Source organism: Rhizobium sp. UGM030330-04 (assembly GCF_003208455.1).
Taxonomy (GTDB): domain Bacteria; phylum Pseudomonadota; class Alphaproteobacteria; order Rhizobiales; family Rhizobiaceae; genus Agrobacterium; species Agrobacterium rhizogenes_A.
Genome location: NZ_QKML01000003.1, coordinates 1 through 57,671, shown reverse-complemented (window position 1 = coordinate 57,671; position 57,671 = coordinate 1). Strand labels below are relative to the sequence as shown.

Annotated in this window: 54 protein-coding genes (1 of these 54 running past the window's edge); 26 read left to right on the top strand and 28 right to left on the bottom strand. The window is 59.4% G+C overall.

Translation table 11 applies throughout. The features are described 5' to 3' along the window. A protein-coding gene (hemE, locus tag N434_RS05465) for a uroporphyrinogen decarboxylase (protein WP_110756548.1) crosses the window boundary here: on the bottom strand, positions 1-672 show its 5' portion. The gene continues 363 nt to the left of window position 1, outside the view; only the first 672 of its 1,035 coding nucleotides appear in the window; its start codon is at positions 670-672; the stop codon falls past the left edge of the window. 407 nt (positions 673-1,079) lie between these two features. On the opposite strand from hemE, the gene N434_RS05455 reads away from it, so the two are divergent. From N434_RS05455 to dnaQ, 5 genes are read left to right on the top strand one after another with little or no spacing between them, the layout of a single operon-like run. After that, positions 1,080-1,901, top strand: a complete 822-nt coding sequence (locus N434_RS05455) for a pyruvate, water dikinase regulatory protein (protein ID WP_065114432.1) — start codon at positions 1,080-1,082, stop codon at positions 1,899-1,901. Between the two features lie 31 nt (positions 1,902-1,932). Next, on the top strand, positions 1,933-2,532 hold the full coding sequence (locus N434_RS05450; protein ID WP_110756546.1) for a Maf-like protein: 600 nt from the start codon (positions 1,933-1,935) through the stop codon (positions 2,530-2,532). Then, positions 2,525-3,385 (top strand): shikimate dehydrogenase, encoded by an 861-nt coding sequence (locus N434_RS05445; protein ID WP_110756545.1) that lies wholly within the window; start codon positions 2,525-2,527, stop codon positions 3,383-3,385. The genes N434_RS05450 and N434_RS05445 overlap by 8 nt, the downstream gene beginning before the upstream one ends. Next, complete coding sequence (gene coaE / locus N434_RS05440) at positions 3,385-3,993, top strand: dephospho-CoA kinase (protein WP_065114435.1); 609 nt, start codon at positions 3,385-3,387, stop codon at positions 3,991-3,993. Before N434_RS05445 ends, coaE begins: the two co-directional genes overlap by 1 nt. Next, positions 3,986-4,684, top strand: a complete 699-nt coding sequence (dnaQ, locus tag N434_RS05435; RefSeq protein WP_110756836.1) for a DNA polymerase III subunit epsilon — start codon at positions 3,986-3,988, stop codon at positions 4,682-4,684. Before coaE ends, dnaQ begins: the two co-directional genes overlap by 8 nt. Positions 4,685-4,775: 91 nt before the next feature. Here dnaQ and secB read toward each other — a convergent pair whose 3' ends face one another. Together secB and N434_RS05425 are read right to left on the bottom strand one after the other, a co-directional pair. Further along, positions 4,776-5,258 carry a protein-export chaperone SecB gene (secB, locus tag N434_RS05430; protein ID WP_003521154.1) on the bottom strand — a complete coding sequence of 161 codons (483 nt, stop codon included), beginning with the start codon at positions 5,256-5,258 and terminating at the stop codon, positions 4,776-4,778. 102 nt (positions 5,259-5,360) lie between these two features. Continuing rightward, positions 5,361-5,897 carry an FxsA family protein gene (locus N434_RS05425; protein WP_110756543.1) on the bottom strand — a complete coding sequence of 179 codons (537 nt, stop codon included), beginning with the start codon at positions 5,895-5,897 and terminating at the stop codon, positions 5,361-5,363. 140 nt (positions 5,898-6,037) lie between these two features. Between N434_RS05425 and N434_RS05420 the strand changes: the two genes are divergently transcribed. The 5 genes from N434_RS05420 to gyrB all read left to right on the top strand — a co-directional run bounded on the left by N434_RS05420 (position 6,038) and on the right by gyrB (position 11,368). Then, on the top strand, positions 6,038-6,739 hold the full coding sequence (locus tag N434_RS05420; RefSeq protein ID WP_065114438.1) for a Tim44/TimA family putative adaptor protein: 702 nt from the start codon (positions 6,038-6,040) through the stop codon (positions 6,737-6,739). Beyond that, a complete protein-coding gene (gene mltA, locus N434_RS05415) occupies positions 6,736-7,848 on the top strand; it encodes a murein transglycosylase A (RefSeq protein ID WP_110756541.1) in 1,113 nt (370 codons plus the stop codon). Before N434_RS05420 ends, mltA begins: the two co-directional genes overlap by 4 nt. Beyond that, positions 7,845-8,414, top strand: a complete 570-nt coding sequence (locus tag N434_RS05410; protein ID WP_110756539.1) for a Smr/MutS family protein — start codon at positions 7,845-7,847, stop codon at positions 8,412-8,414. Before mltA ends, N434_RS05410 begins: the two co-directional genes overlap by 4 nt. After that, positions 8,411-8,776: a helix-turn-helix domain-containing protein gene (locus N434_RS05405; RefSeq protein WP_065114441.1), complete on the top strand. Its 366-nt coding sequence runs from the start codon at positions 8,411-8,413 to the stop codon at positions 8,774-8,776. The genes N434_RS05410 and N434_RS05405 overlap by 4 nt, the downstream gene beginning before the upstream one ends. 156 nt (positions 8,777-8,932) lie before the next feature. Continuing rightward, positions 8,933-11,368 carry a DNA topoisomerase (ATP-hydrolyzing) subunit B gene (gyrB, locus tag N434_RS05400; protein WP_065114442.1) on the top strand — a complete coding sequence of 812 codons (2,436 nt, stop codon included), beginning with the start codon at positions 8,933-8,935 and terminating at the stop codon, positions 11,366-11,368. A gap of 100 nt (positions 11,369-11,468) precedes the next feature. On the opposite strand, the gene N434_RS05395 is transcribed toward gyrB, so the two are convergent. Continuing rightward, positions 11,469-12,071 carry a nitroreductase family protein gene (locus tag N434_RS05395; RefSeq protein ID WP_065114443.1) on the bottom strand — a complete coding sequence of 201 codons (603 nt, stop codon included), beginning with the start codon at positions 12,069-12,071 and terminating at the stop codon, positions 11,469-11,471. 128 nt (positions 12,072-12,199) lie between these two features. On the opposite strand from N434_RS05395, the gene N434_RS05390 reads away from it, so the two are divergent. The 8 genes from N434_RS05390 (at position 12,200) to N434_RS05355 (ending at position 20,457) form a co-directional block, all read left to right on the top strand. Then, entirely contained in the window at positions 12,200-13,042 is an 843-nt protein-coding gene (locus N434_RS05390) for a fumarylacetoacetate hydrolase family protein (protein WP_110756538.1), read from the top strand. Between the two features lie 126 nt (positions 13,043-13,168). Beyond that, positions 13,169-14,401 (top strand): polyhydroxyalkanoate depolymerase, encoded by a 1,233-nt coding sequence (locus N434_RS05385; RefSeq protein ID WP_110756536.1) that lies wholly within the window; start codon positions 13,169-13,171, stop codon positions 14,399-14,401. A gap of 67 nt (positions 14,402-14,468) precedes the next feature. Next, on the top strand, positions 14,469-15,236 hold the full coding sequence (locus N434_RS05380) for a M48 family metallopeptidase (protein WP_110756535.1): 768 nt from the start codon (positions 14,469-14,471) through the stop codon (positions 15,234-15,236). A gap of 102 nt (positions 15,237-15,338) precedes the next feature. Beyond that, a complete protein-coding gene (locus N434_RS05375; RefSeq protein ID WP_065114447.1) occupies positions 15,339-16,001 on the top strand; it encodes a phosphoribosylanthranilate isomerase in 663 nt (220 codons plus the stop codon). A gap of 1 nt (position 16,002) precedes the next feature. Then, positions 16,003-17,223, top strand: a complete 1,221-nt coding sequence (gene trpB, locus N434_RS05370; protein WP_110756533.1) for a tryptophan synthase subunit beta — start codon at positions 16,003-16,005, stop codon at positions 17,221-17,223. A 4-nt stretch (positions 17,224-17,227) separates the two neighbouring features. Further along, on the top strand, positions 17,228-18,067 hold the full coding sequence (gene trpA, locus N434_RS05365) for a tryptophan synthase subunit alpha (RefSeq protein WP_110756835.1): 840 nt from the start codon (positions 17,228-17,230) through the stop codon (positions 18,065-18,067). 27 nt (positions 18,068-18,094) lie between these two features. Then, entirely contained in the window at positions 18,095-18,991 is an 897-nt protein-coding gene (gene accD, locus N434_RS05360; RefSeq protein WP_065114449.1) for an acetyl-CoA carboxylase, carboxyltransferase subunit beta, read from the top strand. An 86-nt stretch (positions 18,992-19,077) separates the two neighbouring features. Further along, positions 19,078-20,457: a bifunctional folylpolyglutamate synthase/dihydrofolate synthase gene (locus N434_RS05355; RefSeq protein ID WP_181423885.1), complete on the top strand. Its 1,380-nt coding sequence runs from the start codon at positions 19,078-19,080 to the stop codon at positions 20,455-20,457. A 48-nt stretch (positions 20,458-20,505) separates the two neighbouring features. Here N434_RS05355 and trxA read toward each other — a convergent pair whose 3' ends face one another. The 12 genes from trxA to chvI form a co-directional block, all read right to left on the bottom strand. Further along, positions 20,506-20,826, bottom strand: coding sequence for a thioredoxin (gene trxA / locus N434_RS05350; protein WP_065114451.1), 321 nt, complete (start codon positions 20,824-20,826; stop codon positions 20,506-20,508). 77 nt (positions 20,827-20,903) lie between these two features. Next, the gene (gene addA / locus N434_RS05345; RefSeq protein ID WP_110756531.1) at positions 20,904-24,461 is read right to left on the bottom strand and encodes a double-strand break repair helicase AddA; all 3,558 of its coding nucleotides are present in this window, start codon (positions 24,459-24,461) and stop codon (positions 20,904-20,906) included. Further along, positions 24,451-27,636 (bottom strand): double-strand break repair protein AddB, encoded by a 3,186-nt coding sequence (gene addB / locus N434_RS05340; RefSeq protein ID WP_110756530.1) that lies wholly within the window; start codon positions 27,634-27,636, stop codon positions 24,451-24,453. Before addB ends, addA begins: the two co-directional genes overlap by 11 nt. Then, complete coding sequence (locus N434_RS05335) at positions 27,633-28,370, bottom strand: nucleotidyltransferase family protein (protein WP_110756528.1); 738 nt, start codon at positions 28,368-28,370, stop codon at positions 27,633-27,635. The genes addB and N434_RS05335 overlap by 4 nt, the downstream gene beginning before the upstream one ends. A gap of 16 nt (positions 28,371-28,386) precedes the next feature. Then, positions 28,387-29,898, bottom strand: coding sequence for a tRNA (adenosine(37)-N6)-threonylcarbamoyltransferase complex ATPase subunit type 1 TsaE (gene tsaE / locus N434_RS05330; RefSeq protein WP_110756526.1), 1,512 nt, complete (start codon positions 29,896-29,898; stop codon positions 28,387-28,389). Continuing rightward, entirely contained in the window at positions 29,895-32,480 is a 2,586-nt protein-coding gene (locus N434_RS05325) for a sensor histidine kinase (protein ID WP_110756524.1), read from the bottom strand. The genes tsaE and N434_RS05325 overlap by 4 nt, the downstream gene beginning before the upstream one ends. A gap of 208 nt (positions 32,481-32,688) precedes the next feature. After that, positions 32,689-34,089: an adenosylhomocysteinase gene (gene ahcY, locus N434_RS05315; RefSeq protein WP_065114457.1), complete on the bottom strand. Its 1,401-nt coding sequence runs from the start codon at positions 34,087-34,089 to the stop codon at positions 32,689-32,691. A 128-nt stretch (positions 34,090-34,217) separates the two neighbouring features. Then, positions 34,218-34,493 (bottom strand): HPr family phosphocarrier protein, encoded by a 276-nt coding sequence (locus tag N434_RS05310; RefSeq protein ID WP_065114458.1) that lies wholly within the window; start codon positions 34,491-34,493, stop codon positions 34,218-34,220. An 11-nt stretch (positions 34,494-34,504) separates the two neighbouring features. Next, positions 34,505-34,906 (bottom strand): PTS sugar transporter subunit IIA, encoded by a 402-nt coding sequence (locus N434_RS05305; protein WP_003505374.1) that lies wholly within the window; start codon positions 34,904-34,906, stop codon positions 34,505-34,507. A 125-nt stretch (positions 34,907-35,031) separates the two neighbouring features. Next, positions 35,032-35,496, bottom strand: a complete 465-nt coding sequence (locus N434_RS05300; RefSeq protein ID WP_110756520.1) for an HPr kinase/phosphorylase — start codon at positions 35,494-35,496, stop codon at positions 35,032-35,034. Then, positions 35,486-37,276, bottom strand: a complete 1,791-nt coding sequence (chvG, locus tag N434_RS05295; protein WP_065114460.1) for a two-component system sensor histidine kinase ChvG — start codon at positions 37,274-37,276, stop codon at positions 35,486-35,488. The genes N434_RS05300 and chvG overlap by 11 nt, the downstream gene beginning before the upstream one ends. A gap of 155 nt (positions 37,277-37,431) precedes the next feature. Beyond that, positions 37,432-38,157 carry a two-component system response regulator ChvI gene (gene chvI, locus N434_RS05290; protein ID WP_110756831.1) on the bottom strand — a complete coding sequence of 242 codons (726 nt, stop codon included), beginning with the start codon at positions 38,155-38,157 and terminating at the stop codon, positions 37,432-37,434. 340 nt (positions 38,158-38,497) lie between these two features. Between chvI and N434_RS05285 the strand changes: the two genes are divergently transcribed. The 3 genes from N434_RS05285 to lysM all read left to right on the top strand — a co-directional run bounded on the left by N434_RS05285 (position 38,498) and on the right by lysM (position 41,203). Further along, positions 38,498-40,108, top strand: coding sequence for a phosphoenolpyruvate carboxykinase (locus tag N434_RS05285; RefSeq protein ID WP_110756518.1), 1,611 nt, complete (start codon positions 38,498-38,500; stop codon positions 40,106-40,108). 125 nt (positions 40,109-40,233) lie between these two features. After that, the gene (gene arfB, locus N434_RS05280; RefSeq protein WP_110756516.1) at positions 40,234-40,668 is read left to right on the top strand and encodes an alternative ribosome rescue aminoacyl-tRNA hydrolase ArfB; all 435 of its coding nucleotides are present in this window, start codon (positions 40,234-40,236) and stop codon (positions 40,666-40,668) included. Positions 40,669-40,753: 85 nt separating this feature from the next. Continuing rightward, positions 40,754-41,203, top strand: a complete 450-nt coding sequence (gene lysM, locus N434_RS05275; RefSeq protein WP_046799734.1) for a peptidoglycan-binding protein LysM — start codon at positions 40,754-40,756, stop codon at positions 41,201-41,203. A gap of 44 nt (positions 41,204-41,247) precedes the next feature. Here lysM and coaA read toward each other — a convergent pair whose 3' ends face one another. Genes coaA through hisB form a run of 7 tightly spaced genes read right to left on the bottom strand, consistent with a single transcriptional unit; the run spans position 41,248 to position 45,868 of the window. Further along, positions 41,248-42,249, bottom strand: a complete 1,002-nt coding sequence (coaA, locus tag N434_RS05270) for a type I pantothenate kinase (RefSeq protein ID WP_181423883.1) — start codon at positions 42,247-42,249, stop codon at positions 41,248-41,250. Continuing rightward, a complete protein-coding gene (locus N434_RS05265; protein WP_110756827.1) occupies positions 42,246-42,569 on the bottom strand; it encodes a phosphoribosyl-ATP diphosphatase in 324 nt (107 codons plus the stop codon). The genes coaA and N434_RS05265 overlap by 4 nt, the downstream gene beginning before the upstream one ends. Positions 42,570-42,584: 15 nt before the next feature. After that, positions 42,585-43,361 (bottom strand): imidazole glycerol phosphate synthase subunit HisF, encoded by a 777-nt coding sequence (gene hisF, locus N434_RS05260; protein ID WP_110756515.1) that lies wholly within the window; start codon positions 43,359-43,361, stop codon positions 42,585-42,587. After that, complete coding sequence (gene hisA, locus N434_RS05255; protein WP_110756513.1) at positions 43,358-44,101, bottom strand: 1-(5-phosphoribosyl)-5-[(5-phosphoribosylamino)methylideneamino]imidazole-4-carboxamide isomerase; 744 nt, start codon at positions 44,099-44,101, stop codon at positions 43,358-43,360. The genes hisF and hisA overlap by 4 nt, the downstream gene beginning before the upstream one ends. A gap of 1 nt (position 44,102) precedes the next feature. Further along, positions 44,103-44,753 carry an imidazole glycerol phosphate synthase subunit HisH gene (hisH, locus tag N434_RS05250; protein WP_110756825.1) on the bottom strand — a complete coding sequence of 217 codons (651 nt, stop codon included), beginning with the start codon at positions 44,751-44,753 and terminating at the stop codon, positions 44,103-44,105. A 1-nt stretch (position 44,754) separates the two neighbouring features. Continuing rightward, positions 44,755-45,249, bottom strand: a complete 495-nt coding sequence (locus N434_RS05245; protein ID WP_110756511.1) for a DUF2628 domain-containing protein — start codon at positions 45,247-45,249, stop codon at positions 44,755-44,757. A 22-nt stretch (positions 45,250-45,271) separates the two neighbouring features. After that, positions 45,272-45,868 (bottom strand): imidazoleglycerol-phosphate dehydratase HisB, encoded by a 597-nt coding sequence (gene hisB, locus N434_RS05240; RefSeq protein ID WP_110756509.1) that lies wholly within the window; start codon positions 45,866-45,868, stop codon positions 45,272-45,274. Between the two features lie 201 nt (positions 45,869-46,069). Here hisB and hslV point away from each other — a divergent pair, with 201 nt between their 5' ends. The 4 genes from hslV to N434_RS05220 all read left to right on the top strand — a co-directional run bounded on the left by hslV (position 46,070) and on the right by N434_RS05220 (position 51,434). Continuing rightward, entirely contained in the window at positions 46,070-46,594 is a 525-nt protein-coding gene (gene hslV, locus N434_RS05235) for an ATP-dependent protease subunit HslV (RefSeq protein ID WP_003521197.1), read from the top strand. A 79-nt stretch (positions 46,595-46,673) separates the two neighbouring features. Continuing rightward, positions 46,674-47,981 (top strand): ATP-dependent protease ATPase subunit HslU, encoded by a 1,308-nt coding sequence (gene hslU / locus N434_RS05230; protein WP_065114469.1) that lies wholly within the window; start codon positions 46,674-46,676, stop codon positions 47,979-47,981. Positions 47,982-48,178: 197 nt separating this feature from the next. Next, positions 48,179-49,144 carry a DUF1402 family protein gene (locus tag N434_RS05225; protein ID WP_110756823.1) on the top strand — a complete coding sequence of 322 codons (966 nt, stop codon included), beginning with the start codon at positions 48,179-48,181 and terminating at the stop codon, positions 49,142-49,144. A 121-nt stretch (positions 49,145-49,265) separates the two neighbouring features. Beyond that, complete coding sequence (locus tag N434_RS05220; protein ID WP_110756508.1) at positions 49,266-51,434, top strand: malate synthase G; 2,169 nt, start codon at positions 49,266-49,268, stop codon at positions 51,432-51,434. Between the two features lie 80 nt (positions 51,435-51,514). Here N434_RS05220 and N434_RS05215 read toward each other — a convergent pair whose 3' ends face one another. Further along, on the bottom strand, positions 51,515-52,228 hold the full coding sequence (locus N434_RS05215) for a L,D-transpeptidase (protein ID WP_065114472.1): 714 nt from the start codon (positions 52,226-52,228) through the stop codon (positions 51,515-51,517). A gap of 183 nt (positions 52,229-52,411) precedes the next feature. Here N434_RS05215 and N434_RS05210 point away from each other — a divergent pair, with 183 nt between their 5' ends. Then, the gene (locus N434_RS05210; protein ID WP_004444350.1) at positions 52,412-52,897 is read left to right on the top strand and encodes an MmcB family DNA repair protein; all 486 of its coding nucleotides are present in this window, start codon (positions 52,412-52,414) and stop codon (positions 52,895-52,897) included. On the opposite strand, the gene N434_RS05205 is transcribed toward N434_RS05210, so the two are convergent. The 4 genes from N434_RS05205 to N434_RS25960 all read right to left on the bottom strand — a co-directional run. Continuing rightward, positions 52,898-53,485, bottom strand: a complete 588-nt coding sequence (locus N434_RS05205; protein ID WP_065114473.1) for an ActR/PrrA/RegA family redox response regulator transcription factor — start codon at positions 53,483-53,485, stop codon at positions 52,898-52,900. A gap of 72 nt (positions 53,486-53,557) precedes the next feature. Continuing rightward, entirely contained in the window at positions 53,558-54,865 is a 1,308-nt protein-coding gene (actS, locus tag N434_RS05200) for a two-component system sensor histidine kinase ActS (protein ID WP_110756821.1), read from the bottom strand. Between the two features lie 29 nt (positions 54,866-54,894). After that, on the bottom strand, positions 54,895-57,381 hold the full coding sequence (gene hrpB, locus N434_RS05195) for an ATP-dependent helicase HrpB (protein ID WP_110756506.1): 2,487 nt from the start codon (positions 57,379-57,381) through the stop codon (positions 54,895-54,897). 91 nt (positions 57,382-57,472) lie between these two features. Further along, positions 57,473-57,671: hypothetical protein (locus N434_RS25960; RefSeq protein ID WP_210206041.1), on the bottom strand; the 199-nt coding region annotated here is incomplete at its 5' end.

The following is a 57,671-nucleotide window of genomic DNA, read 5'->3' as shown; positions in this document are numbered from 1 at the left end:
GCGGGCAACCGGCTTTATCGCAAAGGACTCGAATTCCTTCTCGCCCAACACACCGGCCCAGGAATCGAAGATTTGAACCGCATCCGCTCCGGCATCGATCTGCGCCACCAGATAATCAGCGGAAACATCCGCCAGGAAAGCCAGCAGCTTTTCCATCGCGGCCGGCTCCTGATAACCGAACAGTCGCGCCGGCGCCTGATCCGGCGTTCCATGGCCGGCGATCATATAGGTCGCAACCGTCCATGGCGCGCCACAAAAGCCGAGAAGCGTTGTTTCATCCGGCAATGTTCGGCGCAGACGGGAAACGGTTTCGAAAACGGGGGAAAGATGCGCCATGACATTTACGGCATCCAGCTTCTCGATACCACTCACATCGATCGGGTCCATTGCTGGACCTTTTCCTTCGCTGAATGACACGTTGCGATGAAGCGCATCGGGTATCACCAGAATATCGGAAAACAGGATGGCGGCGTCGAGCCCGAACCGGCGAATGGGCTGAAGGGTGACCTCCGTTGCCAGCTCGGGATTATAACAGAGATCAAGGAAACTTCCGGCACTCTTCCGGGTTTCCCTGTACTCGGGAAGATAACGGCCGGCCTGCCGCATAAGCCATATGGGCGGCGGTGTGACCGTCTCTCCGTTCAACACCGTCATTACCTTGCGTTCGCTCATGGCATCCAACTTCCAAAATAAAATCAAAGAGATTTAAAAGATTTTCTATTTCTTAGAGTCTGTGGGTAGCAAGGATTAAAATCATTCCAGTCGAAATGCCGCAGCGACAGGATTTGAAAACCGCCAGAGGATATTTGGGACCCAACTAAGGCGGGATAAACTGGAAAACCATAATTTATTAAATTATTTCATATGTTTAAGTAGAAAATCATAATGACTTTGTCTGTGGATGACGTGGGGACAAATTTGAACAAGTCTGGCTTCTCCCAATAATTCACAGCCCGCGCCGATGATGATTGAAGCCGCTTGCGGATTGTGGAAAAACACCACCTTATTCACGGCGCGGTTCGGCCCGCAGGACAATTCGGACGTTTGTCCCGGTTTATCAACAGCGGGAGAAAAACAGCGTGGAGAACAAAAAAAGCTTCTTCCATCTGCACCTGATTTCGGACTCAACGGGAGAGACTCTGATGTCGGCCGGCCGTGCCGTCTCCGCTCAGTTTCATGCCTCCATGCCCGTGGAACATGTTTATCCGATGATCAGGAACCAGAAGCAGCTGGCGCAGGTGGTGGATCTCATCGACAAGGAACCGGGCATCGTCCTCTATACCATCGTTGACCAGCAGCTGGCCGAGTTCCTGGATCTGCGCTGCCACGCGATCGGGGTGCCCTGCGTCAACGTTCTCGAACCGATCATCGGCATTTTCCAGACCTATCTCGGTGCGCCATCCAGAAGGCGGGTGGGCGCGCAGCACGCCTTGAATGCCGATTATTTCGCCCGGATCGAAGCGCTCAACTTCGCCATGGACCATGATGACGGGCAAATGCCGGAAACCTATGACGAGGCCGATATCGTCATCATCGGCATCAGCCGCACATCGAAAACCCCGACCAGCATCTATCTTGCCAACCGGGGCATAAAGACCGCCAATATACCGGTCGTCCCCAATGTGCCGCTGCCTGAGAGCCTCTATACCGCCACCCGGCCGCTGATCGTCGGTCTCGTTGCAACATCCGACCGCATATCGCAGGTGCGTGAAAACCGGGAACTGGGCGCGACGGGCGGATTTGACAGCGGCCGTTACACGGACCGGGCCACAATCATGGAGGAGCTGAAATATGCGCGCGCGCTTTGCGCCCGCAACAATTGGCCGCTGATCGATGTCACCCGTCGCTCCATTGAGGAAACGGCCGCCGCCATCCTTGCCCTTCGCCCGAGGACACGATAATCCGGATCGCATCATTCGGAGCAGACAGTCGATGAAACAAGAGTTGATCCTCGCCTCGTCCAGCGCATCCCGCCAGATGCTGATGCGCAATGCGGGGCTGACATTTTCGGCGATACCGGCGGATATCGATGAGCGTGCGCTTGATGAGCGGTTGGAGCGAAACGGCGCAAGCCCGGAAGAGGTCGCGCTGGAACTCGCAAGGGCGAAGGCTCTTGCCGTTGGTTCCCTGTATCCCGAAGCACTCGTCCTTGGTTGCGATCAGACAATGGCGCTCGGAGCCCGGGTCTATCACAAGCCGAAAACCATGGCGGAGGCTGAAGCCCATCTATTGTCATTGTCGGGCAAGGTTCATCGCCTGAACAGCGCGGCCGTTCTTGTCTTGAACGGCGAGGTTCTGTGGCAGACCGTTTCCAGCGCCGAGCTTGCTGTCAGGACCTTGAGCGCCGAATTTGTTTCGCGCCACTTGCAGCGTGTGGGTGACAGGGCCTTGACCAGCGTTGGTGCGTATCAGCTTGAAGGGGAGGGAATCCAGCTATTCACCTCGATAGAGGGGGATTATTTCACGATTCTCGGCCTGCCGCTTTTGCCACTTTTATCGAAACTGCGCGACATGGATGTCATTGATGGCTGATTCACGTGAAACATTAACCATAAATGCCTTCGTTGCCGGCTATCCGATAAAGCATTCTCGATCACCCATCATCCACTCCTATTGGCTGAAGAAATTCGGCATTGCCGGTTCCTACAAGGCCATCGAAATTTCTCCGGGCGATTTTCCGAATTTTATCGCGATGCTCAAAGAGGGCAAACCGGGTACGGCGGTGGGCGGCAATGTCACCATTCCCCACAAGGAAGCGGCTTACCGTTTGGCGGATAGTCCGGATGCCTTGGCGGAGGAGATTGGCGCTGCCAACACCATCTGGGTGGAGGAGGGCAGGGTCCATGCCACCAATACGGATGGTTATGGTTTCGTCGCCAATCTTGATGAGCGGCACCCCGGCTGGGACAGGACCAGCCGTGCAGTGGTTCTGGGGGCAGGCGGCGCGAGCCGTGCAATCGTTCAATCCCTGCGTGACCGGGGCATTGCCGAGATTCACATCCTGAACCGGACGGTTGAGCGGGCCCGGGAACTGGCCGATCGTTTTGGCCCGCGCGTCTTCTCCCATCCGCAGGCGGCACTTCACGAGGTCATGCGGGATGCCGGGCTTTTCGTGAATACAACTTCGCTCGGCATGGATGGGAGCGAAGCGCCACAGCTCGATTTTTCGCCGCTCGCCGCCAATGCGGTTGTGACCGATATCGTCTATGTGCCGCTGAAAACACCGATCCTGAAGATGGCGGAAGAGCAGGGCATGGCAACCGTAGATGGGCTTGGCATGCTGCTTCACCAGGCAAAGCCGGGTTTCAAGCGGTGGTTCGGCGAAATGCCTGACGTCGATGAAACGCTGCGTTCGCTCATCATCGAGGATATGGAGAAACATTGATGATCGTTATCGGTCTCACCGGCTCGATTGGAATGGGAAAGACGACGACGGCGAAGTTGTTTGCCGAAGAGGGTGTTCCGGTTCTCGATTCCGATGAGGTCGTGCACGGGCTCTATCGGGCGGAAGCCGTTCCCCTGATCGAATCTGCCTTTCCGGGCACCACCGTTTCCGGAACGGTCGACCGGCGGAAGCTCGCTGATGTGTTGCGGGAGAATCCGGCTAATTTCACCAGACTGGAAGCGATTGTCCATCCGCTGGTACGCAGAAGACAGGATGTTTTTCTGGCGGAAGCGGCGAAGGATGGCCGGCAATTCGCTCTCCTTGATATTCCCCTGCTGTTTGAAACGGCGGCGGAAAGCCGCGTTGATAAGGTCGTGGTGGTGAGCTGTGCGCCGGAGATCCAGCGCGAAAGGGTTCTGTCCCGTCCCGGCATGACGCGGGAGAAATTCGAAATGATCCTTGCCCGGCAGATGCCAGATGCCGAAAAACGCAGGCGTGCGGATTTCATCGTCGATTCCGGAAACGGTGTCGAAGCGGCACGGGATCAGGTAAGAGGAATATTGCAGAAACTGGCCGCCGAGTCGCGCCGTGGAGAGAAAAATGCGTGAGATCATTTTCGATACGGAAACCACGGGTCTTGAATCGAAACTGGATCGGGTGATCGAGATCGGCGGCATCGAGCTGATCAACCATTTCCCGACCGGCCGCACGCTGCATCTTTATATCAACCCGGAAGATCGCAGGGTTCATCCCGACGCGCTTGCCGTTCACGGCATTACCGATGAGTTTCTGAAAGACAAACCGAAGTTCGGTGAGGTCGTGGATCAGATTCGTGACTTCTTTGATGGCGCGCGTTGGGTGGCCCATAACGCCACGTTCGATATGGGCTTCATCAATGCGGAATTCGCCCGTCTTGGCATAGAACCCGTTGCGGCTGACCTGGTGACGGACACGCTTTCACTTGCCCGCCGCAAACATCCAATGGGGCCGAATTCGCTGGATGCGCTTTGCCGCCGTTATGGCATCGACAATTCCCACCGCACCAAACACGGCGCGCTTCTCGACTCCGAACTGCTGGCCGAAGTCTATATAGAAATGATCGGCGGGCGTCAGACGGCGCTCGGTTTCGGCTCCGCCGCCAAGCAGGAAACCATTGTCGTCGAGGAAGATGTGCCATTGGAGCCGCTGCAGCGGCCGAGGGCTTTACCCGCAAGGCTGGATGCGGAAACCGCCGCAGCCCATGGCAAACTCGTTCTCGGCATGGGCGACAAGGCGATCTGGAATCGCTACCAGAATTGACATGGGCTGAGACGCCCAAATGACCGGTAGGGTCAAAGAAAAACCCGGGCGAAGAACCCGGGTTTTGTTTTGTCAGGCACTCTGAAGAGTATCAGTTCGGTACGGCCTGAACCTTGGCCTTGGCCTGTTCCTCGGCAACGCGCTGCGCGAACATCTGCGCAAAATCGATCGGATCGATCATCAGCGGCGGGAAACCGCCATTGCGGGTAACGTCGGCGATGATCTGGCGGGCGAAGGGGAACAGCAGGCGTGGGCACTCGATGAACAGGACCGGCAGCATATGCTCCTGCGGGAAACCGGCGATGCGGAACACACCGCCATAAACCAGTTCGGCCGCAAACAGGACCTTGTCGCCATCCTTGGCTTCTGCATTCAGCGTCAGGACAACGTCGAAATCCGAACCGGAGATCGGGTTTGCGTTGACGTTGACATTGATGTTGATCGACGGCGCATTGTCACGGGCCTGAAGCGAGCGAGGAGCACCCGGATTTTCGAAGGAAAGATCCTTGATGTACTGGGCAAGAATGTTGAGGGAAGGACTAACTGCGCCCTGTGCGCCATTTTCAGCGGTCATTACGTTTCCTCGCGGCGTGAATTCGTGGAAGGCGGTCTATCATTTCGACCGGAGCCTTACAACCCTTCGTGATGGCGCCTTCGCCCCGGCGTTCGCGGGTGCTCAGGGTTTGGGCAGGTCGCGGTCGTCCGGCTTGCGCGACCAGGGAGATTCTGCGGAACCTTCGCGATGAAATTCCTCTTCGTCCAGATCCACCACCTTGGAATCGCCTGCCCGTCCCGGACCGTTGTCGAACCCGGAATAATTACCGGGCCGGGGACCGGATTGCCGGAAAGAGCCGGCTACGACGACACGCGGCCCAAAGGCTTTCCAGAAAAAGCGTCGGATTGCTGGCGACAGAAGCAGAAGTCCGAGGATATCGGTGATGAAACCGGGGATGAAAAGCAGGATTCCGGCAACCACCCGCATGGCGCCATTGACCAGCTCATCCGCCGGCTGGGCGCCGGTGCGGCCGGCATCCTGAAGATTTCTCACCATGCCGATGCCGCCAAGACGCAGGATGAGCAGGCCGAGAAACGACGTGAACAGGACGAGCGCCAAAGTCAGCCACAGACCGATCGCTTTGCCGACGATGATGAAGCCGGCAATTTCGAGGATGGGCATCATCAGGATGACGATGGGGAGAAAGGAAAAACGCATCTTCTAGCCTTGCGTGTGCATCTCTGGCAGATTGCCGGTTCCCGGGACACCGATGATTGAATCTGCACATTTGAATGATGATAAGATGCAGACTATATGATGGTGTGGTTTTCGAATTTAAATGGCGGTTTTGGTAAAAGATGGGCTTTAGCGACTTTATCACATTGTTTTTTCTCGTTGCAGCGGTGCTGATCTTTCTTCAGCTGCGCAGCGTTCTCGGCCGCCGCACGGGCAACGAGAAGCCGCCATTCGATCCCTATAGCCCCCGCGATGTCGCAAAAGGCCCCGTCACGGATGATAACAAGGTTGTGACCCTGCCGAGGCGCAGCGAAACGGAAGATGATGAAAACCGCTTTGCCGAGGCAGATGCCCTGGCTCCGGCGGATAGCGCCCTGAACGCGTCGCTGCGTGATGTAATGACCAGGGATCCGTCTTTCAGGCCGAAGGAATTCCTGAACGGGGCGCGTATGGCCTATGAGATGATCGTCATGGGTTTTGCCGATGGCGACCGCAAGACGCTCAGGAACCTTCTGTCGAGGGAGGTCTTTGACGGCTTCGAGGCGGCGATTTCCGAACGTGAAGGTCGCGGCGAAGTCGTGAAGTCGACTTTTGTTGGCATCGAAAAAGCCGACATTACCCAGGCCGGCATTCGCGATTCCGAAATACAGATCACGCTCAGAATTGTCAGCCAGCTGATTTCGGCGACCTATGACAAGGATGGCAAGCTGGTCGACGGTGATCCGGATGCTGTTGCGGAAGTTGACGACATCTGGACCTTCTCGCGTGATATCCGTTCGCGCGATCCGAACTGGAAGCTGATTGCTACCGAATCCGAGCAATGAATACGCCCTTTTCGATCGATGAGGTGTCTTTCCGCGACCTGCCCGGGTGGCGACAAGACGATCCGGGCAAGCTTTTTCCGGCGATGGGTACGATCCTGTCGCATCTTCGGAATTCAAAACCCTATCGGACCGGCGCTCTCGGGGTCACCGCTGCGGAACTGGTTTCCCTGCTGGAAGCGGCTGAGAGAAATAAAGCCGATAGTCCCGAACAGGCCCGCCATTTCTTCGAGACCAATTGCGTTCCGTTTAGGATTTCTCCCGCCCAGGGAAAAAGCGGTTTTGTAACGGCCTTCTATGAGCCGGAACTGGAAGTATCGTCAAAGCCGGATGACATCTGGCGTTATCCGATTTACCGCAGGCCGGCGGAACTGGTGGATATTGGCGACGATAATCGTCCCGCTGGCTTCGATCCCACCTATGCTTTCGGCAAATCGGACGGCAACGGCATTTCCTATTTTCCTGACCGCCGGGCGATCGATGAGGGATATCTGGAGGGCAGGGGTCTGGAGATTGCCTGGGCAAAATCGAAGGTCGACCTGTTTTTCGTTCACGTCCAGGGTGCTGCCCGCCTTGTGTTTCCGGACGGTGCGGTAAAACGCATCACCTATGCGGCCAAGGCCGGTCATCCGTTTTCGCCGATCGGCCGGCTGCTTCTCGACCGAGGGGAACTTGATCCGAAAACGATCTCGATGCAGACGATCCGCAAGTGGCTCGCTGAACATCCGGATGAGGTGGACGCGGTGTTGTGGCATAACCGCTCCTTCATTTTTTTCCGGGAGGCGGATGTTACCGGTCAGGAGATGGGGCCGATTGCTGCCGCCAAGGTGCCACTGGTTGCCGGTCGCGCGCTTGCGGTCGACAGGCTGATCCATACTTTTGGCCTTCCTTTCTTCATCCATGCGCCGTCGCTCACCCATCTGGATGACGGAAAACCCTTTGCCCGGCTGATGCTGGCGCTCGATACGGGCTCGGCCATCGTCGGGCCGGCGCGGGGCGATATTTTCACCGGTTCCGGTTTCGAAGCGGGAGAGCTTGCCGGTACGGTGCGCAATGAGGCTGATTTTTATATACTGCTGCCGCGCGTTGCTGCGGAAAGGTATCGGCGATGAAAGGCAGTCGCAAGCTTGGCAAGGAAGAACGCATTCTGTGGGGCAAGGTCGCAAGAACCGCGCGGCCGATTTCCGGCAGGCTGGAGGATTTGCTGGCTTTCGACGAGATAGAGGAAACCGCGGCCGAACCCGTTGTCCCGCAAACCGGCCAAAGCGCCTTTCCGCGCATGCTTGTGGAGGCGGCGGGAGCGCCGGCCGCGACACCGGACAAGAAGCCGAAAATCCATCAGCCGCTCGAAAAGCCGGTCAAGCGCAAGCTCACCCGTGGCCGGCTGCCGCTGGAAGGGCGGATCGACCTGCACGGCATGTTCCAGAGCGAGGCCCATGCGGTGCTGCTCGATTTTCTGTTGCGTGCACATGAACGGGGCCTCAGGCACGTGCTGGTCATCACCGGCAAGGGGCGCTCGATTGGCAGCGACGGAGCGTTGAAGAGGGCCGTGCCCATGTGGTTCTCAAAACCGGAATATCGCCATCTGATCTCGTCCTATGAGGATGCATCGGCCAATCATGGTGGCGACGGCGCGCTTTATGTGCGGCTTTCGCGTAGGCGGGGTGAAAAATCATGACGCCCTTTGCGGAAGCCGTACGGCAGCTTCGCGAACGCAAGGGCGTAACCCAGAAGGAAATGGCCGCTGCCATTGGCGTGTCGCCTGCCTATCTATCGGCATTGGAACATGGCAGGCGCGGCAAGCCGAGCTTCGATCTTTTGCAGCGCATCGCCGGATATTTTAATATCATCTGGGACGAGGCGGAGGAATTGTTCTTTCTGGCCGGTTCGTCCGACCCGAAAGTGGTGATCGATACGATCGGCCTGCCGCCGCAATATACGGCTTTCGCCAATCGTCTGGCGCGGGATATTCGCAAGCTGTCGCCGAGTATGATAGAGGAACTGTCAGCGGTGCTGCAAAAAAGCCGTTCTTGCGATTGAAACCCCCTCTATCCCCTGCTTTATGCAGCATCCTGAAGCATGCGGCCTTTGGGATTGGGTGTAGAATTTCTATAGTCGCATGTCGGATTTGAGTGATTCGCTGGCTTCAGGCCTTCTCACTGAAAACCTGGCCAGGAAACTTTGGAAAGAGTACTTATGACCGAAACATCGTCAAGCGGAGTCGGCGCGAACACCGAATATGGAGCCGATTCTATCAAGGTCCTCAAGGGTCTTGATGCCGTGCGCAAGCGGCCCGGCATGTATATCGGTGATACCGATGACGGTTCCGGCCTGCACCACATGGTCTACGAAGTGGTCGACAACGCCATCGACGAGGCGCTTGCCGGTCATGCCGATCTGGTGACGGTGACGCTGAACGCCGACGGGTCGGTGACGGTCACGGATAACGGGCGCGGCATTCCGACCGATATCCACTCTTCCGAAGGCGTTTCCGCCGCCGAAGTCATCATGACGCAGCTGCATGCGGGCGGAAAGTTCGACCAGAATTCCTACAAGGTGTCCGGCGGTCTGCATGGCGTGGGCGTCTCGGTGGTCAATGCGCTCTCGGTCTGGCTGAAGCTCCGGATCCGCCGTAACGGCAAGCTGCATGAGATCGGCTTCACCCATGGTGTCGCCGACGCGCCGCTTTCCGTCATTGGCGAATATGAAGGCCGCTCGGGCACGGAAGTCACCTTCCTCGCGAGCCCCGAAACCTTCACCATGACGGACTATGATTACGCCACGCTCGAGCACCGCCTGCGCGAACTGGCATTTCTGAATTCCGGCGTTCGCATCCTGCTCACCGACAAGCGTCATTCGGACGTAAAACAGGAAGAGCTGCTTTATGATGGCGGCCTGGAAGCTTTCGTCCGTTATCTCGATCGCTCCAAGAAGCCGCTGGTGGACAAGCCCGTTGCCATCAGGGGCGAGAAGGACGGTATCACCGTCGAGGTCGCGCTCTGGTGGAACGACAGCTACCACGAGAACGTGCTTTGCTTTACCAACAACATTCCCCAGCGCGACGGCGGCACGCATATGGCCGGTTTCCGCGCGGCGCTCACCCGCCAGGTGACTTCCTATGCCGAAACATCCGGTATTCTGAAAAAGGAAAAGGTCAGCCTGCAGGGTGAGGATTGCCGTGAAGGCCTGACGGCCATTCTTTCCGTCAAGGTTCCCGATCCCAAGTTTTCCTCGCAGACGAAGGACAAGCTCGTTTCGTCCGAAGTTCGCCCGGTCGTGGAAAGCCTTGTCAACGAAGCCCTGTCCACCTGGCTGGAAGAACATCCTTCCGATGCGAAAATCCTCGTCGGCAAGGTTGTGGAAGCGGCTGTCGCCCGCGAGGCTGCCCGCAAGGCACGCGAACTGACGCGCCGCAAGGGCGCTCTCGATATCGCTTCGCTTCCCGGCAAACTTGCCGACTGCTCCGAGCGTGATCCGGCGAAATCCGAGCTTTTCCTCGTCGAGGGCGATTCTGCCGGCGGTTCCGCCAAGCAGGGCCGCTCGCGCGAAACCCAGGCGATCCTGCCGCTGCGTGGCAAGATCCTGAACGTCGAGCGCGCCCGTTTCGACAAAATGCTGTCCAGCCAGGAAATCGGCACGCTCATCACGGCGCTCGGCACGTCCATCGGCAAGGATGAATTCAACGCCGACAAGCTGCGTTACCACAAGATCATCATCATGACGGATGCTGACGTCGACGGCGCCCACATCCGTACCCTGCTGTTGACCTTCTTCTTCCGCCAGATGCCGGAGCTGATCGAGCGTGGCCATCTCTATATCGCCCAGCCGCCACTCTATAAGGTCACGCGCGGAAAATCCGTGCAGTATCTGAAGGACGAAAAGGCACTGGAAGAGTATCTTATCTCCATGGGTATCGAGGAGGCGTCGCTGACCCTCGGCTCCGGGGAGGTCCGGGTCGGTGCCGATCTGCGCGAGGCCATTCTGGATGCGGTGCGCATGCGCTCGCTGATCGACGGACTGCATTCGCGTTATAATCGCTCGATTGTCGAACAGGCGGCCATTGCCGGCGCGCTGAACCCCGAGCTTTCGGCCGATGCCGCCCGCGCTGAGGAAACCGTGACCGAAGTGGCGCGGCGACTGGACATGATCGCGGAGGAAACCGAGCGTGGTTGGTCCGGCACGGTGCTGGAAGACGGTGGTCTGCGCTTCGAGCGCATGGTCCGCGGCGTCAAGGAAGTCTCGACGCTGGATATGGGCCTGCTCGGTTCGGCCGATGCCCGCCATATCGACCAGCTCGCTGTCCGCTCGCGTGATATCTACGCCACGCCGCCCGTGCTGCAGCGCAAGGACGGCAGCATGGAGCTGGCCGGACCGCGGGCGCTTCTGGATGCGATTTTCGCCGCCGGCCGCAAGGGTCTCTCCATGCAGCGCTACAAGGGCCTTGGCGAGATGAATGCCGAACAGCTGTGGGAAACCACGCTTGATGCCAATGTCCGCTCTCTGCTGCAGGTGCGGGTGAGTGATGCGACCGACGCCGATGGCCTGTTTGCCCGCCTGATGGGCGACGAAGTGGAACCGCGCCGCGACTTCATTCAGGAAAATGCCCTCAGCGTCGCTAACCTCGACATTTAATCCTGTGGAGCGTCTCGCGTAACGATTCACGTGAAACGCAAATTTAACAAAAGGCCCGACGGACTATGTACGCCGGGCCTTTTTACGTGGGTAGCGGATATCAATCGGCCTTGCCGGTGAAACGTCCTTCAAAAGCGACGTCCGCAAGCGGCAGGCGCTTGCTGGGTATTTCCCGTTCCGCCAGATCGTCCGGGAGGACGGATTTGTCGGTCAGCGTGCCAATGGCGATCCCGGCTTCCACCTTGTAGCCTTCCGGAATATCGAGCGCCTCAACAATCCTGTCCTTCAAAATGCCGCCCATGCCGTGGGCGTGGTAACCGAGCAGATGTGCCTGCATGGCGAGTGAGAACCAGGCCGCGCCGGCATCGAAGGAATGGGTCGCAGAGGGCTTTTTCTCACCTTCGCGCGAGATATTGTAGCTCCGCGAAACGACGAACAGCAGCACTGAGGCATTTTTCGCCCAGCGCTGGTTTCCTTCCATGAGAAGCTCCACGAAAAGCGGCCAGTCTTTGCTGCCATGATGGGCATAAACAAATCGCCATGGCTGCAGATTGGATGCCGAAGGCGCCCAGTGCGCCGCATCCAGAATGGTCAAGAGGTGCTCTTGCGGCATGGCGCTGCCATCGAAGGCGCGTGGAGACCAGCGATCAAGGAAGAGGGGATCGACGGGATATTCGGATTGCCGGTTATTGCTGTTCGTCACGGGCCATGTCCTTTTGATTGACGGGAAGGAAAAGGTATTTTTCGAAACTTGGCGTAGTCAAGGGGTGACAAGTATGAATGCATCGTTCATATATGCATCACCTTGTCTGACAACCGGGAGAGAGTTCCATGAAATTGATGCGCGTTGGCCAGCCCGGCCAGGAAAAGCCTGCCATTCTCGATGCGGAAGGAAAAGTCCGCGATCTGTCCGCCCATGTGAAGGATATTGGCGGTGATGCCATTTCTCCCGAGGGTCTCAAGAAGATTGCCGCGCTCGACCTGAGCACCCTTCCGGTGTTGAGCGAAGACCGCATCGGCGCCTGCGTTGCCGGTACCGGAAAATTCATCTGCATCGGTCTCAACTTCTCCGACCATGCCGCCGAAACGGGTGCTACCGTACCGCCGGAACCGGTCATTTTCATGAAGGCAACCTCGGCCATCGCCGGCCCGAATGACAATGTCACCATTCCGCGCGGCTCTGAAAAGACCGACTGGGAAGTCGAACTCGGCGTCGTCATCGGCAAGACCGCCAAATACGTGTCGGAAGCCGATGCCCTCGACTACGTCGCCGGTTATTGCGTTTCGCACGATGTTTCCGAGCGCGCGTTCCAGACGGAGCGTGCCGGTCAGTGGACCAAGGGCAAGTCCTGCGACACCTTCGGCCCCATCGGCCCCTGGCTGGTGACGAAGGATGAAATCGCAGATCCGCAGAACCTCGGCATGTGGCTGAAAGTGAACGGCCAGACCATGCAGGACGGCTCCAGCAAGACCATGGTATACGGCGTTGCCCACGTTGTTTCCTATCTCAGCCAGTTCATGTCGCTGCATCCCGGCGATGTCATTTCCACCGGTACTCCTCCGGGCGTCGGCATGGGCCTGAAGCCGCCGCGTTACCTGAAGGCTGGTGATGTCGTGGAACTCGGTATTGAAGGCCTCGGTTCCCAGAAGCAGACTTTTGTTGCTGACATCTGATCGCCAGCAGGCATTCAACGGAAAGTGAGGCGCCGGCGGGAAACCGCCGGCGCCTTCGATTTTGTGCACATGCGAAAAGCTGCTATGGTCAGGAAAAGAGCTTGATCCGCGAGGGAGGCGCCATCAGTGTTCTACCATCTTTATGAAATGAACCATGCGGCCATGGCGCCGCTGCGCGCCGGTGCCGACATGATGCGCCAGGCCTGTAACAATCCTCTGAACCCGCTTTCCAGCACGGCTTTCGGGAGAAGCCTCGATGCCGGTTTTGAGGTCTTCGAGCGGATGACGCGCCGTTACGCGAAACCGGAGTTCGGCCTCGGCAGCACGGTTGTCGATGGCCAGCCCGTCAATGTTGCCGAAGAGACCGTCTGGTCGCGTCCGTTCTGCAATCTCGTTCATTTCAAGAAAGAACCCGATCCAGCCCGCCAGTCCTATCCGAAGGTGCTGCTGGTGGCGCCGATGTCCGGCCACTACGCCACCCTGTTGCGCGGGACGGTGGAGGCCCTGCTGCCATCGGCGGATATCTATATCACCGACTGGGCCGATGCCCGCACGGTGCCGGTGAGTGAGGGGAGTTTCGATCTCGACGATTATATCGGCTATGTCATCGAGATGTTGCGCGAGATCGGGCCGGGTGCGCATGTGGTCGCCGTCTGTCAACCGTCGGTGCCTGTTCTGGCCGCCGTCTCACTGATGGAGGCGGATGGGGATTCTTTCGCGCCGGCATCCATGACGCTGATGGGCGGACCGATCGATACGCGCATCAACCCCACTGCCGTCAACGGTCTTGCCAAGGCCAAGCCGATCGAGTGGTTCCGCGACAATGTCGTCATGCAGGTACCGTGGCCGCAGCCCGCTTTCGGTCGCAACGTCTATCCGGGCTTCCTGCAACTGTCCGGTTTCATGTCCATGAACCTCGACAAGCACATGACGGCGCACAAGGATTTTTACCTGAACCTCGTCAAGAATGACGGTGATTCCGCTGAAAAACACCGCGAATTTTACGATGAATATCTGGCCGTCATGGATTTGACGGCGGAATTCTATCTGCAGACGGTGGAAACCGTCTTCATTGACCACGCGCTTCCGAAAGGGAACATGCTGCACCGGGGCAGGGCGGTCGATCCCGCGGCCATTCGCAAAGTCGCATTATTTACCGTGGAAGGTGAGAACGATGATATTTCCGGCGTCGGCCAGACAAAGGCCGCGCATGATCTCTGCCGGAATATCCCCGAAGACAAACGCGCCCATTACATGCAGCCGGATGTAGGCCATTACGGCGTCTTCAACGGTTCGCGCTTCCGCAGGGAAATCGTGCCGCGCATGCTGGATTTCATCCGCAGACACCAGACGGCTTAGGTGAGAGGGCAGGAGGCGCCACGCATTTGCATGGCCAAGCGACGGACGAATCGGCTATGAAGGGTCCATGTTTTCGCTCCTCAGAAAATCCCTGAAGTCGCCGGCGCCAAAGAAGGTCGCGCCGAGCCAGCGCACCGTTGCGGTGGCTGGCCGGCAGGTGCCGATCACGGTCAGGGAAAACCCGCGTGCGACACGCATTACGTTGCGCATCGAACCGGGCGGCCGGGCGCTGAAGCTGACGATCCCGATGGGTCTGCATCACCGCCAGGTCGATGATTTTCTGGAGAGGCATCAGGGCTGGCTGGAAGGCAAGCTTCTGAAATTCAGCCCCGATGACGGTTTACGTCCCGGCGCCACCATCGATATTCGTGGCGTATCCCATCGCATCGACCATACCGGCAGCCTGCGGGGGCTGACCCACATCGCGAAAGACGCCGATGGCGTGTCTGTTCTGAAAGTGAGCGGCGCGCCCGAGCATCTGAAAAGACGGATCGCGGCTTTCCTGAAAAAGGAAGCGAAGGCCGATCTGGAGCGACTGGTTGCCGTTCATGCGCGCGCGGCCGGCCGGCCGGTGCGGTCCATCAGCATGAAGGATACACGCAGCCGCTGGGGCTCCTGTTCCCATGATGGAAATCTGAGCTTTTCCTGGCGCATCGTCATGGCCCCGGAAAAGGTCATCGATTATCTCGCCGCCCATGAGGTCGCGCATCTGCGCGAAATGAACCACGGCCCGAAATTCTGGGCTTTGTGCGAAAAGCTTTGCCCGCACACCGATGAGGCCAAGGGCTGGTTGAAACGCCACGGTTCCAAACTTCACGCTATCGATTTCGATTGAAACCTGCGACGCGGATCGCCATCTGGATTCACGTGAAACATTCCATCGGGAATGGATGCGATTTGGCTCGACTCTTGTCGCATTTCATGTCAGGTCGCGGGTATGAAACCGGATATCAAGATTTGCGGATTGAAGACACCGGAAGCGCTGGAGCGCGCCGTCAGGCGCGGCGCGTCCCATGTCGGTTTTATTTTCTTTGAAAAAAGCCCTCGCAACGTCGAGCCCGATATTGCCGGAAGGCTGGCGCAAGCCGCCCGTGGCGCCGCCAGGGTGGTCGCCGTCACCGTCAATGCCGATAATGATTATCTCGATGAAATCGTTGATCTCGTCAAACCGGACATCCTGCAACTGCATGGCAATGAAAGCCCGGAACGGCTGCTGAACATCAAGGCGCTTTATGGTTTGCCTGTCATGAAGGCGATTTCCATTCGCGACGCCGCTGATCTTGCCAAAATCGACCCCTATATTGGAATAGCCGACCGTTTTCTGCTGGATGCCAAGGCGCCCGCCGGCTCCGAGCTTCCGGGCGGCAACGGCGTCTCCTTCGACTGGACCATCCTGCGATCACTTGACGGAAGTGTGGATTACATGCTTTCCGGGGGATTGAACAAGGACAATGTCGCCGAGGCGCTGGCGGAGACCAGGGCAAGCGGACTAGATTTATCGTCCGGTGTCGAAAGCGCGCCGGGCGTCAAGGATCTGTCGATGATCGACGCATTTTTCGATGTGGTGAATGATTGGTCGAAAGGCCCAAAGGGAGCTTGAAGTGAACGACGCGCCAACACCCAATTCTTTTCGCGCTGGTCCCGATGAGGACGGCCGTTTCGGCATTTACGGAGGTCGCTTCGTTGCCGAAACGCTGATGCCGCTCATTCTGGATTTGCAGGCGGAGTGGGACAAGGCCAAGACCGATCCCGAGTTTCAGGCCGAACTCAAGCACCTCGGCGCGCATTACACCGGTCGCCCGAGCCCGCTTTATTTTGCGGAACGCCTGACGGCGGAACTCGGCGGCGCGAAGATCTATTTCAAGCGCGAAGAGCTGAACCACACCGGCTCGCACAAGATCAACAATTGCCTCGGCCAGATCCTGCTGGCCAAGCGCATGGGCAAGACCCGCATCATCGCCGAAACCGGCGCCGGCCAGCATGGTGTTGCCTCGGCAACCGTTGCCGCACGCTTCGGCCTGCCTTGCGTCGTCTACATGGGCGCGACCGATGTTGCCCGTCAGGCTCCGAATGTGTTCCGCATGAAGCTTCTGGGCGCCGAGGTGAAGCCGGTCACGGCTGGCCATGGCACGCTGAAGGATGCCATGAACGAGGCCCTGCGCGACTGGGTCACCAATGTCGAGGATACCTATTATCTGATCGGCACGGCCGCCGGCCCGCATCCCTATCCGGAAATGGTCCGCGACTTCCAGGCCGTTATCGGCGAGGAAGCCAAGGCGCAGATGCTGGAGGCGGAAGGCCGCCTGCCGGATCTGGTCGTGGCAGCCGTGGGCGGCGGCTCGAATGCTATCGGCATCTTCCATCCTTTCCTCGATGACAAGAATGTCCGCATCGTCGGTGTCGAAGCCGGCGGCAAGGGTCTTTTGGGCGACGAGCATTGCGCTTCCATCACCGCCGGTTCGCCGGGCGTGCTGCATGGCAACCGCACCTACCTGCTGCAGGATGAGGACGGTCAGATCAAGGAAGGCCATTCGATCTCCGCCGGTCTCGATTATCCCGGTATCGGCCCTGAGCATTCCTGGCTGAACGATATCGGCCGCGTGGAATATGTGCCGATCATGGACCATGAGGCGCTGGACGCCTTCCAGATGCTGACCCGCCTCGAAGGCATCATTCCGGCTCTCGAGCCGAGCCACGCCTTGGCCGAAGTCATCAAGCGCGCGCCGAAGATGGGCAAGGATGAGATCATCCTGATGAACCTTTCCGGCCGTGGCGACAAGGATGTCCACACCGTCAGCAAGTTCCTTGGAATGGATGTATAAGATCATGACTGCACGTATGGACAAGCGCTTTGCCGATCTGCGCGCTGAAAATCGCCCGGCCCTGATTACCTATTTCATGGGTGGCGACCCGGATTTTGAAACCTCGCTCGGCATCATGAAGGCGCTGCCGGAAGCGGGCGCCGACGTTATCGAACTCGGCATGCCCTTTTCCGACCCGATGGCGGATGGTCCGGCCATTCAGCTGGCCGGCCAGCGCGCGCTGAAGGGCGGCCAGACGCTGAAGACCACGCTCGATCTCGCCCGCGAGTTCCGCAAGGGTGATGATGCGACGCCCATCGTGATGATGGGCTATTATAATCCGATCTATATTTACGGCGTCGAAAAGTTTCTGGACAACGCACTGGCGGCCGGCATTGATGGTCTGATCGTCGTCGATCTGCCGCCTGAAATGGACGATGAGCTCTGCATTCCGGCGCTTGCGCGCGGCATCAACTTTATCCGTCTCGCCACGCCGACGACGGATGGCAAGCGTCTGCCTGTCGTCCTTAAAAATACCTCAGGTTTCGTGTATTACGTCTCGATGAACGGTATCACCGGTTCAGCACTTCCCGATCCCTCGTTGATCTCGGGCGCTGTCGGTCGTATCAAGGCGCATACGGAACTGCCGGTGTGTGTCGGTTTCGGCGTCAAGACGGCCGATCATGCCAAGGCGATTGGCGCCGTGGCGGATGGCGTGGTGGTTGGTTCCGCCATCGTCAACCAGATTGCCGGCAGCCTGACCAGGGACGGAAAGGCGACCGCCGATACCGTGCCGGCCGTCACGACGCTGGTAAAAGGACTTTCAACGGGCGTGCGTGCATCGCGCCTTGCCGCTGCGGAATAAGCGCGCGGCCCAGTCAGGAGTAGACAGTTGAACTGGATCACCAATTACGTTCGGCCGCGGATCAATTCCATGCTTGGCCGCCGCCCGGAGGTTCCGGAGAACCTGTGGATCAAGTGCCCGGAAACGGGCGAAATGGTCTTCCACAAGGATCTGGAAGACAACAAGTGGGTCATCCCGGCTTCCGGCTATCATATGAAGATGCCAGCCAAGGCACGCCTTGTCGATCTATTTGATGACGGCGTCTATGAGGCCCTGCCGCAGCCGAAGGTGGCGCAGGATCCCTTGAAGTTCCGTGACTCCAAAAAATACACTGATCGCCTGCGCGACAGCCGTGCGAAGACCGAGCAGGAAGACACCATCCTCGCCGGCGTCGGCCTGCTGAAGGGCCTGAAGATCGTGGCCGTCGTGCATGAATTCCAGTTCATGGGCGGTTCGCTGGGCATCGCCGCCGGCGAAGCTATCGTCAAGGCCTTCGAGCGCGCCATTTCCGAGCGTTGCCCGCTGGTCATGTTCCCGGCCTCCGGCGGCGCCCGCATGCAGGAAGGCATTCTTTCGCTGATGCAGCTGCCGCGCACGACCGTTGCGGTGAACATGCTGAAAGAAGCCGGCATGCCCTATATCGTGGTTCTGACAAATCCCACGACGGGTGGCGTCACGGCCTCCTACGCCATGCTGGGCGATGTGCATATCGCCGAACCCGGCGCTGAGATTTGCTTCGCAGGCAAGCGCGTCATCGAGCAGACCATTCGCGAAAAACTGCCGGAAGGCTTCCAGACATCGGAATATCTGCTGGAACACGGCATGGTGGACATGGTGATCGACCGCCGCGAAATCCCCGACACTCTGGCCAATCTGCTCAAGATCATGACCAAAGCGCCTGCTGAGACTGCAAATGCGGTCGTCCCGCTGGCCGCTTCGGCCTGAGGAAAAAAATATGTCGCCCGAAGGCATAAACTGCCTTCGGGATGATGCTATACGTTGCATGATTTCATCTTTGGTGCGGCGGACAAATGGCAAGCAAAACGCCTGAAAGGCGAACGGAAGACATGACGAAGCCCGCGATCAGTGAGGCCGAGAAGATCATTGAAGAGCTGATGCAGCTCCACCCCAAGGGGTTCGATCTTTCGCTCGACAGAATTTCCCGTCTTCTCGAAAAACTCGGCAATCCGCAGAACAGGATGCCACCTGTTATCCACGTTGCAGGCACAAATGGTAAGGGTTCGGTGACGGCCTTTTGCCGTGCCCTGCTCGAGGCGGCAGGGCTTTCCGTTCATGTCCATACCTCGCCGCATCTGGTGAACTGGCATGAGCGATATCGTATCGGCGTCGCCGGTGATAAAGGTCGTTATGTCGAAGACGACATTTTCGCGGACGCGTTGCGCCGTATTGAAGCCGCCAATGCTGGTCAAACGATCACGGTTTTCGAAATCCTGACGGCCGCGATGTTCGTGCTTTTTGCGGAACAGCCCGCCGACGCCGCCATCGTCGAGGTTGGTCTAGGTGGACGCTTCGATGCCACCAATGTGATCAACAATCCGGCCGTCTCCGTCATCATGCCGATTTCGCTGGATCATCAGGCTTATCTAGGTGACCGCGTGGAACTGATCGCGGCTGAAAAGGCCGGCATCATGAAAAAGGGCTCTCCCGTCGTCATCGGTCATCAGGAATATGATGCGGCGCTGGAAACGCTCGTCGCCACTGCTGAGCGGCTTGGCTGCCCCGTTTCCGTCTATGGACAGGATTTTTCCGCCCATGAGGAATTTGGCCGCATGGTTTATCAGGATGAATTTGGCCTGACCGATGCGCCGCTGCCGCGGCTTCCCGGTCGTCACCAGCTTGCCAACGCCGCTGCTGCGATCAGTGCCGTCAAGGCTGCCGGTTTCGAGGTGACGGAACGGATGATCGAGAGGGCCATGACCTCCGTGGAGTGGCCCGGCCGTCTTCAGCGCGTCCTGACTGGCAAAATCGCTGATATGGCGCCGAAGGGTGCAGAAATCTGGATCGATGGCGGTCATAATCCGGGTGCCGGCGAAGTCATTGCCGAGGCCATGGCGGGTTTTGAGGAAAAGACGCCGCGCCCGCTGTTCATCATTGCCGGCATGATCAACACCAAGGATCCGGTGGGTTATTTCAAGGCCTTCACCGATATCGCCGAATATGTGTTCACCGTGCCGATCGGCGGCACCGATGCGGCGATCGATCCCGTCGTGCTCGCCCACGCGGCCTTCGACGCGGGACTGGTGGCAGCCCCGACATCGTCGCTCACCCACGCCCTGGAAGAGCTGTCGCGCCGTGTCGATCCCGAAGGACCACCACCACGCATTCTCATCGGCGGATCGCTTTATCTTGCCGGAAACGCGCTCGCCCTGAACGGCACGGTTCCCCAATAAAAAAGCCCGGCGTTATCGCCGGGCTTTTTCAATTCCATAAGACAGCACTTATGCGGCGCTGGAAATCCAGGCGGAAAGCGCGGTCTTGGGAGCAGCGCCAACCTTGATATCAGCCACTTCGCCGCCCTTGAACATGGCAAGCGTCGGGATGGAGCGAACGCCGAACTTGGCGGCCAGTTCCGGGTTTTCGTCGATGTTGAGCTTTGCGACCTTGACCTTGCCGGCGAGCTCGGAGGAAATTTCCTCAAGGCTCGGCGCGATCATCTTGCACGGGCCGCACCATTCGGCCCAGAAATCCACTACGACGGGTTCGGCGGATTCGAGGACTTCGGACTGGAAGTTGGCGGCATCGACTTTTACGGTAGCCATATCTGGCTCTCCTTTCAGCTAAACTTTTCCGCTATCGATGTGATGCGGGCGCGACGGAATTTCAATGCCCCGGTATCTCACTTTGTCTTTATTGCGGCAAGGGCCTCCGCCATGGCATCGTCGTCAACCCGCACAAAAGCGGCATTTTCCGTATAGATCAGTGCGCAGACAAATTCCTTGCCGGGATAGAGCGGTGCCAGAATTTCACGATAAATCGCAAGCTGCGCGACATGGGAGAAGGGGATCTCGCGTGCTTCACGTGGGGGAACGCGGTTCGTCTTGTAATCGACAAGAATGACGCGGTTGCCTTCCACTGCCAGCCGGTCGATGCGGCCGGAGACGGCATATTGCTGCCTGCCGATCGTCATCGTGCCCATGATCGATATTTCCGCACGGCTGTTGGCGGAAAAGGCCGGTTGCACCGCCGGTTCGGACAGAACCCGCAAAACCGCCTGTATCAAATGCTCGCGCTCGGCAGCGGGCCAGAAACGGGCTGCCCGCTCCGCATAACGGCGGGCTGCCTCTTCGCGCTCATTCTCCGTAAAATCCGGCAGGGCCTGCAGCATGCGATGCACCAGCCGGCCGCGCTGCAAGGCAAGGCTGGATGCCTCCGCTTTTTCTCCGAACAACGGTGAACGCACGGCCAGATCGTCCGCGCCGTCATCGATGATGGTGCCTGCGCCGGAAGGGCTGAGCGGTCTTGGCAGAGCGGGCAGGGCCGGCAGGGGGGCGAGAAGCCCCGCCGGAAGAGCGTGGTCCTCCTCCTGCTGCGTCTCCGGCAACATTTGCGGGGTGGATGCCGGACGAGGCTCGGATTTGCGCCACACAAGCCCCTGCCACTCCTCGCCATCGGCCACGAATACGTGCGGCCGGCAATGGTCCTGATTGTCTGCAAGCGCCGCCTTGACGATGGCGTGCCAGCATTCGGGGTTTTCTTTCTGGCCGCGATAACCGCAGACGACCAGATGATCGGCGGCACGGGTCATCGCCACATAAAGCAGCCGGCGATATTCATCTTCCGCAGCCGTCTTCAGCCGTTCTTCATCCGAGCGGATGAGATGGTTGGAGAAGCCGCTGCCGGGCAGCCAGACGGGGAAGGTGTCTTCGCCCGCCTCGATGAAGCGCAGTTTCGGCACATGGCTGTGATTGAAGGCCTTCGAGCCGCCATCGACGACAAAAACGACCGGCGCTTCCAACCCCTTGGAGGCATGTACGGTCATGATGCGCACTTCGCCGCGATCCTTGTCCTGCTCGCGCTTCACTTCCGGCGAATCGGTCTCCAGAACGGAAAGAAAGGCCTGCAGGCCGGGCAACCCCGTTCTTTCGTGGTCCAGTGCAAAGGACAGGAATTCATCCAGAACGTCGCTTGCTTCGTTGCCAAGCCTTCCGAGAAACTTCTTGCGCCCGTCATGCAGCGTCAGAACCGCCGCGAAGAAGTCATGCACGGTGGCTGTTTTAGAGAGCGCGATGAAGTTTTGCAGTTTGCCGGTAACGACGGAAAGGTGGCTATTTTCTTTCTGTGAAAGCATCTGCAGCCTCCACCACACGCTCTCCGTCTCGGTTCGCGCGGCGGCTATCTCGAAGACGTCATCTTCCGTCAGGTTGAAAAGCGGGCTTTTCAAGAGTGCGGCAAGCGACAGATCGTCCTCAGGCAATACCACGAACCGGCCGAGCGCCAGGAGATCCTGCACGGCAATATGGTCTGTCAGACGAAGACGGTCGGCGCCGGCAACGGGAATATTCTTGCGCCGCTTCAGCTCACGGGTCAGCGCATTGACGAAGGCATGGCGTTTTCTCACCAGCACCAGAATGTCACCCGGCTCGACAGCCCGTTCCACGCCCTTTTCAATGATGGTTTCACGTCCGATCATGTCGGCGATGCGTGCGGCGATGCGACGCGCGACGATGGTGGCCGGCGCGCTTTCGCGCAGCGCATCGAAAGGCGCCGTCCAGTCCTCTTCGTCCTCAGTGGTTTCGGGCGCCACCATGTCCCAGACTTCCACGGTGCCGGGATGGCCGGCGCGGTTCGAGCGGTGCTCCACCGGCTCATTATCGGCGCTGAGGCCGCTGGCATTTTGCGGGATCGAGAAGACCTGATCGACGGCGGCCAGCACATCTTCCGTGGAGCGGAAAGAAAGAGGCAGGCGGATGCGGTGAAAGGCCTGCTCCACCGAATCGACGCGCCTTTTGGTCTCGTCGCGCTCCTGCGAGAACCGTTCCGGCCGCGCACCCTGGAAGGAGTAGATCGACTGTTTTTCATCACCCACGGCAAACAGCGTCCGCTGCCCCATGCGGGCGCTTTCGCCGGTGAAGAAATCCGCCGCCAGCGACTGGATGATCGACCATTGCACCGGGCTCGTATCCTGTGCCTCGTCAACGAGAATATGGTCGATGCCCTGATCGAGCTTGTAATGCACCCATGCACCCGCCGTATCGCGGTTGAGCAGATTGGCGGCGCGCTCGATCAGATCCTCGAAATCGAGCTGGCTGCGCTGCTTTTTCAAATCCTCGAAATCACCGATCAGCCGTTCGGCCAGAATAAGGGCGCATTTGGTCGCCGCCAGCATCCGCACCAGGCGGTAACGGTTGCGGCAGGCAACCACATGGTCGCGCGCCAGCGTCAATGCGTCGACAAGATCAGGAGCGGATTTCTGCATGCCCTTGTTGATGACATAGGTATCCGATTTCTTTTCGCCCTTGGCCGTCAGCAGTGCGGCCTCGATGAATTCCATCCGCCGCACCGGGTCCGACTGCCGTTTCGCCTCCCTGAGGGCGTAAGCGACATCGATGACACGCGATCCGCCGACCTCGTCTGCAAGTGTCAGATAGGTATCGAGTGCGAGCCCGGAGAGGCCGGGCAAGGGCCAGAAGGCCGCCGCTGCCGTTTCTTCGGTCTCTCCATCTGCGATCTTCATCGCCTGCCGCAGCCGGGCATCAATGCCGCCAGATTGTTTGGCGTCGAGCAGAAAGCCGCGAAGGGCGCTGCGATTGGCGATGATGGCGGAGAGCAGCGATTCCAGCCCACTTTCGTCGGCGAGATCGAGCACATAGGCCAGCGACTGGGCCAGTTCCGCATCGCGCTCCGTCGAAACCGCCGTCAGAAGCGAACGGCGTGCTTCAGCCAGGAGGGTGGTTGCGGCCCGGTCGTCGAGTACGGAAAAATGACCGGCGACATTGGCCTCCAGCGGAAACTGATGCAGCAGTGCCTCGCAGAAAGCGTGGATGGTCTGGATTTTCAGGCCGCCGGGCGTTTCCAGCGCCTTGGCGAACAGTCTGCGCGCTTCCGCAAGCTTGATGCGATCTGGCGCTCTTCCTTCAATGGCGGTGATACGGTCCTTAAGATCGGAATCCGGCAAAGTAGCCCATTCCGCCAGGCGGTCGAAGACACGGCTCGACATTTCCGACGCGGCAGCCTTGGTATAGGTGAGGCAGAGGATCGCGGAGGGACGGCATCCGGCCAGAAGCAGGCGGATGACACGCTGGGTCAGCACATGGGTCTTGCCCGAGCCGGCATTGGCGGACACCCAGGCGGAGCTCGACGGATCGGAGGCAAGCCGCTGCCGCGCGCTGGTCCAGTCGATCCAGCTCTCAGGCGTGTCAGCGGCGGGGCCGGCGTCGAAGGGGTCAATCGTCATCGCCGTCTCCCGGTTCTGCCGTCGACCATTCCGAAACGCGGGCGAGGTGATCATATTCCCCGCCATAGGATTGCTGCTCTTCCGGCACCAGCCGTGAGGCAAAACCATTCTCGCCTTCGCGCAGCGAGCGCACGAACTTGGCAAGTTGCTCGATCGATTCCGTCGCCAGTTCAATGGCTGATTTTGGTGGTCTCTTGCCGCTGCGGCTGGAATGTTCGTTATTGACCTGATCGGCAAAGAAGCGCTCGCCCGGCCGCAGGCGTACATAGATAAGGTTTTCAGGCGTGGGTGATCCGGCTTCGCGGAAGGCACCGCGCATCAGTGCCGCCGCCTCCAGCGCGAGCTGCGGGTCGAGCAGCGCGCGCGCCTGATTGACGGATGGCGCAAGCCCGGTCTTGTAGTCGATAATATCCGCCTGACCGTTGGTCTTGATGTCGATCCGGTCGGCAATGCCGGTCAGTCTTATGCCCGCCTCGGTGATTTCCTGTCCGGCGCGCGCTTCAAAAAAACTGTGGCGAATGGCTGGATGGCGTTCCTTCTCCCAGTCGATGAAGGCACGGGCTACCGCTGCAAAGCGTGGCCGCCAGATGACATCCACATGCGGGGGCAGGTTCTCCGCATCGAAACACTCGTCCAGAATGCGCTGCATCGCCTCAAGCGAAGCCGGTGTGCCGGGAATATGCCCCTCGCGGGAATAACGCTCGATAATCGTGTGATAGAGCGTGCCGCGGTCGGCGGCGTTGGGATCGCGGTTGAACGGATCGAGAGGATCGAGCTTCAAAATGCGCCGCGCATAGATCGAATAGGGATCGCGCCGCAGCCGTCCCACTTCGCTGAAGGAATAGCGCGTCGGCTGCAGAGCGGCCGGCGGTTTCGGTGCAGGGCGTTTGGCGGCTTCCTGATCGATGCTTTCATCCATCAGGCCGGCCCAATGCCGATAGGTCTCGCCGCGTTTCTTCAGTTCTCCGGCAAAATCCTCACCGCCCAGAGCCAGCAGCCGTTGCAGCCAGCGCGAAGCGACGGCAGGTGTGGAGCCCTGCCTGAGCGCACGGGTATAGAATATCTGTCGCGTACCATTGGCCATCTCGAAGTCATGCGCCAGCTGGCCGATACGACGTTCCGGCGGCTCCAGTCCGATAGCGGTTTTCATGGTGCGGGACAGGAACGGATTATTCGCCGTCTGGCCCGGCCAGAGCCCTTCATTGAGACCGCCGATGACGACGGTGTCGACGCTCTGCAGCCGTGCCTCAAGCGCACCGAAGATGAAAATACGCGGATGGCGCATGGATCGCGGCTTGATCGATTCACCGGCCACCAGCGCTGCGAAAATATCGATCCATTGCGGTCCGTCCGCATCGAGGATTTCACCGCTTTCCATCAGTTCCGCAAAGAGGCTGGAGAGCTTGTCTCCCGCCTCACCGGACCAGAGCGTGGCCAGATCGTTGGTATCATCCGCACAGATGGCTTCGATCACGCGACCTGTCCGCTCTGCCCAATCGGAAAGTGCCAGTTTGTCGGTGAAGGCGCGGCCGGATCGATCCCGACGGACAAAGGCAGAGCCAAGCGGCTCGGTCGCAACGGCGATCCGCCGTGCCAGATCGCGCGCGGCTTCCGCGCTGGCCTCCGGCAGCGCCAGCCGCCAGGCGGGGGGGTGCCGGTCATCGCGCTGCGCCAGAAGCTGCGCGTCGAGAACCGCTTCCAGATCGCCAATCCCCGTCTCGACCCTGCCGCCACGCAGCGCGATCAGCTCCAGCGCTTTCGCTGCCTGTGCGAAAGCATCCGCGGAGAGCCCGAAGCGGGCGAGGGGGTGTTTTAAAAGCGAAATGATCGGCACCGGGTCTCCCGGCCTGAGGATTGCCTCCAGTGCCAATTGTGTCAGCCCCGCCTGCGGTGTGGCGGAAAGCGGTGTACCAGCGGAATCGTCCGCCTCGATGCCGAAGCGCTGCAGCTCAGTTGCCACGCGCCGCGCCAGTCCGCGGTCGGGTGTTATCAATGCCGCCTGTGAAGGACGTTCCGCACCCGGGACCTCCAGCGCCAGCCTGAGCGCCACGGCTATGGCGGTTGCCTCCTCGCGCTCGTTGGCGGCTTCTATCAATGTGGCCGTTGCGAAAGCCGCGTTGAAAAAGCCGGGTTCCCTGTCTTCGCGCCAACGGTTCCAGTCGCTGGTGGATTTGGCCGGTGCGAGTGCGGCAGAAAACACGGCTGCGCGTTTTTCGAGATCGCGGTCGATGGCGCCGATCTGAACCACGTCGTCGCGCAGGATACCGAGCTTCTGCAGCAGCATATAAAGCCCGTATTGCGAATGCGTGCGGCTCGAAGGATCGGTAGGGTCTTCGGCGATCGCCTGCCATTGCTCCTCCGGCATGGCAAGGTCGAGCCCTGGAAGCACGACAGTGCCTTGGGGCAGGGCGGCAACGGCGGCGATAAGATCGGCTGCCGCAGGAATGGAGCCCGTCGACCCTGCGACGATGACCGGTCCCGTATCCGGCAAATTTGCAAGCCGGTTCGCCTCCGCCCGCAGGATGGCGTTGCGATGCCGGCCGGCGGACGACCGGTTGAGCTCGACAAGACGAGCGGGCCAGAATACGCTGGCGATCTTCAGGAAATCCGCCGTCAGCTGCCACCATTGCGCGTGGTCGCCGGTATCGAGATGCTGAAGCGCCTCCCAGTCCTTTTCTTCCGTGTCCATGGCATCGATCACCTCGCCGAGCGCACGCGCCAGCCATATGGCATCGGCGGGGCTGGCGGGAGCGACGAGCGGTGAATCCAGATGGACAGCCCGGATGGCGTCCGGCAGGCTGTTACGCCAGGCCAGGATGAGACGTGCGAGTTCGATCAGCCGGCCGGTGCCGGAAATCGGCGGTGCGAGGTCCATGATCTCGGGATTTTCGATATCGAAAAAGCCGCTATCGTCATCCGTTTCGCCCAGTGGCCGGATCAGCGGCAGAATGGCGGACCGGCCGCCGAGAAGATCGACGAATTCGGAGCGCAGCACGCGGGCCGAGCGCCGCGTCGGCACATAGATCGTCACCTTGGCCAGTGAAAGCGGATCGGCTGGATCATATCTATAATCGGCTGTCAGTCTCCCGTCACACAGCGTTTCCGCGAGCGTTTTGAGGAACGGTGTTCCCGCAGCGATCGTCAGGACGCGCTTTGCGTGGTGGGTGAGCGTCATGCAGAGCGTTTTTCCCTGAATTGCCGGATGATGTTTTCTGCGTCTTCTATGGCATCCGGCGTGCCGACGGTGATCCAGTGGCCATCCAGCGAAAGGCCGAAAAGCCGGTCTTTTTCTATGGCGCGGTCGAAATAGATATTGAGGTTGAAGGCATCTGCCGGTGCGTCGTCAAGCAGGCGCGAATCCATGGCTATGGCGCCCGCGTAAACCACAGGCTTCGGGTCGGCATCGCGATAACGCGCCAGTTTTCCGTCTTCGAAGAGGTTGAAATCCCTCTTGCCATTATGGCCCGTGGTGCGGTCCATATCGACACAGAGCAGCGCCATATCCATGTGGGCCGGGTCGAAGAATTGCGCAAGCTTGCGCAGATTACTGCCGGCATTCAGCTGCTCGCCGATCCAGAAGAGATCGGCATTCATGACGAAGACCGGGCCGGGCTCCAGAAGCTTCAGGCCTTTTGCAAGGCCGCCGCCGGAATTCATCAGCTGCGTGCGTTCATCGGAGATCAGGATTTCCGCGTCGTTTCGGTGTCCGAGGTGGGCGATCATCTGATCGGCATGGTGGTGCACATTGACGACGATCTTCTCGGCCCCGGCTTCGACAAGGGCGTCGAGCGCGTAATCGATCATCGGTTTGCCGGCGATTCTGACGAGCGGCTTCGGGATCGTATCGGTGATCGGGCGCATCCGCGTGCCAAGCCCGGCGGCCAGCACCATCGCGTTTTTGATCGTCATCGTGGTCAACCGTCTTTCAGTCGTTAAATTCCATGCCCATGCGGAGGCACCAGTCCCGGAGCGGCGCAAGTTCCGGATGCGAAAACGCAGCGGTGAGGTAGCGGAGCGTCCTCGGCATATGTTTCATATAACCGGGTTTGCCGTCCCGTTCCATCAGCCTGACCCAGATACCGGCGAGCTTGCAGTTGCGCTGTGCCGACATGATGGCGAAAGCCCTGTGGAAAGCGGCTTCATCGAATGAGGGTTCACGTCTTCTGCGCTCCAGATAGTGGGAGAGCAGACGTGCCTGCAGCTCGGGCGCGATGGTGACCCGTGCATCCTGCACGATGGAGGCGAGATCATAGGCGGTCGGGCCGATCATCGCGTCCTGAAAATCGATCAGGCCGACCTGCCGGATGCCGCTATTCTGCGCCTGCCAGAGAAGGTTGGGCGAATGGAAATCGCGCAGCAGAAGCCCTGTTTCGCAGCCGGCGAGCGAGTCGATCAGGCTGTCCCAGAGGGCGTAATAGTCACTCTTCTCACTATCGCTGAGCGGTTTACCGCGTTTATGGGGCAGATACCACTCCGCCAGCAGCGAGACCTCGATCTTCATTGCCTGCCGGTCAAAGGGCGGAACTTCATAGACGCTGCCATCAACCACCGGCAGCACGTCGGGTAAAGGAGCCTGATGAAGTGCGGCGAGACAGGCCACGCTTTGCAGATAGCGGTCCTCCATCGGCGTTCCGTCAGGCGCAAGCACACCATCCCGGCCGAGGTCCTCCAGAAGAAGAATGCCCTGATCGATATCCGCCGCCAGAATCTCCGGTGCACGGAAGCCGCTGTTTCGCAGATAATTGCCGATCGCCACGAACGAGCGGGCATCCTGGGCAAGATGGGCGATTTCCGCATAGGTCTTGCCATCGGCGATGATCGCACCCCTCAAGGGCCGTCGCCAGTCCATCAGAATAAGGTCGGGACCCTCGGTTGAAATGGTCTCATAGGCGCGTGTGGAAGCGTCACCGCTCAAAAAGCGACGGACCGCATCGCCCCTGCCATTTCTTGCCAGAAATTCGCGGATGGCGAAAACACGATCGAGCCGCGTCTTCTGTTGGGCGGGAGCCTCGATCACGGCCACACGACCTTCCCCCGAATGCGTAAGCCGCAGGGTGATCGTCTGGTCCGGCGGCAGAACTTCGCCGGCAATCTCGGGCCATTCGATCAGGCAGATGCCATCCTCCAGCATCTCGTCGATGCCGAGCTCGTCCAGTTCCGATACGTCCGACAGCCGGTAGAGATCGAGATGGGCAACCGGAATGCGCGTGGCATAGGTCTGGATGATCGTGAAGGTGGGGCTTGGAACTTCGAGACCAGGCTCATCCGCCATTGCCCGGATGAAGGCGCGGGCGAGGGTCGACTTGCCGGCGCCGAGGTCGCCGATCAGCGCCAGGCAATCGCCGGCCTTCAGGGCCAGCGCAAGGTCTTCGCCGAGCCTGATGGTGTCTTTTTCTCCCGCAAGGGGAATGGTGATCGGCAAGATGTCTTCGCTCATTCTGCAGCGATGGAATGCGGGCGCGTGCCGGCGGGAATGCGGCAGGTGACGATGGTGCCGTTGCCGGGCCGGCTGTCGATGCTGACGGTGCCGTGATGGAGGCTGACGAAGCTTTCGACGATGGAAAGGCCAAGCCCCGCACCGGTCCTTCGCCCGCCATTGCCGCGTGTTGCGAAGCGGTCGAAGACCGTCTTCAGCATGTCTTCCGGAATGCCCGGTCCCTTGTCCGCCACCGAGAATACGAAATCACCTTCGCTGCGCTGGCAGGAGAGCTCAACCGAAGACCCCTCCGGCGCAAAATTGATCGCGTTGGTCAGCAGCTTGATGAGGATCTGTTTCAGGCGCTGGTGATCCGCCACCAGACTGCCGAGATGGGCCGGCGCGACGATCTCGAGCGAAATGCCGCTCTCCTGCAGCCGGTCGGCGATCTGCACCGAAACGTCTTCAAGCAACTCGTTCAGATCATTATCCGAATAATTGAGCTGCATGATGCCGGCATCGACGGTCGCGAGATCCAGAATATCGTTGACGATGGTCAGAAGAACCGAGGACGAGGTGGAAATATGATCGAGATATTCCGCCTGCCGTTCCGTCAATTGGCCGATGCCGGGTGTTTTCAGGAGGTCGGTAAAGCCGATGATATTCGTCAGCGGCGAGCGCAGCTCGTAGGAAACATGCTGCACGAAATCGTTCTTCAACTCGTCGGCCTTGAGGAGCGCGTCGTTCTTTTCCTTGAGCGCCCGCTCTGCCCGCACGCTGTCGGTCATGTTGACGAAGGTCAGCATGGTCTGTGCATCCGGCAGCGGAATGATCGCATAGTCGAGCACGAGACCGGAAAGCAGTTCCAGCGTGCCCTGCCGCGACGGCCGTTCGTCGTCGAAGCTGGTGATGAACTGGCTGAAGGAACGCCAGCCATCCGGCCTGTCGTAGGACTGCGCGCAGGCGGTTTCGATGGCGCGAATATGGGTTCCCGTTTCCGCCTGATCGGCGGTCACGCCCCAGAGCGCCCGGAATGCCGGGTTGGACAGGCGAATGCGTCCATCCGCGCCAAACACGGCGACCCCTTCCGCCAGATGGTCGATGGTCTCGCCCTGCACCTTTACCAGCGTGTTGTAGCGCATCTGCAGGTCGACCTGTTCGGTCAGGTTTTCGAAAACCCAGGTAGCGCCACCCTGCGGATGAGCCGTTGCGATTACCCGCAGCGTCTGCCCGTTCGGCAGGTGCCAGAGATCGGTCTTGGTATCGAGCGAGCGGTAGACGGAAAGCGCCGTCTCCTTCCAGTTCTTCCAGTTCAGCTGCTCCGGCAATTTGCCGGCGGTGCGCAGCCTGTCCAGAAGTTCGGAATTGTCAGGCCCGGATTCGAGGAAAACCAGATCGAAGCCCCAGAGGGTCGCAAAAGCCTGGTTGTAGAATTGCAGCCGCTGCCGGCCATCGAAAATGGCGACGGGGGTTGCCAGATGATCCAGCGTTTCGGCGTGGCTCTTCAGGACCCGCTTGAGTTCCTCGCTGATGGCTTCCGCCTCGGTTGCATCAATGGCGATGCCGGCCGAGCCGGCCGCCGTCTTGATATCGACGACATCGAAAAAGGTGCGGTTGCCGGAAACCACCGTCGAAATACGGTCATGATAGGGCGATTCCGGGGTCGCCGCCGCGCGTATCTTCTGCCGGGTAACAGTGTTCAGCAGCTCGCGTTTTTCCTGAACGGCCTGTTCGGTGCTCCGCGCATCCACCGCCTGTGCATAGGCATGGTTGACCCAGATGAGGTCGCCTTCGCCATTGCGCCGCCAGACGGGTTGCTCGATGGAATCGAGAAGCTCCTGAAATGTCGAGACGGAGGCGATCAGGCGCTCGCGCTCCACCTGCAGTTCGGCAAGCTCTGCACGCAGATTGTTGAGGGCCACGAAACGCGCAAAGGCATTGCCGCCGGAAACCCGGCCCTGAACTTCGATCACTTCGCCGCGCTGCGTCTCTACGGTCAGATCGAAACTCTGTGCGTGGCTGCGAAGTTTTTCGAGGGATTTTTCAAGCTGGCTCGCGGAGGACGGTTTCAGCCAGCGTCCGAAGGCAAGAAAATCATGGTCCGCCTGCGGGGCGCCGGTTTCCATGGGCAATTGTCCCAGAAACTCCGGCCGCTTGTCGGCGCCGTCCCAGATGACGATGCGCCGGCCCTTGTCGGAAATCAGCGCTTCATATTTGGCAATCTTGTGATGGGTTTCGGCAAGCGCCTGGCGGTATTCGCTGCTTTCCGCCTCGATATTGCCCCGTTGGCGCACCAGCCAGACGACGGAAAACAGCGTTGCCGAAAGCATGCCGACGAACAGCGAATAGGTAATTGTTTCCCCGGAAGAGAACAGTCTTGCGCCGGTCTTTGCGACAAGGCCGTCCTGAGCCAGCGCAACGCTTGCCGAACCGGCGAGTATCGTACCCGACATCAGCACGGGCAGCCGTGAGAAGCCTGTCCGGACCGCGCTGATCGCCAGCCGGCAACGCGCCAGAGCCTGCGCGCTCAATGTCACGCCAGCCTGCGTGTTTTCAACGCGTTGAACTGTCTGCTCGCGCAGATCCGAATTGTGAACCGTCATCCCCGGTCTGTCTCCGTCCTATGTGCCGCATCTTCGACAAGACATCCCATTTCGTCCGCGCCGCCCTGTGGCGTGTCCGAATCAAGTCTGATGACAATACCGCCTTCATAAATCTGCGGAAAGGGAGGGCGCAAAAAAGATGCCGCACGCTTTGTCAAGCGCACGGCATCTAGATATTGTGTAATTTCAGTGGATATTAACTATGATATTAATATCTGTAGTGTTCAGCCTTGAACGGACCTTCCTTGGAGATGCCGATATAATCTGCCTGGAGGTCGGAAAGTTCGGTCAGCCGCACACCGAGTTTCTCGAGATGAAGGCGTGCGACCTTCTCGTCGAGGTGCTTCGGCAGCACGTAAACTTCGTTCTTGTATTCGCCCTGCTTGGTAAAGAGCTCGATCTGGCCCAGCACCTGGTTGGTGAAGGAAGCCGACATGACGAAGGACGGGTGGCCGGTCGCGTTGCCGAGGTTCAGCAGGCGGCCTTCCGACAGCAGGATAATGCGGTTGCCCTTCGGGAACTCGATCATGTCGACTTGCGGCTTGATGTTCGTCCACTTCAGGTTACGCAGCGAGGCGACCTGAATCTCGTTGTCGAAATGGCCGATATTGCCGACGATGGCCATGTCCTTCATCTCGCGCATATGCTCGATGCGGATGACGTCCTTGTTGCCAGTGGTGGTGATGAAGATATCGGCGGAGGAAACCACGTCCTCCAGACGAACGACCTCGAAACCGTCCATGGCAGCCTGAAGCGCGCAGATCGGGTCGATTTCGGTGACCTTCACGCGGGCGCCGGCGCCCTGCAGCGAGGCGGCAGAACCCTTGCCCACATCGCCATAACCGCAGACAACGGCAACCTTGCCGGCCATCATCACGTCGGTTGCGCGGCGAATGCCGTCGACGAGCGATTCCTTGCAGCCGTATTTGTTGTCGAACTTCGACTTGGTGACGCTGTCATTGACGTTGATCGCCGGGAAGGGCAGCAGGCCCTTCTTGCTGAGATCGTAAAGACGGTGAACGCCGGTCGTCGTTTCTTCCGTGACACCCTTCAGTGCGTCGCGCTGTTTGGTGAACCAGCCGGGAGAAGCCTTCAGGCGCTTGTTGATCTGCGCGAAGAGGATTTCTTCTTCTTCGGAGCCGGGGTTGGACAGAACATCCTCACCGGCTTCGGCGCGTGCGCCGAGCAGGATATACATGGTGGCGTCGCCGCCATCGTCGAGGATCATGTTGGAGAGGCCGCCATCGGTCCACTGGAAGATCCTGTCGGTATATTCCCAATATTCCGTCAGGGTTTCACCCTTGACGGCGAAGACCGGAATGCCGGCTGCGGCAATGGCCGCTGCCGCATGGTCCTGGGTCGAAAAGATGTTGCAGGAGGCCCAGCGGATGTCCGCGCCCAGTTCCTTCAGCGTCTCGATCAGAACGCCGGTCTGGATCGTCATGTGAAGAGAACCGGTGATGCGTGCGCCCTTCAGCGGCTTGCTTTCGCCAAATTCCTTGCGGCAGGACATCAGGCCCGGCATTTCGGTTTCGGCGATGTCCAGCTCCTTGCGGCCGAATGCGGCAAGGTTGATATCGGCGACGATGTAGTCCTTCTCAAGGCTCATGAAGTTCTCCAGATCAGAAACGCCACGCCTTGCGGCCCGGCTTTTAAACGTAGCAGCGGTTTAGCAGGCCACGAACGATCTGGCAATGATGATATAAAGAAGTCTTTATGTCTTTATATGGTGCTGGCTCAGGCTTCTTCACCGAAGCGGTCGGCGACCAGCGCCTCCAGTGCGGCCAGCGCCTCTGCGGCCTGGTTGCCGCTCGCCTCGACATAGACGCTGCAGCCGGGGCTGGCGGCCAGCATCATCAGGCCCATGATGGAAGTGCCGCCAACGGTCATGCCGTCCTTGGAAACCGTGATCGTCGCATCGAAGCCCTCGACCATCTGCACGAATTTCGCGGATGCCCGGGCGTGGAGACCGCGCTTGTTGATGATCGGCAATTCCCGGGAAAGAGGCGACATGGGCTGACTTCTTATTTGCCGCTCAAAACGCGGCTGGCGACGTTGATATATTTGCGGCCGGCATCGGACGCATCCTGAAGGGCCTTGTCCATGTTGTCCTCGCTGCGAACGCCGGCGAGCTTGATCAGCATGGGAAGATTGACCCCGGCGATGACTTCGACATTGCCGTTGTTCATGACGGAGATTGCGAGATTGGAGGGTGTGCCGCCGAACATGTCCGTCAGGATGATGACGCCATTGCCGTCATTGGCGCGTGCAACGGCGTCAATGATATCCTGCCGGCGCTGATCCATGTCGTCTTCGGGACCGATACAGACCGTCTCGATCAATTTCTGGGGACCGACGACATGCTCCAACGCATGGCGAAACTCCTCAGCCAGCTTGCCATGGGTGACAAGCACTAGTCCGATCATGAAATGCTCCCTTGCACACGCACTCTCATTGCCGACTATCGCAACGCGGCAATCCTGTCCATCGGTGGGATTTCATCTTGATGAGGAAAATGCGAATCGCAAGCCTAAAATCGCCCGAATCACGGTCACTTCACATTCGTTTTAAAAAGATTCTGAGCAAGTGCAGCAAATTTTCCATAAGGCGTAAGACTGGAAAGTGGAATGCGCAGGAGCGGAAGATGCCCGCCGCAGGGCAGCAAAAACACGTCGTCATCTTCGGGAAGTCTTGGATTTGCCCCTGAAAGAACTGTCGTGACGGCGAAATGTAGTGGTGCGCTCGCAACGCTGTTGAGCGAAACAATACCGCTGCCGCGCAATTCCAGCAGACCGGCAATCGCTTGCGGCCGCTCGGCAATGATGTTTTCGCCGTCGCGATACACGAAAATCTGATCGTCCGCGATCAGCGCCGCAGGCAATCCGCATCGTCCGGCCTCCGTCAGAAAGCTGAAGGCAAGCTCGCTTTTACCGCTTCCGGAAGGCCCGGTGAAGAGAACGCCGGTGTTGTCGACGACGATTGCGGTGGCGTGCAGGTTGAAGCGTTCAGCGTTCATGGGTTTCGGCCGCCGGCAGCGACAGGGTGAAGCGCGCGCCTGATATCACGCCATATTTGTCGACGACATTTTCCGCCCTCAGGCTGCCGCCATGGGCTTCGGCGATCTGGCGGCTGATGGAAAGACCAAGGCCCGAATTCTGGCCGAAGCCTTCGCTTGCCGGGCGGTCGGTGTAAAACCGTTCGAAAATCCGGTCGATATCTTCCGCCTGAATGCCAGGTCCGTTGTCTTCCACCTGCACGAGGCAGCGGTCCTTGTGGCGCGACAGCCGCACGGTGATGCGGCCGCTTTCCTCCGATACGAAAGAGCGGGCATTCTCGATCAGATTGGTGACAATCTGGCTGAGGCGAAGATCGTGGCCATTCACCACGAAGGAGGTTTTGCTCCCTGCCTTGCGGTCCACAGTATAATCGATCGTCACGCTCTTTTTCTTGGTGCCAATCTGGCGGGATATATCGACCAGACCCTTCATCAGCACATCAAGATCAACAGGAGAGGCATCGGCGCGCGCCAGTTCCGCATCGAGCCGCGACGCGTCCGAAATATCGCTGATCAGGCGGTCGAGGCGGCGAACATCGTGGAAGATGATCTCGGTCAGCCGCTGTTTCGACTCGTCGGTCTTGGCGCGCGGCAGGGTTTCCACGGCGCTGCGCAGCGAGGTCAGGGGGTTCTTGAGTTCGTGGCTGACATCGGCGGCGAAGCTTTCGATGGCATCGATACGGTCGTAAAGCGCCGTCGTCATCTCGCGCAAGGCAATCGAAAGATTGCCGATTTCATCCTGACGCGCCGAGAAATCCGGTATCTCCTCGCGGGTTCTCGCGCCGCGGCGCACGCGGATAGCGGCGGCGGACAGCCGCCGCAGCGGCGTGGCGATGGTCGAGGACAAAAGCAGCGACAGCACGATATTGACAAGGGTGGCGATGCCGAACACGCGCATGATGGCAAGGCGTTCCGCATGCACGATCTTGTCGATATCGCCGGCCTGGGTGGAGAGCAGCAGAACACCCAGCACCGCCCGGAACCGCTGTACCGGCACGGCGACCGAAACGATCAGCTCGCCTTTTTCGGTCACGCGCACGACCGCGCCGCGCACGCCGGTCAGCGCATTCATCACTTCCGGATAGATCGAGCCGTCGCCGCCCGGCGCTTCCTTGTATTGCGGCAGGCTGCTCGGCTGCAGCATGCGGTTGAACATGCTGGTGAACCAGTCGCCCCAGGTCTGGGTTTCCGGTGTTACCGGCGGCAGATCGAAGCGCAGAACCTGCCCGCGCGAATAAAGATGCCGCGAGTCGAGCAGCAGATTGGCATCGGCATCGAACAGCCGCGCGCGGGTGCGCGTCGGCGAAATCAGCCGCCGCAGAACCGGGGCTACCCGTTCCGGATTGATCGGGAAACTCAAATCCTCATCATTGGGGGCAGGGGTAATGCTCTGCCCCGCCTGCAATTCGAGGAGTTTTTCCGGATTGATGGTGATCGAATTGGTGTCAACCGAAGCGGAGGCGGAAATCGCGCCGGCGATGATTTCACCCTGCGTCAGGAGGCTTTCCACCCGCGCATCGATCAGCCCTTCGCGGAACTGGTTGAGATAGAGAATACCGCCGACCAGAACGACCGTCGCGGCGACATTGAAGAAAAGAATGCGGCGTGTGAGGCTGGAAAACACCGCATTGCCGAAAATGCGCCGGATGATCGTCAGCGGATGGATACGATGGCGGCGTTCGCTGCCGCGTTCTTCGGCATCGTCACTATCCGAGACGGTTTCCGGCGTTTTCTTCAACACGTATTCAAGTCCTCACCACCGCTCTTCGGGTGGTCTCTTCCTCTGACACATAGCGCGAGAAACGGGCGCCACGCTATATGTGTCAGGTCTTTGTTGTACATGTCGCCATCCCGAAACCGCTGCACGCTTTCGGGCGACATGCGGTGCGCGCCGGTTCAGGCCGCTTCGCGGAAGCGATATCCTACGCCATAAAGCGTTTCAATCATATCGAAGTCGCCATCGACCAGTTTGAACTTCTTGCGAAGGCGCTTGATATGGCTGTCGATGGTGCGGTCGTCCACATAGACCTGTTCGTCATAGGCGGCGTCCATCAGCGCGTCGCGGCTTTTCACCACGCCCGGCCGCTGCGCCAGCGAATGCAGGATGAGGAATTCGGTGACGGTGAGTGTTACCGGTTCGCCCTTCCAGGTGCAGGTATGACGTTCCTGATCCATCGCCAGCTGCCCGCGCTCCAGCGTGCGGGCTTGCTGGTCCGCTGTCGGCTTCAGTGCGCCGCCAGCCACTGGCGCGGCATCGCGGCTGCTGGCGCGGCGCAGGATTGCCTTGACACGCTCCACCAGCAGGCGCTGCGAGAAGGGTTTGGTGATGAAGTCGTCAGCGCCCATTTTCAGGCCGAACAATTCATCGATCTCTTCATCCTTGGAGGTGAGGAAGATCACCGGCAGATCCGATTTCTGGCGAAGGCGCCGCAAAAGCTCCATGCCGTCCATGCGTGGCATCTTAATATCGAAAATGGCGAGCTGCGGTGGACGGGCGATCAGCCCGTCAAGCGCGGAGGCGCCGTCCGTATACGTTTCGACCCGGTAGCCTTCGGCTTCGAGCGCGATCGATACCGAAGTGAGGATATTCCGGTCATCGTCGACAAGCGCGATCGTCTGCATGTAGTTGGTCTCCATCGTCATTTTCTCGTAACTCCCGACATTCACCCAGCCAAGGTTGTGCGCCGCGAGCCACTCTCTTGAGTATAAAGGTGGAACAAATTGTGGCAAAGGAAAACTCGCCCCAAAATAGCAAGGGTGCGGCGAGGGGATTTCGGAAAAACGCCGCAGTTGGATTTTAATGCGCCTTCAACCGATTTAAAAAGAAATAAAATCTTTTAAATCGATTAATATATTGAAATCACTAAGTTTTTTAAAGTTCGGCTCTTGCGTTTCCAAAAGCTGCCACGTATTTTCCGTGAAAATTTCAACGGCCTTATCGTCATTAACTAAGGAACGCGTCATGAACGAGCTTGGGGTTCATAATCCTGCCAATGGAGTTGCGGAACTCGGACTGGGCGAGGCTTCCCGCGTCTTTTATAACCTCAACGAGAGCGAATTATACGAAGAGGCAATCCGCAACGGCGAGGCCGAACTGACCATCGATGGCGCGCTTCGCGCCGTCACCGGCCAGCATACGGGCCGCTCGCCGAAGGATAAATTCGTCGTTCGCGACGCTTCCACCGAAGACAATATCTGGTGGGACAACAACAAGCCGCTGTCGCCGGAAAACTTCGAACTGCTGCGCCAGGATATGCTGGCCCATGCCGCCGGCAAGACGCTTTACGTGCAGGACCTGATCGGCGGCGCTGACGAGGAAAATGCTCTGCCGACACGCGTCATCACCGAGCTTGCCTGGCATTCCCTGTTCATCCGCAATCTGCTGATCCGCCCGGAACGGGAAAAGCTTGCGGGCTTCAAGCAGAAGCTCACCATCATCAACCTGCCGAGCTTCAAGGCCGATCCCGCCCGCCATGGCGTGCGTTCGGAAACCGTCATCGCCTGCGATCTGGCCAATGGCCTCGTCCTCATCGGCGGCACCTCCTATGCCGGTGAAAACAAGAAGTCGGTCTTCACGGTGCTGAACTACCTGTTGCCGGCCAAGGGCGTGATGCCGATGCATTGCTCGGCCAATGTCGGGCCTGAGGGTGATTCCGCCGTGTTCTTCGGCCTCTCCGGCACCGGCAAGACCACGCTGTCGGCCGATCCTTCGCGCACGCTGATCGGCGATGACGAACATGGCTGGGGCGAACATGGCATCTTCAATTTCGAAGGTGGCTGCTACGCCAAGGCAATCAAGCTTTCGGCCGAAGCCGAGCCGGAAATCTACGCCGCGACCCGCCGTTTCGGCACGGTTCTCGAAAACGTCGTGCTGGATGAAAACCGCGTTCCCGACTTCAACGACAATTCGCTGACGGAAAACACCCGCAGCGCCTATCCGCTGCACTTCATTCCGAATGCATCGGAAACGGGCATTGCTGGCCATCCGAAGACGATCATCATGCTGACGGCGGATGCCTTCGGCGTGCTGCCGCCGATCGCGCGCCTCACTCCCGAACAGGCCATGTACCACTTCCTCTCCGGTTACACCGCAAAGGTCGCCGGCACGGAAAAGGGCGTGACCGAGCCGGAAGCCACCTTCTCCACCTGCTTCGGCGCACCCTTCATGCCGCGCCACCCGGCGGAATACGGCAACCTGCTGCGTGAGCTGATCGGCAAACACGGCGTCGATTGCTGGCTGGTCAACACCGGCTGGACCGGCGGCGCTTATGGCATCGGCAAGCGCATGCCCATTAAGGCGACACGTGCGCTTCTGACGGCTGCGCTCACTGGTGAGCTGAAGGGTGCACAGTTCCGCACCGATGCGAATTTCGGCTTCGCGGTGCCGCTGTCGCTTGATGGCGTCGATAGTGCAATTCTCGATCCGCGTTCAACCTGGGCCGATGGCGCAGCTTATGACGCGCAGGCGAAGAAGCTGGTCTCGATGTTCGTCACGAACTTCACCAAGTTCGAAGATCACGTCGATAGCAAGGTTCGCGACGCAGCCCCGGGCCTTCTGCTCGCGGCTGAATAATAAAGCCTCATTTGTGAGGAGGAGGGGACCCGGCCTTGTGCCGGGTTTCTTTTTGCCGGTCTCTTGATTCTGGTCGCTGTTTTCATTTCGTGCGTTCTGTGGCATCACCGGCGCGGAGAAAGATCATGGCCAGCGACCCGCTTTACATCAGTAACCGTATCACCATTGCCGGCTGGGAGCTGACGGAGCAATTCGTGCTGGCCGGCGGGCCGGGCGGCCAGAACGTCAACAAGGTCTCGACGGCGGTTCAGCTGTTTTTCGACATCGCCAGTTCCCCGTCTTTGGCGGATCGGGTGAAAACCAATGCAATCCGCCTTGGTGGCAGGCGGGTCTCGAAAGATGGCGTGCTGATGATCGAGGCAAGCCGGTTTCGCAGCCAGGAGCGCAATCGCGAAGACGCGCGCGAGCGGCTGAAGGAACTGATCCTTGAAGCCGCCACCCCGCCGCCGCCCGTGCGCAAGGCCACCAAACCCACCAAGGGATCAGTCGAGCGCCGCCTCAAGGCAAAGTCCGGCCGTTCCGATATCAAGAAAATGCGTGGCAAGCCCTCGGGCGATTAGCTCCCGTGTGACGACGAATGTTTCGCCCTTGTCATAGAGCTTCAAATATCGTCTGGTAATCCTCCCTACAACCAAGGAGGGTGCTATGGGTCTGTTCAATTTCATCAAGGAAGCGGGAAAAAAGCTTGGTATCGGCGGCGACGATGCGCCTGATGTCGATGCGGTCAAGAAGGAGCTCGCTTCCCACGATCTCGGCACGGACAAGGTTCAGGTCGAGGTGGTGGACGACAAGGTCGTTCTGAAGGGCGAAGTGGCCGATCAGTCGGTTTTCGAAAAGGCGGTCATCGCGGTCGGCAATACGCTCGGCATTTCCAAGGTCGAGGCCGGCGAGCTGAAAGTGACTGAGGCGCCGGCGAAGGAACCCGTCTTCTACACGGTCAAGAAGGGCGACAATCTCTGGAAGATTGCGGAAGCCCAGTACGGCAAGGCCAATGGCGCGAAGAACAACATCATCTTCGAAGCCAACAAACCGATGCTGACCCACCCCGACAAGATTTATCCCGGCCAGGTTCTGCGAATTCCCGACCTCGCATAAATAACGGGTTCAACCATTGGAGATGCCGCCCACGTGCGGCATCTTCACAGCTTGCGAAGCGCCACCGTGTCGATCAGGTGGTTTTTGCCCTTGCGCAGAATAAGATCGGCGCGCGGGCGCGTCGGAACGATGTTCTGGCGCAGATTCTTCAGGTTGATGTTCTGCCAGAGACCTTCGGCAATGCTGAGCGCCGCTTCCTCACTGATTGACGCATAACGGTTGAAGAATGAATTCGGGTCGCGGAAGGCGGTTTTTCTGAGATTCATGAACCGGTTCACATACCAGTTGTGAATGAAGTCCTCATCGGCATCGATATAGATCGAGAAATCGAAGAAGTCGGAAACGATTGGCACAATCCGCCCGCCTGCCGGCAGGTCACGTGATTGCAGCACGTTGATGCCTTCGAAGATCAGGATGTCCGGCCGGTCGATGACCGTGAATTCGTTCGGCAGGACGTCATAGGTCAGGTGCGAATAACGCGGTGCCTTGACATTCGGCTGGCCTGCCTTGATCGCCGACAGAAAACGTAGCAGCGCGCCGATATCGTAACTTTCCGGAAAACCCTTGCGCTCCATCAGGTTTTCACGCCGCAGCACCTCGTTCGGGTAGAGAAATCCGTCTGTGGTGATGAGATCGACCTTCGGGCTGTAAGGCCAGCGGGCCAGAAGTTCCTTCAGGATACGAGCCGTCGTTGATTTTCCAACCGCGACTGAACCGGCAATACCGATGACGAATGGCGTCTTGTTGACATCCGCCATGTTGAGGAAGCGGTTGCGCTGTTCGAACAGCAGCTGCGACGCCTCCACATGGGAAGACAGGAGGCGCGACAGCGACAGATAGATGCGCCGCACTTCGTTCAGATCGATCGGGTCGTCCAGCGAGCGCAGCCGCTTGACCTCGTCGGCGGAAAGCGTGAGTGGCGTATCGGCGCGAAACTTCGACCATTCTTCCGAGCTGAAGAAGTGGTAGGGCGAATATTCATCCGGACGGAAATGATCGAGTGTGCCTGGCATGCCTCTCTCCCCGCTGCCTGCCGTGACATTCATGATGTTGGCCTCGCCGCCTTTTCCGCAAGGCCGGTCTGGCCCGTCCGGCGCTCCAGTTCGGCAAAAACGTCGCTCAAGGGAATGTCGGCGATCTTCAGTACCACCAGCAGATGGTAAAGCAGGTCGGCGGCCTCGTTCTTCAGCCCGTCACGGTCTTTCGCGATGGCCGCGATGACGGCCTCCACTGCCTCTTCACCGAGTTTTTTGGCCGCGCGTTCCTGGCCGGCAGCAACCAGCTTGGCCGTCCAGGATTCGTCAGCAGATGCAGCCGCGCGGGTCGCGACGATGCGTTCCAGATCGGAAAGGGAAAATGCGCTCATGAGAAGTTCCTGCAATCAGTCGAGACGCATGGCGATGCCATGCTCGGCCATGTAGCTCTTGGCTTGCCCGATCGAATAGGTGCCGAAGTGGAAGATGGAAGCGGCAAGCACCGCAGTTGCGTGGCCATCGCGCACGCCCGCCACCAGATCGTCCAGCGTGCCGACGCCGCCCGAGGCGATAACGGGGACGCGAACCTGATCGGCAATGCTGCGTGTCAGGCCGATATCGTAGCCGCTTTTGGTGCCGTCGCGATCCATCGAGGTGACGAGCAATTCGCCGGCGCCGCGTTCGACCATCTTGATGGCGAATTCCACGGCGTCGATCCCCGTCGGCTGGCGTCCGCCATGGGTGAAGATTTCCCAGCGGCCTTCTTCTCCGTCCTTCGAAACGCGCTTGGCGTCTATGGAAACGACAATGCACTGGTTGCCGAACTTGTCGGCCGCCTGCGCCACGAAATCCGGATCCTTGACGGCTGCGGAATTGATCGAGACCTTGTCCGCACCGCAAAGGAGCAGCTTGCGGATATCCGCGACGCTGCGAACCCCGCCGCCGACGGTCAGCGGCATGAAGCAATGATCGGCGGTACGCGAGACGACATCGAAGATCGTGTCGCGATTATCCGAAGAGGCAGTAATGTCGAGGAAGCAGAGTTCGTCCGCCCCCGCCGCATCATAGGCTTTTGCCGCCTCGACCGGGTCGCCAGCGTCGATCAGGTCGACGAAGTTCACGCCCTTGACGACACGGCCGTCTTTCACATCGAGGCAGGGAATAACGCGGGCTTTGAGGGTCATGCGTTTACCTCCTTTGCAGCCTTGATAAGGGCAAGCGCCTCGGCGGGATCGATGCGGCCGTCATAAAGCGCACGGCCTGAAATCGCACCCTCGAGCTTTGTGGCATCCGGCTGCAACATGCGCTTGATGTCATCGATGGAGGCGAGACCGCCGGAGGCGATGACCGGGATGGAAACGGCATCCGCCAGTTCCAGCGTCGAAGCCCAGTTGATGCCGGCCAGAATGCCGTCGCGATCGATATCGGTATAGATGATGGCGGCGACGCCGGCGCCTTCAAAGCGCTTGGCAAGTTCGATGACGCCGAGTTCGGAAGCTTCCGCCCAGCCTTCAACAGCGACCTTGCCGCCCTTGGCGTCGATGCCGACGGCGACCTGACCGGGAAAACGCTTGCAGGCTTCGATGACCAGAACCGGGTCGCGCACCGCGACCGTGCCGAGAATGACGCGCGCAAGCCCACGGCTCAGCCACGCCTCGATATGATCGAGCGTGCGGATGCCGCCGCCGAGCTGCACCGGGTTTTTCGTGGCTTTGAGAATGGCGTCGACCGCCTCGCCATTCACGGTCTGGCCGGCGAAGGCGCCGTTGAGATCAACGACATGCAGCCATTCGAAGCCCTGATCCTCGAAGGCCTTGGCCTGTGCGCCGGGGTCCTCGTTATAGACGGTGGCCTGGTCCATATCGCCGAGTTTCAGGCGAACGCACTGGCCGTCTTTAAGGTCGATTGCGGGAAAAAGAATCATGTCAGGGCTTCCAGCGCAGGAAATTGGAAATCAGGGCAAGGCCGAGCGTCTGGCTCTTTTCCGGGTGGAATTGCGCCCCCGCCATATTGTCGCGGCCGACGAAAGCCGTCATCGCGCCACCGTAATTGGTGGTGGCAATGACATCCGTCGAATGTTTGGCGGCCAGATGATAAGAATGCACGAAATAGGCGTGCAACCCGTCCGCGCCGGTGTTGATGCCGTCAAATAGCGGGTGGGCGTGACGGATTTCCAGCGTGTTCCAACCGATCTGCGGAATCTTCAGGCTCGGATCGGACGGCGTCATTTCCACGACGTCGCCTTCGATCCAGCCGAGCCCGGTGCTGACCGTCTTTTCCAGCCCGCGCGAGGACATCAGCTGCATGCCGACGCAGATGCCGAGGAAGGGATGGGCTTTTTTCTCCACGGCTTCGATGAGTGCGTCATGCATTCCGGGAACGGCATTGAGGCCGGCACGGCAATCCGCATAGGCGCCGACGCCCGGCAGCACGATGCGGTCCGCCGTAGCGACATGATCCGGCTTGTCGGTCAGGTCGATGGTTGCGTCGATGCCGGCTTCGCGGGCGGCACGTTCGAAAGCTTTGGTGGCCGAACGCAGGTTGCCCGAACCGTAGTCGATGATCGCGACACGCATGTCAGCGCCTTCCATTCAAGTCGAAAAGAAACGATCCGGCAGGATCGTTGACGAAGTTTTTGTCACCGCTCTTTTGCGGCGAGGGGGTCCAGACCGGCTGGGACAGCTGTTCCGCCGTGCCGGCATTTTCGGAGAGGCTGGAGAAATATATGTCTTCCGCGCTCGAAAGATCAGGGGCGGAAACGATTGAAGTCAGCGCCCAGCCTTTGCGCATCAGGTGCCGGACGAGAAAATCGCGTCCCTCCAGCGCCGTGATGAGACCAATGGCAAAACCGCAGAGAATGCCGACCGGTTCGAATCCGGCTAATATCGAGGCCTGTCCGGCCAGAAGGAGCGCTATGACAACGATAGCCGTTGCCAGCCACAGCCGGTTGATGGCAAGCCAAAGCCAAGGCGCAATGAGAGCCAGCCAGACGAAACGGTCTGCGATGAAGCGGGTCGTCTTGTGGTCCCTGTCCGGCCCGTTGGGGGCTTCCAGAACGAGATAGCTTGTCATGGGCTTCCTGACAGCTTTGGCGTCAGGCCAGCATGCCCTTCGTGGAGGGAACGCGGCCTGCCTGCCGGGGGTCGATCTCGGTTGCCGTGCGAAGAACGCGGGCAACGGCCTTGAAGCATGTTTCGGCGATATGATGGTTATTGGCGCCGTAATGGTTCAGGATATGCAGCGTAATGCCGGCATTCTGGGCCAGCGCCTGAAAGAACTCGCGCACCAGCTCCGTGTCGAAAGTGCCGATCTTCGGCGCGGAAAAATTGACGTTCCACACAAGGAAGGGCCGGCCGGAAATATCGACGGCAGCCTTGGTCATCGTCTCGTCCATGGCAAGATCGAGCGAGGCATAACGGGTAATGCCGCGCCGGTCGCCCAGCGCCCTGGCAATCGCCTGGCCGATGGCGATGCCGGTATCTTCCACGGTGTGATGGTCATCGATATGCAGGTCACCCTTGACCTCGATTTCCATGTCGATCAGCGAATGGCGGCTGAGCTGGTCCAGCATATGGTCGAAAAATCCCACGCCTGTGGAAATCTGCGATTTGCCGGTGCCGTCGATATCCACACGCACCGAAACCGCGGTTTCGTTGGTCTTGCGGATAATCTCGCCTTTACGTTCTGCCATTTTGGCCGCTCCGTGAAAATGTTGCCGTTCCTTATCAGCACGGGACACAAATATCCAGTTGTTCCATCGTCTTGCCCGACATGCCGAAAACGGTGTGTCGCCGGCAAGATTGCAATCGCGAAAAGCAAACTTACATAGAACCCGAGAAGGGCCGCATCCCGGCCCGTTAACCGCAGGCCCGGCAGGGCAGACAGGTGTTTGATGACAACAATTATTACAGTCAGGAAGGGCGGCAAGGTCGTCATGGCTGGCGATGGTCAGGTAAGCCTCGGCCAGACGGTCATGAAGGGCAATGCCCGCAAGGTTCGCCGCATCGGCAAGGGCGAAGTGATTGCCGGTTTTGCCGGTGCGACGGCGGATGCCTTCACGCTGCTCGACCGTCTTGAAAAGAAACTCGAGCAATATCCCGGCCAGCTCATGCGCGCCGCCGTGGAACTTGCGAAGGACTGGCGCACGGACAAGTATCTGCGCAATCTCGAAGCCATGATGCTGGTGGCCGACAAATCCACCACGCTCGCCATTACGGGCAATGGTGACGTGCTGGAGCCGGAGCATGGCGCGATCGCCATCGGTTCCGGCGGCAACTACGCCTTTGCCGCTGCCCGCGCCATGATGGATACGGACAAATCGGCCGAAGAGGTGGCGCGCCAGTCTCTCGATATCGCCGCTGATATCTGCGTTTATACCAACCACAATCTCGTCGTCGAAACCCTCGACGCCGAATAAGCATATTATATTTCTCACCAATGGGTCCTGCGGGCCGGGCCGGAATGGCCGGCCGGAACAGGAAAGCCGAGAGGATAGAATGACCACTTTTTCTCCCCGGGAAATAGTCTCGGAACTCGACCGCTTCATCATCGGCCAGCATGAGGCGAAACGCGCGGTTGCGATTGCGTTGCGTAACCGCTGGCGCCGCCAGCAGCTCGATGAGAGCCTGCGCGATGAAGTCATGCCGAAAAACATTCTGATGATCGGGCCGACCGGTGTCGGCAAGACGGAGATTTCCCGCCGGCTTGCCAAGCTGGCCGGTGCGCCCTTCATCAAGGTCGAGGCGACCAAGTTCACCGAAGTCGGTTATGTCGGCCGTGACGTCGAGCAGATCATCCGCGATCTGGTTGAAATCGGCATCGGCCTCGTGCGCGAAAAGAAGCGTGCCGAAGTACAGGCCAAGGCGCATCAGAGCGCTGAGGAGCGGGTGCTCGATGCGCTGGTTGGCGCAACCGCATCGCCCGGTACGCGTGAAAGCTTCCGCAAGAAGCTGCGCGATGGTGAGCTGGACGACAAGGAAATCGATATCGAGGTGGCCGACAGCGGTTCGGGCATGCCCGGTTTCGAAATTCCCGGCATGCCGGGCGCCAATATCGGCGTGCTCAACCTGTCGGAAATGTTCGGCAAGGCCATGGGCGGACGCACCAAGAAGGTGCGCACCACGGTGTCGAAATCCTATGCCGATCTCATCCGCGATGAATCCGACAAGCTGCTGGACAATGAAATGATCCAGCGCGAGGCGGTGAAGTCGGTCGAAAATGACGGCATCGTTTTCCTCGACGAAATCGACAAGATCGCCGCCCGCGATGGCGGCATGGGCGCCGGCGTCTCACGTGAAGGCGTGCAGCGCGATTTGCTGCCGCTGGTCGAAGGCACGACGGTTTCGACGAAATATGGACCGGTCAAAACCGACCACGTGCTGTTCATCGCGTCGGGCGCTTTCCATGTGGCGAAGCCGTCGGATCTTCTGCCGGAGCTTCAGGGCCGCCTGCCGATCCGTGTCGAGCTGAAGCCGCTGACCAAGGAGGATTTCCGCCGTATCCTGACGGAGACGGAAGCAAGCCTCATCCGCCAATACAAGGCGCTGATGGCGACGGAAGAACTTGACCTCGATTTCACCGATGATGCAATCGACGCGCTGGCCGATGTGGCGGTTCATCTCAATTCGTCGGTCGAGAATATCGGTGCCCGCCGCCTGCAGACCGTGATGGAGCGTGTTCTCGACGAGATTTCCTTCAACGCGCCTGATCGCGGTGGTTCCGCCGTCAAGATCGATCAGGACTATGTCCGCAAACATGTCGGCGATCTCGCCGCCGATACGGACTTGTCCCGCTATATTCTCTGAAGACTTCAGGGATTCGAGAAAGAAGAGTGCGGCCATATTTGCCGCACTCTTTTATTTTATCTGCCTCATCTCGCATTCAGCCCGCATTTTGTTTATGGGAAGGGCTGCATTCCGGTTGGAACCGCTTTAGTGGAATGGTCCGGTTTTTCCCTGCGTTTTGCCCGGGAAGCCGCCGGCCTGAGAAAAGGCAGTCGCTCGTGCGCAAAACTCTTCTGGCATTTGCCGTGGCTATGGCGGTTTCCGCCGTTTCGTCTTCTTTTGCGGAGGCAGCAACGGTCGTTCCGCCGGGTAATCGCAATGCCGAACAGCCCGGTGTTCCCGGCGCTTCCACCCGCAGAACCAAGGCGTCCAACAGCTCCTTCGAACGCAAGTACCAGAAGGTGATCGACCTCTTGTCCTCCGACAAGGCGCTGATCGCCAAGATCAAGTCGACGGCCGGGCGGTACGGTATCGATCCGATCCATATGGTAGGCGCCATCGTCGGTGAGCATACCTATAATGTCGACGCCTATGACCGGTTGCAGTCCTATTACGTCAAGGCTGCCTCCTATGCCGGCAGCAGCTTCCGTTTCGGTTACAAGGACGAAACCATTGCGCAGTTTCTGAGCCATTCGCAATTTGGCAAATGCCAGTCCAAGCGGGACTCCTACAGTCTGTGGAACTGTCGGGAAGACGTCTGGGACGGCAGCTTCCGTGGCAAGACGGTGGACGGCGTCGCTTACCCGAACAATCGTTTCAGCGCCGTGTTTTTCCAGCCCTTCTATGCCGGGCAGACCTTCGGTCTCGGCCAGATCAACCCGCTGACGGCGCTGATGCTGTCCGATATGGTGTCGAAAACATCGGGTTATGACAGGCTGGACGAGAATGACGCTACCGCTGTCTATACCGCCATCATGGACCCGGATCGCTCGCTGGCCTTCATGGCCGCCTCCATCCGCAAGTCGATCGACGATTACAGATCGATTGCCGACATGGATATTTCGAAAAATCCGGGCGTGACCTCCACGCTTTATAATGTCGGCGGTTCGCAGCAGCGGGCCGCCGCTCTCGCCCAGAAGAACCGCCAGCGCGCCGCAGGCGGGGAACAGCCCCTGTTGCCGGAGGAAAATTACTACGGCTGGCTGGTGAATGACCGTATCAAGGATTTGCAGGCGCTTTTGTAGAAAAAGACGATTATCTGCTTCATTGTTTCCAAAACGGAAATAATATTTGGCTGCCTGCCGCAATTGACGAGCGCCCTCTTCAACGTCCAATCTGGACGCATAGAATAACGAGGAGGCGCATATGAGCCGCACGGGTAAATTCGGTCTTTCCATCGATGACAGGCTGTATGCCTTTTTGATGGACGAGGTGCTGCCGGGCACGGGTCTGGACAGCGAGGCTTTCTTCGAAGGCTTCTCGGCCATCGTCCACGAGCTTTCTCCTAAGAACCGTGAATTGCTGGCAAAGCGCGATGCGCTGCAGGAAAAACTGGATGGCTGGTACCGGCAGAACGGCGCTCCGGTGGATTTTGCTGTCTATGAGGGCTTTCTGAAGGAGATCGGTTACCTGCTGCCGGAAGGCCCCGGCTTCAAGGTGGAAACCGGCAATGTCGACCCGGAAATTGCCGTTGTCGCAGGCCCGCAGCTCGTTGTTCCCGTCATGAATGCGCGTTATGCGCTGAACGCCGCCAATGCCCGCTGGGGTTCGCTTTACGATGCGCTTTACGGCACGGATGCCATTTCCGATGCCGACGGTGCGGAAAAGGGCAGGGGTTATAATCCGAAGCGCGGCGAAAAGGTCATCGCCTGGGCGCGCAACTTCCTCGATGAATCCGCGCCGCTCGAGACGGGAAGCTGGTCCGACGTGACGGGCTTCACGATCGTCGACGGCCTGTTGCAGCTTGCAATCGGCGATGCAACGACGGGGCTAAAGGACGTCGCGCAATTCAGGGGCTTTACCGGTGAGGCGGAAAGGCCGGCAACGATCCTACTCGGCAGGAACGGTTTGCACACCGAGATCGTCATCGATCCGTCGACTGAAATCGGCAAGGGCGACAAGGCCGGCATTTCGGATGTCATTCTCGAATCCGCTCTCACGACCATCATGGATTGCGAGGATTCGGTCGCTGCCGTCGATGCCGAAGACAAGGTGCTGGTTTACGGTAACTGGCTTGGCCTGATGCGCGGCGATCTGACGGAAGAAGTGTCCAAGGGCGGCAAAACCTTCACCCGCCGCCTCAACCCGGACCGTTATTATACCGCCCCCAACGGTTCCGTGCTCACTCTGCCCGGTCGTTCCCTGATGCTGGTGCGTAATGTCGGTCATCTCATGACCAATCCGGCGATCCTTGACAGGGATGGCCGCGAGGTGCCGGAAGGTATCATGGATGCCGTCGTCACGGCGCTGATCGCCCTTTATGATGTCGGCCCGTCCGGGCGACGCCAGAATTCCCGCGCCGGTTCGATGTATGTCGTCAAGCCGAAGATGCACGGGCCGGAGGAAGTGGCCTTCGCCAACGAAATCTTCAGCCAGGTCGAGAAGCTTGTGGGCATGGCGCCGAACACCATGAAGATGGGCATTATGGATGAGGAGCGCCGCACCACGGTCAACCTCAAGGAAAGCATCCGCGCCGCGAAGGATCGCGTCGTTTTCATCAATACGGGCTTCCTCGACCGTACCGGCGACGAAATCCATACCTCGATGGAAGCCGGGCCGATGATCCGCAAGGGCGATATGAAACAGGCCGCCTGGATCGCGGCTTACGAGAACTGGAATGTCGATATCGGGCTCGAATGCGGCCTTTCCGGCCATGCGCAGATCGGCAAGGGCATGTGGGCCATGCCGGATCTGATGGCGGCGATGCTGGAGCAGAAGATCGCCCATCCGAAGGCCGGGGCCAACACCGCCTGGGTGCCGTCGCCAACGGCAGCGACGCTGCATGCCACGCATTATCACAAGGTCGATGTTGCCACCGTGCAGGAAGGGCTGAAAAGCCGTGGCCGAGCAAAACTCTCCGATATCCTGTCGGTGCCCGTCGCGCCGCGTCCCAATTGGACGCCCGAGGAAATCCAGCGCGAACTCGACAATAATGCGCAGGGCATTCTCGGTTACGTCGTGCGCTGGGTCGATCAGGGTGTCGGCTGCTCCAAGGTGCCTGACATCAACAATGTTGGACTGATGGAAGACCGCGCCACATTGCGTATCTCCGCGCAACATATGGCAAACTGGCTGCGGCATGGCGTGGTGACGGAAGGGCAGATTGTCGAAACCATGAAGCGCATGGCTGCCGTGGTCGACGGGCAGAACGCTGGCGACGCGGCCTATCTGCCGATGGCATCGGATTTTGACGGATCGGTCGCTTTTCAGGCGGCTGTCGAACTGGTGCTAAAGGGCCGGGAACAGCCGAACGGCTACACCGAACCGGTTCTGCACCGCCGTCGTCTGGAACTGAAAGCGAAGCGGGCGGCCTGAAGCCACGGCTAAGCATCTCGACAAACAAAAAAGCCGCCGGGAGATTCCACGGCGGCTTTTTCCTTGCCTTGTATCGGATCTTACTGGATCACGACGACCTTGGAGCTGCGGCCCGGACGTACGCGGCTGTAAAGATCCATGACGTCCTGGTTGATCATGCGGATGCAGCCGGAAGAGGCGGCGGTGCCGATCGAAGCCCATTCGGGCGAACCATGGATACGGAACAGCGTATCCTGTCCCTTTTCGTTAAAGAGATACATGGCGCGGGCGCCGAGCGGGTTGGACAGGCCGGGGCCCATGCCTGCTTCGACATATTTCGCGACTTCCGGCTTGCGGTCTGCCATTTCCTTCGGCGGATGCCACATCGGCCATTCCTGCTTCCAGGCAACATAGGCTTCACCGGCCCAGGCAAAACCTGCCTTGCCGACGCCGATGCCGTAACGGACGGCGCGGTTGCCGGAGAGGATATAATAAAGGAAACGATCGCGCGTATTGACGATGATTGTGCCGGGACGTTCGTTCGTCTGGAACTCAACGATCTGGCGACGGAACTTCTCGTTTACGCGATTGATCGGAATGGCCGGCAGCGCATAGCCCGCATCGGTCACGGGACCGTATACGTCATTGAAAATCTGGACGGTTTCGACCTTCGCCGGAACGGGGTCGGCAACCGGCACTGACGCCGCGATCTTGCCGGATGTCGGGCGAGTTGATTGGGAGGTGGTTTCAGCGCAGCCGGCCAGAGCCAGTGCTGCCGTCAGACCAAGTGCGGTCAATGAAGTACGGATGCGCATGTCGTTCTCGCGGAAAATTCGCCAAATTGTGCGAAGGAGTAGGCTTAATTGGATAAATCGGTTATTTTCCATTCAGCCGCTCTTGGCAAGCCGTTGCGTCGCCGCGAAACGGTTGCGCATCTAAAATTGCCGGTTGATTGCCTTTTTGCAACAATAGGCCAAACGCTTCAGCAGCCTTTATCCATGACTATTCTTTCCGTTACCAACAATAATCCCTTAATAGACGGCCGCCAGTCGGATAAGGCGATGCTGGTGCGTCGCGGCGTTCAGGTCCTTTTGCACGAGATGCGTCATTCGGTGCTGCCGGAACTGCCGCTTGCGAGCGGACGAAGGGCGGATCTCATCAGCCTCTCGGTCAAGGGGGAGATCTGGATCATCGAAATCAAATCGTCGATCGAGGATTTTCGTGTCGATCGCAAATGGCCGGAATACCGATTGCATTGCGACCGGCTGTTTTTCGCCACCCATCCGGAAGTGCCGACCGATATCTTTCCGGAAGAGTGCGGATTGATCCTTTCGGATGGATATGGCGCTCATATGCTTCGCGATGCGCCGGAGCATAAATTGCCGCCGGCGACCCGCAAATCGGTGATGCTGGATTTCTCGAGAACCGCTGCAACCCGGTTGATGCTGGCCGAATGGACGACCGGGCGCAGCTTCGGAGAGTGATTACTTCGGCGCGCGCTTGGCGAGAATGCGCTGCAAGGTGCGCCGGTGCATGTTGAGACGGCGGGCGGTCTCTGAGACGTTGCGTTCGCACATTTCATAAACGCGCTGAATATGCTCCCACCGCACCCGGTCGGCTGACATGGGGTTCTCAGGGACTTCGGTCTTTTCACCCTTGCGCTGTGTCAGCGCATTAAAGACATCGTCCGCATCGGCGGGTTTGGCCAGATAATCCAGCGCTCCGAGCTTCACGGCGGTAACGGCGGTTGCGATGTTGCCATAACCGGTCAGCACGACGATCTGCGTATCGTCCCGGTTCTGCCTGATGGCTTCGATCACTTCCAGTCCGTTGCCATCGGCAAGCCGCAGATCGACCACCGCATATTTAGGCGGTGCGGCCTTGGAGCGGGCAATACCATCGCTGACCGTCTCGGCAGTGTCGACGGCAAAGCCGCGCGTTTCCATTGCCCGGGCAAGCCGGCGCAGAAACGGGCCGTCATCATCGACGATCAGCAGGGATTTGTCGGGGCCGATCGGATCGATATCGTCCGCAGGTGCGCTGGTGGTTGGGGTCTGGTCTTCTGTCTTCATGTTTCCGGCCTTCCGGCAACTTCGTCGGCTTTGTTTCTTCTTCTTATCGCCGCTTCAACGTGGATGGTAAAGTCAACGGTTTCTTTTATCGTCCATAAGCGCGCGAGGCCAGATGATTGTGACCCGCGCCCCGGCTTTGCTGGAGCCGCGATTTTCGAAGGTAACGGTGGCGCCGGATCGCTCAAGCAGTGTCTTGGCGATAAAAAGGCCAAGTCCCAGCCCGCCCGCCCGGGTGTCGTTGTGACGTTCCGTCACATAGGGCTCGCCGATACGGGCAAGCACGTCATGGGCATAACCCGGCCCATCGTCCTCGATGAGAACCGCGACGTTCTGCGAATCATGCTCCACCGTCACCGTCACCTTCTCCCGCGCATAGTCCACGCCGTTTTCGATGAGGTTGCCCAGTCCATAGATGATGCCGGCGTTGCGGATGCCGACCGGCTCATCGGCCCGGTTGTTCTTTTCCACGAGTTCGAGGCGGATACCGAATTCCCGGTGTGGCGCCATCACCTCCTCGATCAGCGAAGACAGCGGCAGGCGGCGCATATGTTCCTCATTATCGGCGGAAAGTGATGTGAGGCGGCGCAGAATATCGCGGCACCTTTCACTCTGGCTGCGCAGCAGCGCTATGTCTTCGCCATATTTTTCATCATTTCCGAGCTCGCGTTCCATTTCCTTGGCGACAACGCTGATGGTCGCAAGCGGCGTGCCGAGCTCATGCGCTGCTGCCGCCGCGAGCCCGTCCAGCTGCGAGAGGTGTTTTTCCCGCTCCAGCACCAGTTCGGTCGCCGCCAGCGCGTCCGCCAGCTGATTGGCTTCATGCGAAACGCGATAGGCGTAAAAGGCCGCGAAGGACGTGGTGGCGATGATAGCGACCCAGGTGCCGACATGCAGCAGAAGCTGGATCGGCAAAACCTCGCCGGGATACCAGGGAACCGGAAAAGGCGAAAAGGCGATCGCCGTCGAGCAGATGACGGCAAAGCCGAGAAGAATGAGCGAATGCCGCAGCGGCTGTGAGGCAAAGGCAATGATGACCTGCACGCAGATCAGCGGTGCGAAAGGATTGGAAAGGCCGCCGGTAATATAGATCAGCGCCGTCAATTGCAGCAGGTCGAAGGCCAGCAGCAATGTCGCTTCCCAGGGTTCCAGGCGATAGGTGGAGGGAAAGCGGGCGGTGAGAAACAGATTGGCAAGCGCCAGCGCCGCGATCAGAAGACCGCAGGCCAGAAGCGGCAGGGGAAAGTTCAGCCCGAAAGCAACGAACAGGATCGTTGCCGTCTGTCCGGCAACCGCCAGCCATCGCAGCCAGACAATGGTCTGCAGCCTTATTCTGCGGCTGGCGCGGCCAAGCCTTGTGGTTTCGATCGGATGGCCAGCCACCTTCGTCTCCTTTACCCTATTCATTGTCGTCACGTTCCGCGCGGTTTCGCACGGCTGGTCGGCAGGGCCGATGCCGGATCCTCCGGCCATGGATGGCGCGGATAACGCCCGCGCATATCCGCCCGCACGTCCTTCCATGATCCCGCCCAGAAGCCGGGAAGATCGCGTGTGGTCTGTATCGGCCTGTGCGCCGGCGACGTCAATTCCAGCAGCAGCGGCAGGCGTCCCTGCGCGATGGCGGGGTGGGCCCTCAGCCCAAATAGCTCCTGCACCCGGATGGAGAGCGTCGGTTCGCTGGCATCGTAGCGAATGGGATGCCGCTGGCCCGTCGGCGCTTCGAAATGCGTCGGCGCCAGCCGGCCGAGGTCACGCGCCACCTCATGTGGCACCAGAGACAGAATTCCTTCGGAAAGACTGCCGGGCCGGATGTCCTGCAGGCTGCGTGCGCCGTGCTGGAAAGGAACGAACCAATCATCGAGCCGCGATAACAACGCCTCGTCGCTGACATCCGGCCATGGTTCACCGATGCTGGCATTGAGAAAGCCGATCCTGTCGCGCAGCTGCACGGTTTCTTTCGAGAAGGGAAGAATGCCAATGCCGAATTCCCGAACGCCATTGGCGAGCGCCTGTGCGGCCTGTTCGCCATCAGGACGGGGAAGTGGGGTTTCGTCGAGAATGATGGCACCAAGGCGTGTCGCCCGACGTGCGCGCGCCTGGCCGCTTGCCTTGTCGAAAAGCAACTGGTCCTGCTGAACGATAAGGTGCGGCATCCGCTCTTCTATATCGGCCCTGTCGATTCCTGCCGCCGCAAGGATGCGCGGCTGCGCCGCCCGTCCGGTAATATCGGCCACGACAAGCATTTTGCTCGCCGCCAGCCGCTCGGTCTCGGCAAGCTCCGCGCCCCGCCCGTTGGCCATCACATAACGGCCGCGGCCGCCGCGCTGAAGCGCGATCCTGTCCGGATAGGCGTGCAGCAGAAGCGGACCGGCCTCACTCGGCGCTTCGTCTGCCGCCGTTTTATCGCCGATCGCGTCGAACAGCCTTGATGCCAGCTTGCGCGCCGCCTGCGCCCTTTCGCTCCTGTCGGAAAGAAAGCGCCGCAGGCGTTCATCGAGATCGATGTCGTTTCCGCCCAGCCCTTGTTCCGTCAGCAGGACGGCAAGCATCGCTGCCTTCTTTCCCGCGCCTTCACCCGCAGCTGCGATCACCATGGCCGCCAGCCGTGGTGGTAGCGACAGGCCGCGCATCAGATGGCCGCGTTGTGTCAGCGCCCCGCTTTTGTCGAGAGCCCCGAGATTTTTAAGCAGCGCAACCGATTCCCTGAGTGCGGCTTCGGGAGGCCTATCCAGAAATGCAAGAGACGAGGGGTCGTGAACACCCCAGTGGGCGAGATCGAGGGCGAGGCCGGCCAGATCACTCGCCAGAATCTGCGGTGGTGTAAAGGCGTTGAGTGCCGCAGTCTGCCCCTGATGCCATAAGCGAATAGCGACGCCGGGCTCCGTTCGCCCGGCGCGGCCGGCCCGCTGGTCGGCGGAAGCCCGTGATACGCGCACGGTTTCAAGCCTCGTGATTCCCGTTGCTGGCTCAAAAACCGGCAATCGCTGCAAACCGCTGTCGATCACGACCCGCACACCGTCGATGGTAATGGAGGTTTCCGCTATGGATGTAGCAAGGACGATCTTGCGCCGCCCGGCTGGTGCCGGCTTGATCGCCGCATCCTGTTCCTTCTGGGAAAGATTGCCGAATAGCGGAATGATATCCGTATCGCCGGGGAAACGTCCCTCCAGCCGCGCGGCTGTTCGGGTGATTTCCGCCTGCCCCGGCAGGAAGGCCAGAATGGAACCCGTTTCAGATGCATGGGCTTCCGTAATCGCCCTGGTGATCTTTTCATCGATCGGGACGCCCTGCCATCGCTCTTCGTACCTGATGTCGATCGGAAATGTCCGGCCGAGGCTCTGAATGACCGGCGCATCATTCATCAGTGCGCTGATGCGCTCCACATCCAGGGTGGCGGACATGACGAGAATGCGCAGGTCATCGCGCAAACCGGCCTGCACGTCCAGCGCCAGCGCCAGACCGAAATCACCGTCGAGCGAGCGCTCATGAAATTCGTCGAAAATCACCGTGGAAATGCCGGCAAGTTCAGGATCGTCCAGAACCATTCGGGCAAAGACGCCTTCTGTCACCACCTCTATCCGGGTTTTCGAAGAGACGCGATTGTCGAGCCGCATGCGGTAGCCGACGGTTTCGCCTGTGCTCTCGTGCAGCAGATCGGCCATGCGTCCGGCCGCTGCCCGTGCGGCAAGCCGGCGTGGTTCAAGAAGAATGATCTTGCCGTCGCCCCGCCACACCTGCCCGAGAAGGTGAAGCGGAACCAGTGTCGTCTTGCCTGCCCCCGGCGGCGCCGAAAGAACTGCGCGCTTTGCCCCGGCCAATGCCCCGGCGATATCCGTCAGAACGGCGCTGACGGGAAGCTCGGGTAAGTCGGTCTTTATAGGGGCTGGTGTTCTGGTCATGCAAAGAGGCCTGCGGCATGGGTTGGTCTATGAGTGTCTTCCTACCGTTCTAAAGCACCGCCCTGCCGTTTGACAGCCGGCTGGAAGGGTTTCACAAAAGCTCATCCGGAAAGTTACGATCGCCTGAAAGCTGTTTCCCATGAGGTCTGGGACAGGGAGATGCGGATATCGCGGCGAAGCCCGTGACGATTCCGTTCATTTGGCGGTATTTTTTAAAACTATGTATTGATATCAATGGCTTGATAAAAATGTCAGTTTTTTGACGGTGGGTGTGTTGACTTGTTTGAGGT

Coding starts and splice junctions, on each gene's coding strand:
- N434_RS05450 (WP_110756546.1), top strand. CDS start 1,933: ATGAAACAAGAGTTGATCCTCGCCTCGTCCAGCGCATCCCGCCAGATG.
- N434_RS05445 (WP_110756545.1), top strand. CDS start 2,525: ATGGCTGATTCACGTGAAACATTAACCATAAATGCCTTCGTTGCCGGC.
- coaE (WP_065114435.1), top strand. CDS start 3,385: ATGATCGTTATCGGTCTCACCGGCTCGATTGGAATGGGAAAGACGACG.
- dnaQ (WP_110756836.1), top strand. CDS start 3,986: ATGCGTGAGATCATTTTCGATACGGAAACCACGGGTCTTGAATCGAAA.
- secB (WP_003521154.1), bottom strand. CDS start 5,258: ATGACCGCTGAAAATGGCGCACAGGGCGCAGTTAGTCCTTCCCTCAAC.
- N434_RS05425 (WP_110756543.1), bottom strand. CDS start 5,897: ATGCGTTTTTCCTTTCTCCCCATCGTCATCCTGATGATGCCCATCCTC.
- N434_RS05420 (WP_065114438.1), top strand. CDS start 6,038: ATGGGCTTTAGCGACTTTATCACATTGTTTTTTCTCGTTGCAGCGGTG.
- mltA (WP_110756541.1), top strand. CDS start 6,736: ATGAATACGCCCTTTTCGATCGATGAGGTGTCTTTCCGCGACCTGCCC.
- N434_RS05410 (WP_110756539.1), top strand. CDS start 7,845: ATGAAAGGCAGTCGCAAGCTTGGCAAGGAAGAACGCATTCTGTGGGGC.
- N434_RS05405 (WP_065114441.1), top strand. CDS start 8,411: ATGACGCCCTTTGCGGAAGCCGTACGGCAGCTTCGCGAACGCAAGGGC.
- gyrB (WP_065114442.1), top strand. CDS start 8,933: ATGACCGAAACATCGTCAAGCGGAGTCGGCGCGAACACCGAATATGGA.
- N434_RS05390 (WP_110756538.1), top strand. CDS start 12,200: ATGAAATTGATGCGCGTTGGCCAGCCCGGCCAGGAAAAGCCTGCCATT.
- N434_RS05380 (WP_110756535.1), top strand. CDS start 14,469: ATGTTTTCGCTCCTCAGAAAATCCCTGAAGTCGCCGGCGCCAAAGAAG.
- N434_RS05375 (WP_065114447.1), top strand. CDS start 15,339: ATGAAACCGGATATCAAGATTTGCGGATTGAAGACACCGGAAGCGCTG.
- trpA (WP_110756835.1), top strand. CDS start 17,228: ATGACTGCACGTATGGACAAGCGCTTTGCCGATCTGCGCGCTGAAAAT.
- N434_RS05355 (WP_181423885.1), top strand. CDS start 19,078: ATGGCAAGCAAAACGCCTGAAAGGCGAACGGAAGACATGACGAAGCCC.
- trxA (WP_065114451.1), bottom strand. CDS start 20,826: ATGGCTACCGTAAAAGTCGATGCCGCCAACTTCCAGTCCGAAGTCCTC.
- addA (WP_110756531.1), bottom strand. CDS start 24,461: ATGACGATTGACCCCTTCGACGCCGGCCCCGCCGCTGACACGCCTGAG.
- addB (WP_110756530.1), bottom strand. CDS start 27,636: ATGACGCTCACCCACCACGCAAAGCGCGTCCTGACGATCGCTGCGGGA.
- N434_RS05335 (WP_110756528.1), bottom strand. CDS start 28,370: ATGACGATCAAAAACGCGATGGTGCTGGCCGCCGGGCTTGGCACGCGG.
- tsaE (WP_110756526.1), bottom strand. CDS start 29,898: ATGAGCGAAGACATCTTGCCGATCACCATTCCCCTTGCGGGAGAAAAA.
- N434_RS05325 (WP_110756524.1), bottom strand. CDS start 32,480: ATGACGGTTCACAATTCGGATCTGCGCGAGCAGACAGTTCAACGCGTT.
- ahcY (WP_065114457.1), bottom strand. CDS start 34,089: ATGAGCCTTGAGAAGGACTACATCGTCGCCGATATCAACCTTGCCGCA.
- N434_RS05310 (WP_065114458.1), bottom strand. CDS start 34,493: ATGTCGCCTCTTTCCCGGGAATTGCCGATCATCAACAAGCGCGGTCTC.
- N434_RS05305 (WP_003505374.1), bottom strand. CDS start 34,906: ATGATCGGACTAGTGCTTGTCACCCATGGCAAGCTGGCTGAGGAGTTT.
- N434_RS05300 (WP_110756520.1), bottom strand. CDS start 35,496: ATGAACGCTGAACGCTTCAACCTGCACGCCACCGCAATCGTCGTCGAC.
- chvI (WP_110756831.1), bottom strand. CDS start 38,157: ATGCAGACGATCGCGCTTGTCGACGATGACCGGAATATCCTCACTTCG.
- N434_RS05285 (WP_110756518.1), top strand. CDS start 38,498: ATGAACGAGCTTGGGGTTCATAATCCTGCCAATGGAGTTGCGGAACTC.
- arfB (WP_110756516.1), top strand. CDS start 40,234: ATGGCCAGCGACCCGCTTTACATCAGTAACCGTATCACCATTGCCGGC.
- lysM (WP_046799734.1), top strand. CDS start 40,754: ATGGGTCTGTTCAATTTCATCAAGGAAGCGGGAAAAAAGCTTGGTATC.
- coaA (WP_181423883.1), bottom strand. CDS start 42,249: ATGAATGTCACGGCAGGCAGCGGGGAGAGAGGCATGCCAGGCACACTC.
- N434_RS05265 (WP_110756827.1), bottom strand. CDS start 42,569: ATGAGCGCATTTTCCCTTTCCGATCTGGAACGCATCGTCGCGACCCGC.
- hisF (WP_110756515.1), bottom strand. CDS start 43,361: ATGACCCTCAAAGCCCGCGTTATTCCCTGCCTCGATGTGAAAGACGGC.
- hisA (WP_110756513.1), bottom strand. CDS start 44,101: ATGATTCTTTTTCCCGCAATCGACCTTAAAGACGGCCAGTGCGTTCGC.
- hisH (WP_110756825.1), bottom strand. CDS start 44,753: ATGCGTGTCGCGATCATCGACTACGGTTCGGGCAACCTGCGTTCGGCC.
- N434_RS05245 (WP_110756511.1), bottom strand. CDS start 45,249: ATGACAAGCTATCTCGTTCTGGAAGCCCCCAACGGGCCGGACAGGGAC.
- hisB (WP_110756509.1), bottom strand. CDS start 45,868: ATGGCAGAACGTAAAGGCGAGATTATCCGCAAGACCAACGAAACCGCG.
- hslV (WP_003521197.1), top strand. CDS start 46,070: ATGACAACAATTATTACAGTCAGGAAGGGCGGCAAGGTCGTCATGGCT.
- hslU (WP_065114469.1), top strand. CDS start 46,674: ATGACCACTTTTTCTCCCCGGGAAATAGTCTCGGAACTCGACCGCTTC.
- N434_RS05220 (WP_110756508.1), top strand. CDS start 49,266: ATGAGCCGCACGGGTAAATTCGGTCTTTCCATCGATGACAGGCTGTAT.
- N434_RS05215 (WP_065114472.1), bottom strand. CDS start 52,228: ATGCGCATCCGTACTTCATTGACCGCACTTGGTCTGACGGCAGCACTG.
- N434_RS05210 (WP_004444350.1), top strand. CDS start 52,412: ATGACTATTCTTTCCGTTACCAACAATAATCCCTTAATAGACGGCCGC.
- N434_RS05205 (WP_065114473.1), bottom strand. CDS start 53,485: ATGAAGACAGAAGACCAGACCCCAACCACCAGCGCACCTGCGGACGAT.
- hrpB (WP_110756506.1), bottom strand. CDS start 57,381: ATGACCAGAACACCAGCCCCTATAAAGACCGACTTACCCGAGCTTCCC.